This window comes from Palleniella muris (assembly GCF_004792655.1).
GTDB lineage: Bacteria > Bacteroidota > Bacteroidia > Bacteroidales > Bacteroidaceae > Prevotella > Prevotella muris_A.
Genome location: NZ_SRZC01000005.1, coordinates 1 through 57,671, shown reverse-complemented (window position 1 = coordinate 57,671; position 57,671 = coordinate 1). Strand labels below are relative to the sequence as shown.

The window sequence follows — 57,671 nt, the reverse complement described above, 5'->3', positions numbered from 1 at the left end:
GAAATGCGCCGGATTACGATGGAACTTGTCAAGGAACATCTCGGCATAGAGTTCCCCGGCATGGACGACGAGACAGCCCCAGGCGAGTACTACCTTGACTCACTCGCCGTAAACCCCGGACTCCGAGGCAGAGGAATAGGGAGGCAACTCCTTGAAAACGCCATAGCGGAAGGCCTGAGCCGCAACCTTGTGGTAACCCTCGCCGTAGACCCTGTCAACGAGAAAGCACAGAAACTCTACCGCACCATAGGCTTCAAGCCCATGGGAGAACTCTTCATCTTCGGACACACCTACTGGAAATGGGGCATAAAGCCAAAAGAATAGAAAAACATATTTTTGCACTCAGAAATGACAATAAACACCATAAAACATGCACAAAGCTATCAGCCGTGTGCACAAAAAGTGTCATTTCTTGTTAAAATGTTTGCCCAATTCAATAATTATTTGTTACTTTGCAAACGATTTCCGGTATATAAGGAGAAATCATGACATAAACACCCCATAATTTATAAAAGAATATTCAACAAACTTAAAAAATTACAACTATGTCAGAAATTGAAAGCAAAGTAGTGAATATCATCGTTGACAAGCTCGGCGTTGATGAGACAGAGGTAAAGCCAGAAGCATCTTTCACAAACGATCTCGGTGCTGACTCTCTCGACACAGTAGAGCTCATCATGGAGTTCGAGAAGGAGTTCTCTATCTCTATTCCAGACGACAAGGCTGAGAAAATCGCTACTGTAGGCGACGCAATCGCTTATATCGAGGAGAATGCAAAATAAGCATACCTCAAAGATATAAAACTTATCGGAAGTTGTGCCATGGCTTTGTCAGGGCGTGGCTTCCGATTATTTCGTTAAAATAAGCAGGCTGCTCCCCGGAGAAAGGGAAACCTTCACCGCATTGCCACAAAGAGTGGAGAGAGCAACCGGAAATTCATAATTCCCCAAAAGACTATATGGAACTGAAAAGAGTAGTTGTGACAGGTCTCGGATGTATCACCCCTTGTGGTAACACTGTCGAGGAAACCTGGAGCAATATAGTTGCCGGCAAGAGCGGATGCGCACCAATCGAGGGATTTGATGTCGAGAAGTTCAAGACACATTTCGCTTGCCAAGTGAAGAATTTCAAGGCAACAGATTACATTGACCGTAAGGAAGCACGCAAGATGGACCCATACTGCCAGTTCTCGTTGGCAGCCGCGATGCAGGCAATCGATGACGCTGCATTTGACATGGAGTCTCTCGACAAGAACCGCGTAGGTGTGGTTATGGGCGTCGGTATCGGCGGTATGCGCACCTTCCAGGACGAGATTGAGAACTTTGCAATCAACGGACCGACACTCGGCCCTAAGTTCAATCCGTTCTTCATCCCTAAGATGATTGGTGACATCGCCTGCGGACACATCTCCATCAAGTACGGATTCCGCGGTCCTAACTACATCACTTCATCGGCATGTGCCTCTTCTACCAATGCACTTGCTGACGCCTTCAACCTCATCCGTCTCGGAAAAGCCAACGTCATCGTCAGCGGTGGCGCGGAAGCTGCCGTGGTAGAGTGCGGTCTCGGAGGATTCAACGCCATGCACGCCCTCTCTACTCGCAACGACGACCCTGAGCGCGCAAGCCGTCCATTCTCAGCAAGCCGCGACGGATTCGTTATGGCTGAGGGTGCTACAGTGCTTGTCCTTGAGGAACTGGAGCATGCAAAGGCACGCGGAGCGAAGATTTATGCAGAGATGGCAGGTGCAGGAATGTCTGCCGATGCTTACCACATCACAGCGTCACACCCTGAAGGTCTCGGTGCGAAACTTGTCATGGAGAACGCCCTCGAGGATGCAGGAATGAATCCGGAGGACATCGACTACATCAATGTCCATGGCACATCGACCCCTGTCGGTGACATCTCTGAGGCAAAGGCTATCAAGGAAGTCTTCGGTGATGCTGCCTACAAGCTGAACATTTCCTCAACAAAGTCAATGACAGGCCACATGCTTGGCGGCGCAGGTGCTGCAGAGGCAATGTTCTCTGTCCTTGCTGTCAAGAATGACATCGTGCCTCCTACAATCAACCATGAGGAGGGTGACGAGGATCCGGAGATAGACTACAACCTGAACTTCACATTCAACCAGGCACAGAAGCGTGAGGTGCGTGCAGCACTTTCCAACACATTCGGCTTCGGTGGACACAATGCCTGCGTCATCTTCAAGAAATACGCAGAGTAAGAAAGACGTATGGTAAATACTATCATTGATAGGATAAAGCTCCCTTTCCGCAAGGACAAGGAGCTTTATCTTACTTTGTATCAGATATTGGGAGTCCTCCCTCACGACATTTCCTTGTACAAGCTCGCGCTGATGCACAAAAGCATCGCCCACCGTAACCAGAAAGGACGCCCCGTAAACAATGAGCGTCTCGAATTCCTTGGTGACGCAATCCTTGATGCAACGGTAGGACACATCGTCTATGACCATTTCCCTGGCAAGAAAGAAGGCTTTCTGACCAACACACGTTCAAAGCTCGTGCAACGCGAGACTCTTGGCAAGCTCGCCAAGGAAATGGGTATAACACGCCTTGTCCTATCCAGCGGACGCTCCTCCGCACATAACTCCTACATGGGCGGAAACGCTTTTGAAGCACTCGTAGGCGCGCTTTACCTTGACCACGGATATGACGCCTGCATGAGGTTTGTGCAGCGGCAGATTCTCTCAAAGCTTGTCAATATTGACAAAGTGGCTTACAAAGAGGTGAACTTCAAGTCCAAACTCATCGAATGGACACAGAAGAACAAGGTCGTCATGGAGTACCGCAGCATCTTTGAAGGAAAGGACGAGAACGGCTCGCCGGTATTTGAATGCGTCTGTGTCATAGAGGGCGTGGAATGCTGCAAAGGAAAGGGCTTCTCGAAGAAAGAGGCGCACCAGCATGCCTCGGAAGGCACATTGAAGAAGCTGCGCAAGCAACCTAAGTTCTGTGACAGCATCTTCGCCGCCAAGACAGCGCGCACAAAAATGGAGGAAGAGCCTGTGATGGCAGCTCCTGACATAGAAAAGGAAATGGCAGAAGGCCGGCAGTTCATCATTGTCAGCACACAGGAGGCAACCGGCTCCGACAGTTCCAAGGCATCAAGCCTTAAAGGAACGGATGTGCAATCCGCGGCAACAGGTGCAAGTGAGGCTCATTTTGACATCGACTTCTCTGACATACAGACAGAAGCAAAGGAACTTACACGCGAGGACATCATTGCCGCTGCAGAGGCTGCCGCATTCAAAGAGTGATGTCGTCTTGCCGCACTTACAGCGTAAAAACAAGAAAAGTGGCTGCCTGAAAAAAGGAATTCAGGCAGCCACTTTTCGTAGCTCCGCTGAGAATCGAACTCAGATCTGCCCTTTAGGAGAGGGCTGTTCTATCCATTGAACTACAAAGCCGCGTTCTCGCCAATCAGGAGCAGTCTCGCCCACTGATTGGCTTTTGCTTTGCAAAGGTAATGCTTTTTCTCCAAACACACAAATAAATGGATGAAAAAGTGGTTCCCTTCTTTTTCATGATTCCGTCGGGATGACAAGCAAAGCAATAAGAAATGCGACCTATGTCAGTGCCTTATTTATGCGCAAGCAATATTTTATGTATAAAAAACGTTAATTATTTCACCCAAAACTCTTATTTGACTGTTTTACCGCCTATCTTTGCAAAAACTTTCGATTGTGTACGTTAACAGCGCATTGTGTGTGCGTCCGTAACTTTATACTGACATCTGAAAAACAATCAAACAACGCACTATAATTTTCCAACCACTAACTAAAAACTACAAAACAACAATGAAAAGACTTTTACGGCACATTGCCATTATGGCTTTGACATTCATTGTGTCATTATCAGCAGGGGCTGCTGTCATCACGCAAAGCGGATGGTTTGAGACAGCCTATGCAAAATGGGAGCCGGTGAACGGGGCTTCCGACTATCAAGTGTTCATCAAACCGTCAGGAGGCACATACACCATGCTCGACAAGGAACTTGTGCGTCAATATCCCGGCTACTACCGTGCCGATGCAGTAGGACTCACAGCCGGCTCATACGTCATGAAGATTGTGCCGGTCATCAACGGCACGGCAGACGATAGCAAGGCCATGGAGACCGCCCCTGTGATAGTCATGGCTCATGACCGCAACGGTTTCGCACACTATAATCGTAGCGAAGGTGTCGGTGCATACAACAACGATGGCACACTGAAGAGCAATGCACGCGTGATTTATGTGACAGCAAACAATGCAAAGACTGTTACTCTGGGTGTGATGCAGGACAAAAACGAGGTGTCTTTCACAGGGCTTCAGGCTATCATTGGCGCATTTGAGAAGGGTAAGGAGACACGTCCTCTTGCTATCCGCATAATAGGCACAATCAAGGGCGAAGACATGGACAAGTTCGGTTCGAGTGCGGAAGGATTGCAGATAAAAGGTAAAAGCGGTGCCTATAATGCAAACATCACTCTCGAAGGCATAGGCAATGACGCTGCCATCCATGGCTTCGGCATCCTCTGTCGCAGCATATCCTCTGTGGAATTCCGCAATTTCGCCATAATGCTCTGCATGGACGATTGCTTATCCCTTGACACTGACAACCATAACATCTGGGTTCACAACATGGATTTCTTCTATGGCGGCACAGGAGGCGATGCCGACCAGGCGAAGGGTGACGGCACTGTCGACATCAAAGGAAAGTCAAGCCACATCACAGTCTCCTACAACCATTTCTTTGATTCCGGCAAATGCTCACTCGGAGGAATGAAGAGCGAGACAACAGACTGCTGGATGACATATCATCATAATTGGTTTGACCACTCAGATTCGCGTCATCCGCGCATCCGTACAGCGTTCTATCATGTCTACAACAACTACTTTGACGGCAATTCTAAGTATGGTGTGGGCGTGACAACAGGTGGTTCTTCTTTCGTGGAAAGCAACTATTTCCGTAATTGCAAGTATCCTATGCTCATCTCCAAGCAGGGCACTGACGCAGAAGGCGACGGTACATTCTCCGGCGAGAACGGAGGTGTGAACAAGGCTTACAACAATTTCATTAAGGGCGAGCGCAAGGTTCAGTACTATGACGGCTCACAAACCGACGGCAAATGGGATGCGGTTCTCGTGAACTCCCGTGACGAGTCTGTCACCGCAACGGCACTTGCCGGTGGCTCATCCTACAACAATGCTGCCGACACCGAAGCGCGCAAGGCTGTGCCGGCAAGTGCGATAGAGACACCGGAAGTCGCACGCACGACAACGCAGGCATACGCCGGACGCTGCGAGCAGGGCGATTTCAAGTGGACTTTCAACAACTCCATAGAGGACGAGAACTACGGAGTAATCTCCGAACTCAAGAATGCTGTCGTCAACTATCAGTCTACTCTCATCGGTTTTGCTGACGGCACATCAATCAAGAACGGAGGTGCACAGCCGACAGGTGACGGACTTGCTGTCGACGGCGGTAACGGCAAGGGCATCGACCCTGTCAAGAACGAAGAGTATGTCCCTTCATGGGCAGGTGGCGGCAGCATTACCCCTGACCCAGACCCGACAGGAGCGACCCAGATTAATTTCCCTACAAGTAAAGACGGAGTGACGGCAAGCGGCACGACAGCAATGAGTTCCTCATCCATCGCTTTGAAGAATGGATACTATTCAAGCAGTGCAGGCTATGACAACGGCATAATCCTGAAAGTTGCAAACGGTTTCAAGTCCGGTGACATTGTCACCATTGCCGGAACAATCAAGCCCTCTTCGGGCAAGCGTGCTACGGCTGTCCTCGCAAAGGCTACGGCAGGCTGTCAGGCTATGGCGGTTGAAGAGGAAATCCATAAGTTTGACGACTTCACAGCGACGGCCACCGACCAGACATACACTCTGACAAAGGATTATGACGAACTTTGGCTTGTACGCGACGGCAACACAACAGCTACCATCACAAAGATTGTCATCACGCGCCCCACAGGCATAGACAATGTGGGGACTGTCATCCTTGACACCGAACACATGTACGACATCACTGGACGCAGAATCGCTTCTCCTGCAAAGAGGCAACTGTACATCAAGGGCGGAAAGAAACATATCGCGCAATGATGCCTTACATCAAATACTCCTGTATATACAACATAGAATATGCCGTGGGCTCATGAAGTCCACGGCATATTCTATGTTGTATATACAGGTATGGTGCATCTTTCCTAAAACGCGAGCCTCATTCCGAAGCTGAACTGCCGTGGCGCACCCCAGTATCCCCGGAAGGACTCAAGGTCGTGTGCCATCCCGTCGATGCCACGCTCAATATAATGTGCGTCAAACAGGTTCCTGCAGCAAGCGAAGAGGTTCAGGCGGAGACCGTCAGAAATGCTTCCTTCCCATCCTACTGTGGCGTCCACAAGACTGTAGGACGGCAGACGATAGGCGTCGGGAGCATCCTCGTCCGTGCGTGATGACGGCTCAAAATCCGCATACATCCGCGCATTCAGCTGCCAACCGGCATTGAAATACAACGCCCCCGCCTTGCTTCCCAAGGCTGCTGACAGAGGAATCCTGCCGTCAAGGGTCAGTCCCGCCTGCGTCTGCGGTGCATCGCCGACATGCAGATTGTTGCAGTAAATCTTGTATTCCTTCAATGTCTCTCCGCTGAAAGAGTCGTAAGTCACACCCTTGCCGTCACTCTTCCAACGCCATGAAGCGGTGGAGAAGAACGCTTTCGCACGAAGCCACGGCAGCAGACGCTGATGAACGGCAAGCTCTATGCCACGGTGCAAGGCGTTCATACCTGTGATATTGTACTTCTCGGCAGCCTCGTCGGCACGTTTGGTGATGTTCACCGTGAGCGTCTTGTCACGCCATGAGGCAATGTATCCCGACAGTTCCGCACCACCGCCCTGCCACGAGGCGCGCACTCCAAGCTCGCCAAGGAGGTTCTTCTCATTGACAATGTCATTGGTGATAGACAGGTCGCTTGACGCAAGATACACACCGGCATACGGCAAACGCGAGTTGTAACCACCGTTGAGATACACCGACAAATCACGGTTTCCGCCGGCATTCCCTTTCAGGATATGGTAGAGCACACCGCCCCTCACTCCTCCTCCGAAGCCGTGAGCCCAACGGCTGCGCTCGCCGGTGATGTCATTATGGCGGCTGTATGTGCCACTGAACAGCGACGCACCGATGTTGGCTGTCAGGCGTTCCGTGGCATACTGCCCCTGGATGTAGCCCGAAGCATGATGCGTAGTCCTGCCGTAACGCGCTCCGGTGTAGTCGCCCACACCGACATTCTGCTTGGAAGTTGTGTCATACCAATGGTTTCCGCCGAGAAGGTCAAGGACTTTCATCTTCGACCATGTGTCGTAATATTGGTACTGAACGCCACCAAGCACCTTCATTTCCTTGGTAATAAGATACTCCGCGGATGCTATCGCACCTGCCTGAGTATGCCCCGAAAGATAGTCCAGCATAATGTTCTGCGAACCATTCTCCGACGCACGGTTCTCCGCCTGCACAGCATCAAAGTCGATGTGCCCGTCAGGTGTCTGGTGGCTTATTATCGGAACGCTCCCTTTCTGCCCGTAGGTGGAGCGTCCGCCACCGTCGGCTATGGCAACGTACACGGAGTTTTTCATGGAGAAACGCTCACCGTCAAGGATATGCTGAAGGGTGAAATACGGCTTGAAATAATGGTTTCTGCCTATGGAATACTTCTCCCCGTTGAGCCAACCCCAGTTCTTTGAGTAGCCGCGCCCATACTTTTCCACCTCCGCAGCGGAAAGTTCCGTGTTGCGCTGGTCGTGCGTCTCCGGCGATCCGAGTGCCGTGAAGACAAGTGTGTTGTGGGCACCGAGCAGTTTGCTGACACTCAGCATGTAGGAGAAAGTGCTCACATCCGAGCATTCCACAAAGCCATGTCCCCGGGTGTACGACACCATCGCGTCGACGTTCCACCCATGGCGCAATGTCCCGGTGGAGTAGTTCAGCACCCCTTTCGTGAGTCCCTCGTCAGTGACGGAGAGGGCAAACGAGCCGTTAGGCAGACCGTTGCCGGTCTTTGTGATGATGTTCACCATGCCGCCCATGGCACAATCGGCAAGCATCGAGCCACCCATGCCCTTCTGCACCTGCACGGAATAGGTGGCCTCTGCCAAGCCCATCCAGTTGCTCCAGTACATGCTGCCCGACGTAAGTCCCTGGATAGGGATGCCGTTAAGCATTATGGAGATGTTGTCCTGCTTGAATCCGCGCATGTTGAGCGACGCATCGCCATAGCTGCCTGTGGAGGCTGTGGCATAGACTCCCGGCACACCGTTGAGCATCTCCACATAGTTGGGAGACGTAAAGTGCAGGCGTATGTCCTGCGGAGTGATTGTCGTAAGGTTAAGCGGCGTTTCCCTCTCGTTGCAGAAATTGCCGCGGATGGAAACCTCCTGAAGTGTGATTGTCGTGTCGGAAAGTTCCGTCGGACTGACAGAGCCGGACTTGCCGGCATCCTTCCCGCTTACGCCACCGGCGTAGGCGAGGTGTGTGGACATGATTATGCCCAGCGATAAAACAGATTTTTTCATTCTTTTCTTCTTTCATCCAGACTTTACTGTCGGTACCGTAATGGCGACTTTCGCTTCAACGGTTCTGCCTTCCACGCCCTCCGCACTGCCATTTTCCGTTATGTTCCATGGCGTTGCGTGAAGCGTCTCAGGCTCGCGGACTTTACCGCCGATCGGGAATTACACCCTGCCCTGAAGATTTTTCTTTTATGTTGTGGCAAACTCAGTCTTGGCAATCATGAGCATCCTCCTATTGCCTTGTCTTCGTTTTTCCGGCTGCAAAGTTATAAAAAAAAATGTATTTTCCATTATCTATTGCAAAAAAATCGTGGTAATGGCAATAAAAAAGACGATATTCGGACATGCGGAGGTGCAACCGTACATTTATTTCGTGTCGGTTGAAAAAACACTTATGTGTATTATACTTTGGTAAAAAGTTCAAATACCAGATTTACAGTTGGTGTTCATTATGGTCGTAGTAGTGATGGTAAATTGTCAATATATTCGAAAGCTGACAATGTACTTAGTTCCTTAGGCGTTGAACGGTATTAAATGGATGACATATGCGTATATTTTTATTTATATGCAATGTCTTTAGTGTTCTAATAGTATTAGGGTGTAGTCATAAGAATGATTCTGCGTCTTTGCAAAAAGTAGATATAAACTGTTCTGATAACAGTGTGGAAAGACGCTGCAAGTCAATTGTATTGCAATTAATGAATGGTGATACAATAGCATTACCTGCTGGAAAAGTAGATGTGGTAATGATTAATAATACAGATAGTTTATATACTACAGGCAAGTACTATAGGATAGAAAGATTTGAAGATAAGGAATGGGTTGAAATACCAAGGAAATATGGTTCTTTTGAGGATATAGGATATGTTATAAAGCCAAATGGTGGGAAACGAATTTTTACGATTAACCTACAAAATGCGGAATATGCTTATCGAAAAGGAAAATATCGAATTTGCAAAATAGCAAGCAACGATAAAAATAAATTATATATATATTGTACTTTCTATATTATGTGAAAGATATTTCTGTAATAATGTCAAGGGTCTAAGTGTTACATAAAGCGTTGCACTTAGACTCTTTTATTATAAAGCAAAAACAGTATTATTGCTTGCAAAATGATAGGTATGCTTGCGTTTTGTGTAAGCCGAAAACTTAATGAACATTAAAATACGGTTAACATAACTAAAGGTAACACTTTGCATTGTGAATCGTTACCTTTTACCAAGCCAATCGTTACCTTTTATCATGCAAAAGGTAGGCTTTCATTTTGTCACTCATGGTATTTCGCCGTATGTGTGGTTTTGCCGGTGTTTGCAAAATGATGTGCTTCACAATTGTAAAGGCAGCACATCACCGCTACAAACCTTGTGGCAGGCTACGGTGGCAATATATGGCGATGCAGGAGAGAGCGAAAGAAAATGCCTGTGATTGTGTCCGGAACATGTAAAATGTAGATAATACAAGCATTCAATATAGCACAGCACTTTTTATATATTTTTTCTTTCTTTGTGTTTAATATTGTTAAAAATCATCGGGGGGGGTAAAATGTGTTAATTGAGTAGTGTAGATGTTACCATTATATATTTATTTTGCTAAATTTGCGCCACATAATCTTTAGTTACATGTGCATACAAGTCACATTTTTATAATAACTAACTTAACATTTATGCAAAAGAAGAAAACTTTTGTCAACAAAGCTATGAAAGCTATGTTGGTAGCCGGTTTTGCTGCAACGATGTCACCTCTGTCGGCGTTTGCCGGTGGCAGTGTGGAGGCTTTTGTGCAGGCGCGGCAGAATGCAATCAAGGGCACTGTTGTCGATGAGGCAGGCGAACCGATGATTGGAGTGACAATCAAGGTGAAGAACTCTCAGGCTGCAGCCATCACAGACCTTGACGGCAACTTCTCAGTGAACGCTTCCGAGGGTGCGACAATCGAGGTGTCCTACGTGGGATACACCACCCAGACCGTGAAGGCGCATAACGGGATGAAGGTGCAGCTGGTGCCTGACTCTCAAGTGATGGACGAGGTGGTGGTCATCGGCTACGGTACGGTGAAGAAGCGCGATGTCACAGGTGCCGTGGCATCCATAAAGAAAGAGGACATTGTCATTGCCCCTACAAGCAATGCCATGGAGGCTTTGCAGGGAAAGGTTGCGGGCATGGACATCGTGAAAGGGTCGGGACAGATTGGTGACGAGCCTGAAATCCTGCTCCGCGGCACACGTTCCATATACGGAAGCAACGAGCCGCTGTTTATCATTGACGGCATTCAGGGCAGTTATTCCGAGGTAAACCCTTCTGACATCGAGACCATCGACATCCTGAAGGATGCCTCTTCGACGGCTATCTATGGCTCTGCCGGTGCCAATGGTGTGGTTATCATCACGACAAAGCGCGGTCAGGCAGGCAAGGTGCGTGTCAATTTCGATGCTTACTATGGCTGGAGCGGTTCGCCAAACTACGAGAACAGCATGACCGGAGATGAGTGGGTGAACTATCATCAGGAGGCTTACAAGTACGAGCACGGCAACTATGCTGCCGACATGGCTACGCTGTTTGGCAACCAGGACTATTTGGACGCTTACAATGCAGGCAAGTGGATAGACTGGGTTGACCTTGTTTCGGGCAACAAGGCTACCACGCAGAAATACAGCTTGTCAGTGACAGGCGGCACAGACAAGACGAAAATCTATGCTTCCGCCATATATTCCAAGGACAAGGGTCTGCTTTCCAACGAGCAGCGCGACAAATACGCTCTGCGCCTGAACATCGATCAGGAGATTAACAAGTGGGCAAAACTTGGTTTTACATCCAACCTTACTTACGCTAATCATGACCGTGGCGTGAAGAACACGTTCACCCGCGCGCTCACGGCGTTCCCTCTCGGTGACGCTTACGACGCGGAGGGAAACATTGTTTCCGAGTATATCAACGGACAATATTCTCCGCTTGGCGACTTTATCCCTAACCAATACACTAACGAGACTCGCACGACATACGTCAACACGACCGGTTTCATTGAGCTTACTCCGTTCAAGGGAATGAGCATCCGAAGCCAGATTTCGGGTTCTATGTCCCACGCTCGCCAAGGTCTCTATTGGGGTGCGCTCTGTAATGCCAACCGCCCTACATACGCAGGAACGCCTCACGCAGAGAAGGTGTTCAACGACAGCTGGAGCTATACATGGGAGAATGTGTTCGCATACAACACGACCATAGCAAAGGACCATAGCATCGGTGGCACGTTCATCACATCATGGTCTGAGTCACAGAGCGAGCCGACAACTGCCGGCGGCTCCGGACAGACAATGGACTCATGGCTTTTCCACCGCCTGAACGCTGCAACATCACAGTATATCAAGTCTGAGTACACACAGACTCAGAAGATGTCTTATGCCGTACGCTTCAACTATTCTTACAAAGGACGTTATCTCTTCACTGCCTCCAACCGTTGGGACGGTGTCTCATGGCTGTCGGAAGGCAACAAGTGGGAGAGCTTCCCGGCTGCTGCCGTGGCATGGCGCATCTCTGACGAGGCGTTCATGGGAGGCATGAGCAGTTGGCTTGACAACCTGAAGGTGCGCGTAGGTTGGGGTATCACGGGCAACTCCGGCGGTATCGGTGCTTACGGCACACAGTCACAGCCTTACCCTTACAGCGGCTCAGGTGTGACAGTGGACGGCAAAATCGTGCCTTTCTATCAGTACACAGGCACTTACGCAAGTCCTGACCTCACATGGGAGAAGTCTTATAACTGGAACATCGGTCTTGACTTCTCTGTCCTCAACAGCCGCATCGACGGCTCTATCGAGTGGTTCAGCACAAAGACAAGAGGCTTGCTCTTCGCACGCCAGATGCCGAGCACTACGGGTATCACAGGTTGGGGCTCACCATTGAAGGTATGGCAGAACCTTGCCAAGACAAGCAACCACGGCGTTGAGTTCACTATCAACAGCCGTAACATAAGGACAAAGGATTTCTCTTGGAACACATCCCTCACCGGGACATGGCAGAAAGAGAAGATTGAGGAACTGCCTGACGGCGACCTCATCGCTGAGAACTTGTTTGTCGGCTCACCGATAAAGTCTGTCTATGGATACAAATATGCAGGAATCTGGGGCACTGACACTGACAAGGCAACGCTTGACGCTTATGGCGTGGAGCCGGGTTTCATAAAGGTTGAGACAAACGAGAAGTTTGATGCTGACGGTGTTTCTGACAACGGTGTGCACAAGTATGGCGAGGATGACCGCCGCATTCTTGGTCACAGAAACCCTAACTGGATTCTCGGTCTGAACAACACCTTTGCTTACAAGAACATTGACCTGACAATCTATGCCATGGGACGCTTCGGCCAGACAATAGAGAGCAGCATGCTCGGCTACTATACGGCAGACAACAGTCTGACAAAGAACCAGCCTTCAGGCGTGGATTATTGGACAGAGGACAATCAGGGAGCGTTCTATCCGCGCCCGGGTACAGGCGGCAAGCAGTCCACTGTCTATCCTTCACTCCGTGTGGTTGACGGCTCTTTCATCAAGATAAAGAATATCACTCTCGGTTACACATTGCCAAAGAGCTTGACACGCAAGGCATTGATAGAGAACTGCCGCATCTACTTCACAACTTACAATCCGTTCATCTTCTCAATGGACTCACGCCTTAACGACACTGACCCTGAGACCGGCGGAGCTGACAGCTTCCCGACCTACAAGCAGTATGTCATCGGCATCAACCTAACCTTCTAACGAAACAGACTTATGAAAAGATACATAAAGCAGATAACAGGAGTCTTCGCATTATCATCATTGGCACTTCTCAACTCTTGCTCCTTGGACGAGAAGAACCCGGGAGGATTCACATTCGACACCGTGACCATGACAGAGGACGGCTATCAGGCTATCCTTAACCAGATTTATTTCGGTGCGGAGCGCGTCCTCTACGGCACTGACGGCTATATGCAGCTGACAGAGGCTGACACGGACCTTTGGACAACAAAGGCTAATGACGGCAACAGCAACACACAGTATTTCTGGTTCTTTGGCGGTGCGAGTGCTAACACGACGTATACAAACACTATCTGGAACGCCATTTATGACGGTATCGGAAGCTGCAACACTGCCATCGCTTATGCCGCCAATCCGCCTATCTCGGAGGCAAAGCGCAACAACAGCATAGCGCAGGCTCGCTTCATGCGCGCTGTCTACTATTTCAATGCTGTGGAGCAGTTTGGCGGAGTGGTGAAGGTCACTGACCTCGGCGTGCCTAACTATGCACCTGAGCGCACTGACCCATTGACAATATATAAGGAGGTGATTATCCCTGACCTTGAGTTCGCTGTGCAATATCTTGACAAGGGAACTGACGCGACTTGCACAACTCCTACCCAGAAAGCGGCATTGGGTTTCCTCGCAAAGGCTTGCCTTCAGACTTACGAGTATGGCTCCACTGAGTTCCTGCAGAAGGGTATGGATGCTGCAAAACTGCTTATCACTGACTGTGAGAATGGCGGTTCGCAGTATGGAGCATACATGTATTCCAATTTTGAGGATGTCTTCAAGCAGGACAACAACTGGGAGAACAAGGAGGCTTTGTGGAAGCATCGCTGGTATTCGGGAAGTGACGGACATGGTTCATCTAATGGTGCGCAGAAGTGTAACCGCAATGATGAGATGTTCCTCGCAGCCATCAACCATTTCGCTGCACGCCAGGACAATCCTCAGGCGCGCCAGACATGGGAAGGCGGACAGACGGGCAGCTTCATGCCTACACAGCATCTGCTCAACCTTTTTGTACAGGAGGACGGCTCGCTCGACCCGCGTTTCCACAATTCCTTTGTCACAGAATGGAACTGCAACCGTGACTACACATGGACAGAAGGTGATGCAAAGACTTATGGCAAGGACGCTTCTGTCGTAGGAAAGACTCTGAAATTCCAAGAGAACATCCTTGACAAGACACAGAACTCCAAGGCTATCGGTGACCTTGCTATCAAGTTTGTCATGCCGCAGGATGCCGGTTATGCATCGGAGGTTGCCAATGCTGCCAATGCTTCTTACTTGCTCGTGGACTATAAGAAGGTGTACAGTGACGCCGACCGTAAGGTAATCATGACTTCCGGTGAGACAGAGAACCACTGGCGTTATTTCTATCCTTCATTGAGCAAGCACAACTCCAGCAACATCTATGTCGTTAACGAGAGCAAGAACCGTTTCGCAAACCTGAATGCTACGTTCATCATGCGCATGGCTGAGGTTTACCTTATCGCTGCAGAGCTTGACATTTACCTCAACGGTGGCAGTGGTGCAATGGCATATATTAATAAGGTGCGCACAAGAGCAGGGGCAAACGCTCTCTCAGGCACTGCTTCTGTACGCACTGTGCTTGACGAGCGTGGCAGGGAATTGTGTGGAGAGTACAGCCGTTTCTATGACCTGAAGCGCACCGGTATGTTCAAGGATAAGAACTATTTGCAGGAGACTCACCCTGACTTGGCTAAGTTCTTCACTCCGGAGTACGCTCTGCGCCCAATCTCTACGACATACTTGGCGACAATTACCAACGGCGCCGGCTGGCAGAATCCGGGGTATTGATAAAATGAACTGACGACTTTTTCAGTTGTCTGATTAACATATAATCCGTGATACACTCTCAAAAGAGGGCATGTATCACGGATTTATTGTGTTTGAAGGTCTATTATCTCAGGACATTACTCCTTTGCCAGTTCGATGACATGGCTCTGTGTCTCTTGCGCAGTGAACACATCAAGACCGACTTTCATGAGGTAGTCACCGCTGTAGACCTTGTTGTCAGAAGCCCATGTTGACTTGTATGACGGATTAGGAGCGGCAGAACTTCTCTGCTTTGCGGACTTTGTTGTGTCTATCATAGGCATGACATTTATTTCTTTAACGCGATAGTTTGCCGTTGGAATCAGCCCTTGCAACTTCACTTTGTGGAGCTTCTCGGCGAAGCGAGGGTGTATGTCGAAGGCGAAGAGGACAGCCTTTGTTGCATCTTCCGTGGTGTACATTGTGGCAGTGTGGTTGCTTTCGTAAGGTGAAACGAGACGGTACTGCACTCCGTCAAGGATTGCCGGTTTCAGACGGTTCCAGTTCTTTATGGCGTTTTGGACATAGAGGAGGTCGGCAGCCGACAATTCTTTCAATCCGATGTCAAAGCCCAACTTGCCCATTGACGCCACATCGGTGCGGAATTTCACGGAAGTCTGCTTGTTCCAGCTTGTCACATGTGCGCACATAGCCTTGGCAGGGAAGAATTGGGAGAAGCCCCATTGGATGAAGAGTCGTTCCACAGGGTCTGTGTTGTCAGAACACCAGAACTCGGTGAAGTACTTCAGTGCCTCGTAATCGCAGCGCGCTCCGCCACCCGAGCAAAGCATCATAGGAGTATTGGGGAAGTTCTTCTTGATGCGCTGCAGCACGTTGTAGAGTCCGCGCACATGACCGATGTAGAGCTGTTGCTGCTTCTCTTTGAGGTAGTGGGAGAAGATGTTTGTTATCGGAGAGTTGCAGTCCCATTTGAAATATGCCACGTCAGGGTTGTTCCTCAGTATGTTTTCCACAACCTTGTAGACATGCTCCTGAACCTCAGGGTTGTTGAGGTCAAGCACGAGTTGGTTGCGATAGTAGTAGCGTTTGCGGTCAGGGAGGGTGTAAGCCCAGTCAGGATGCTTCTCAAAAAGCTCACTCTTAGGGTTAACCATCTCAGGTTCTATCCACAAACCGAACTTCACTCCTGCCGTCTTTGCCGACTCGGTAAGGGCATGGATGCCACCGGGCAGCTTTGATTTCGTTGGCTGCCAGTCGCCAAGACCTGCCTGGTCGTTCTTACGGGGATGCTTGTTGCCAAACCATCCGTCGTCGAGGAGGAACATGTCCACTCCAAGTTCCTTTGCCTCGTTCATAAGTTGTGCAAGAAGATTCTGGTCGAAATCAAAGTAAGTGTTCTCCCAGTTGTTGAGCAAAGTCATGCGGTCGCCTGTGCCGTCTTTGAGTTGGTAGAGCCTTGCCCAACGCTGCAAGTCGCGGCTTCCCTCACCGGTGCCGTGCTGTGATAGTGTGAAGATGAACTCAGGCGTGACAAAACTCTCTTTTGCCGCCACCTCGTAGGTTGAGGCATAAGGGTTTATGGAAGGCAGAATGCGCAGGTTGCCCACGTTGTCCACCTCGAAAGTGAATTGGAAATTCCCTGTCCATGCGAGTGTTCCCATGAGAACCTCACCACGGTTCTCGCCGGCCGGCGTGTCCAATCCTATCTCGAAGAATGGGTGGGTGTGCATGGCGGCACGGCTTCCTAACTTCGTGTCAATGACTTTCTTTCCGAAACAGAGCGGTTGGGTGCGCATCTGCGCCTCCTTTGCCCAGTCGCTTGAAAACTCAGTGAGATAGTATTCGCTGCGGTTGAAGTAGAGCATTGCCGAGGCATATCTCCATATTTCCACCGGCTGTTTTCCATTGTTGTGGATTACAGTCCATGTCTTGATGATGTTCTCTTTGTAGTAGGACTCGTAATGGAGCGTCACTTCCACAGGGTAGAGATTATCCTTCAGGCGTATCTCCGTTATTGCTCCGAAGGGCGTCTGCTGCTGTTTGTGTTCTGCATATTGCAGGATTGTCGTAAGATTCCCGTCGGAGTGGGTCATGGCAAGTGCCGGTTCGTAGTAGTCCTCTGCACCGGAACCGGGGTAAACCTCCCATCCTCGTTCCGAGACACTTCCGTCGCTGCCGCCCTTAACCTGCCAAGGCAGGATGTCACCGTCGGACTTGTTGAGGAGTTTCTCCCCGAGATAGGTTTGGTAGAGGCGTTTGTTGTCTCCCACTTTCAGTATCAGGTCGGTTTTTGATGTTGAGATGTCGATGCGCTGTGCGCTGATGTTCGTCGCTGAAGATAAGAGCAATAATGATAATAGTAAAGGTTTCATTGTTTGTATGTGATTAGGTTAAAATTCAAGTTTCATGCCAAATTCAAGTGTGAACGGACGAAGATAGTTGCCGCTCATGTAATGTCCCGCAAACAGATGGGCATCCTCTTTCGAGATAAGTTCGCTTCCGTTTATAGTCCCGCTTGCCCCTTTCTGGTTCAGGAAATTGATGACAGTGGCGTTGAGGCTCAGGTTTTTGTTCACCCGCCAGTTTATTCCGCCGAACGATTCCCAACGTCCGTTGAAGAAAAGTGATTCCTGAAGGTTGGCATAAGTCTTGCCGAAATAACGGAAACTGAGCCAAAGTCGCAGGTCATCGGTGATGTTATAGCTTGGGTCAAGCTCAATAAGGGTCTGCGGAATCTCTTTTACAACATTCCCGTTGGCGTTAACAGCCATGGCGGTGCCGTCAGAGAATGTCACTGATGCATTGTAATCCTTGTATGTAGGCTTTTGGATGGTCAGCAGAGCGTGGAGGTGTGCCCCTTTGAACGGTGTTATTTCTGCCGATGTTGTCCACCCTATGGTCTGTATGCCGTAGATGAGCAGGACAGTCTTGCTTTCGGTGCTTCCCGGTCGTGTGAGGTTTTGCTGGTCGATGTTGTTTGTCTTGCCGATGTAGCTGACCATGGATGTCAGGTCAAGCCATGAGTTGCGGTAGGTCAGTCCGCCACGGACGAGCGGGATTGTCACACGCTTGTACTGCTCTTCCGTAGGCCCTGTGCCGGCATATTCGTTGATGCGCGGGAAGCGTGTGGCAATGGTAGCGTCCGCGGTAAGCCCGAAACCATGGCTCAAAGTGTAGGTGGCACGGAGCGTGGCGGCATAGTTGAGCTTGTTTTTCACGATGTTTTCTATTGCCACTGTTGAGCCGTCGGCAGGCGATACTGCACCGATATGGAAGCCGGAGAAGCGGTTCATCGGGATGCGGTCGGCATTCATACGGTAATATTCAAGACGTGCTCCGGCGAAAATGCTGAGGCGCGATGTTGCCTGCCATTGGTCGGTGGCATAAATGGCGAGCTTGTTCTCGTAGCCTTTCGTGTACTCCGGACTCAGTTCGTTATACCCATAAGTGGAGTTGAGCATACGCGGATACTCCTCAACTGTGGCATCCCACTGCATGGATGCCGAATGATAGTCGAGCGAATAGTGCCATTGGTTCAGACCGAGTTTGAGAGTGTTGGTGCGGAAAGTCTTCTGCAGCTCCGTCGTGAGAAGGACATTTCTCACCTTGCCGTCATGAAGCCATGTCCTCCTGCCTTCCTTCAGTCCGGTATATGTAGAACCGTCGTCAAGCATATAGTTGTCGTCGGCACTGACTTCTGATATGGAACTTCCGCCGAAATCCACATATTTGGCGCGCGGAGCGTCCATCCATTTGAACGAGAGGCTGCCCTTCCATCCTTTGTTGAAGCGGTAATCGGCGACCAGAGTAAGCTCGTTTGCCATGTTTTGTGTGTCTTCGCCAAGATTCCATGTGCGCATTTCGCCGGTAATGATGTCCATATACTGAAACCTGCCGTTGCGTGGCACGTAGGAACTTGTGCCAAGTTTGAAGCCCGGAAGCTCCTCGACACTGCCGTCGCCTTTATATATAAACGGAGCAGCATTGGAAAAATTGCCCGGATTTTCGTTACGTGAATGCTTATACATGAGGGAGATGCGTCCGCGGTTGTTTGGCAGAAGGTGCGTCAAACCGAGATGATACAACTGCGTGCGGTCGGCATAATCCGTGAATTTCAGTCTGAAACTGCCCGGGTCGAAGTTCTGATAGACGGACGCTGTGAAGAGCAGATTGTCGGTTATTCCTCCCGAAGCGTTCATGTCAAAGTTCTGCCAACCGAAGTGGTTAGCCTTGTATGAGAGAATGGCGTGGAACGCTTTTTCTCCCCATCGACTGTTGCTGTTGACGGAGTAGGCTACGTTTCCCGTGGCAATTGCCGATTCCGAAGGAGTCATGAGCGACACTTCGCCAAGCGAGTTGTCACTGCGCCAGTGGGCGGAGAGCTTATGCACTGCGGAAGAGTAGACGGCAGGGAGCCCGTTTTCATAGACATTGATGTCCTCACTTGGCAGTCCTATTTGGATTTCACGCGGTTTGTTGGCGTCCGATGCGTTAAGCATGACGTTGCGTTCCTCTTTCTTTTCCTGCGTAACGGATTCTGTTGTGTCACGCTGTTCCGTGGCTGCACTGCTTGCGACGGTTGCCGCAAAGGTCAAAGCAAGTAGAGATGTTCTTTTCATGTGGTGTATATCTTTTAGGTTTTTGGGTTTCCGTTGGCAAAGATAATATGATTTTCTTTAGGTTGTTCCATTAAGTAACTGTGCGGTAAATGTACAGTAGTGTACTATTTTGTGTAATTAGTTGGTAATCAAAACGGTAATATTTCGTGTTTTTGATGTCTCAGGTAAATATAATTAATTGGTTATTTGGTGGAATACAGGAAAAGTATTATCTTTGCAATAGATAAACTAACACATTACCCCTATGCGCAGATCAATAATCCTTTTCCTGCTTTTCCTTACGGCTGCCATTGCTAAAGGCGAGACCGTCAGTATTGATTCATTGGACAAAGTCCTTGCAAAGCGCGACCATTATGTGCGTTTGAAGGAGCAGACCATAGAGCGTCTGAAATCAAAACTTGCTAAAACCACCATTCCCACGGAGCGATTGAAGCACCTGAACTCCGTCTATGAGGAATATTCAACGTTCAGGTTTGATTCGGCAATGGCTTATGCCGACAAACTCCATGGTGAGGCCCGCAGGGCAGGAAGCACGGATTATGCTAACCTTGCCATAATCCACAAGGCGGACATGCTCACCACGGCAGGACTTTTCCATGAGGCTTTGGGCTGCCTTGGCAGCATCAGCCGTGAGGAAATTCCAGATTGGATTCTGCCCGACTACTACATGGTTTATGAGTGGTGTTACGGTGTTCTTGCGGAATATGCCGAGGGGACTGCCTATTCTGAAGGTTATCATGCTAAGGAAAATGTCTATTTGGATTCTCTAATCTCTGTGCTTCAGGAGGGTACGGCATCGTGGTATTACATGAAAGCTGAGCAGGAAATCAAGCGGAATGACCACTGCAAGGCATTGGAACTTTATGAGAAAGCGTTGTCGGGCGTGGCTGTTTACGAGCGGCTTTATGCCCAGATAACCTTCGGAATGGCTTCTGCAGCCACTGCTTTGGGGGACAAGAAGATGCGTCGTGATTACATTGTCCGTGCCGCCATCAGCGACCAAATCTGTCCGTTGAAGGAAAATCTGGCTTTGCAGACCCTTGCTTTGGACATGGTGAATGACGAAACGCCTGATTATGAGCGTGCTAACATGTATTTGGACTATTCGCTTGACGATGCCATCTTCTTCGGAAACCGTCTTCGTCTGCTGGAAATTTCGCGGAAGATACCGTCGATTGTGAATAATTACGAGCGTCAGCTTGTCGAGCGCAACCGTCAGCGTGGCTACGTGATTATGGCGGTCGGCGTCATGGCGGTGCTGCTTCTTGTCGTTGCCGCCCTCCTTTTCGTTGACCATAAAAGGGTGAAAAAGAGCCGGTTGGCATTGACTGTTGCCAACGAATCGCTGCGCGTGGCAATGGAAAAGGCGGAGCGCACGAATGCAAGTCTTGACAGTGCGAATAAGGAACTGCTGCTCATGACGAGGCAGAGGGAGAGCGTCATAAGCATGTTTATGGAACTTACGGCGGCGTATATAGCCAAACTTACTCATTTTCAGACTACTGTACAAAGGAAAGTGAAGGCGAACCAAGTTGCCGACCTCATGAAACTTGCCAATCCGTCGCGCATGACGGAGGCGGAGGCAAAGGAGTTTTTCAACAATTTCGACAAAGCTTTCTTGCTTGCCTTCCCTGATTTCATTGAAAAATTCAATGCTCTTCTACAGCCCGAAAGCAGGATAAGCCTTGGCATGGGTGGTGCGATGAACCTCGATTTGCGTATCTTTGCGCTGGTACGGTTGGGCATAAACGACAGTGCGAAGATAGCCGTTTTGCTTAACTACAGTACGCAGACGATTTACAACCACCGCTCCATGGTGAAGGCGAAAGCAATCAGGAAAGAGACGTTTGATGAGGATGTGATGAACCTGTGATGACCGGGCATTTTCTGTTATGCCATGATGCAGAAAACCAAAGGTGACCTTTCATTGTGTGAAAGGTCACCTTTGGTTATGTAAAGTGTTACTTTTTGTGGGGTAAAACGTTACCTTTTGTTTTCGAGTCTGTTGCTGTTTTGTAAGTCGTTGGTTATCTGTGGGTTGGCTGGGTGTGAAGATTTGAAAAGAAACTCAGGATTACCCATGTTGAATCATGAGACATCTTGATGCAACATGGGTAATCCTGAGTTTTTGTTTTTTGCCTTTTTCGGAAGGCGCGTCCGTGGCTTATCCCACCACTGAGCCCGGTTTTACTTCTTGGTCAAGAGTGGAGGTGACGTGCAGGGTGCCGTCGTAGTTCACGGCTGAGAGTATCATGCCCTGTGACTCTTCGCCCATCATCTTGCGCGGAGCAAAGTTGGCAACGAAGAGCACCTGCTTGCCTACAAGCACCTGAGGGTCAGCATAGTACTGTGCAATGCCTGAGAGGATTGTGCGTCCGTCCTTGGTTCCGTCGTCGATGTGGAACTTGAGGAGCTTCTTTGATTTCTTCACCTTTTCGCATGAAGTCACCAGTCCGACACGGATGTCGAGCTTCTCGAAGGTCTCGAAGTCCACGTTCTCTTTGATAGGTTCCGGCTCAAAGTTTGCTGCTTCGTTGGCACGCTTTGTGTCTTCGAGCTTCTGCAGCTGTGCGTCTATCACGCTATCCTCAATTTTTTCAAAGAGGAGTGCAGGTTCGTTGAGCTGCTTTCCGACAGGCAGGATGTCCATTGTGCCGAGCTGTTCCCATTCGAAGGTGTCCATGGCGAGCATCTCGCGCAGACGCTTTGATGAGAATGGCAGGAACGGTTCGAAGGCGATTGAGAGGTTGGCGGTGAGCTGTAGGCAGACGTAAAGTATTGTCTCCACGCGCTTTGGGTCTTCTTTCCACACCTTCCACGGCTCACATTCGGTGATGTAACGGTTGCCGATGCGTGCAAGGTTCATCGCCTCTTTCTGTGCTTCGCGGAACTTATACTGGTCGAGAAGTTCCTCAACGTTCTTCTTGACATCCTTGAATTCTGCTATCGCATTGCTGTCAACGTCAAGAAGTTCGCCGCATGCAGGGACTACGCCGTTGAAATATTTCTTTGTCAGCTGCAACGCACGGTTGACGAAATTGCCGTAAATCGCCACGAGTTCGGAATTGTTGTGCTCCTGGAAGTCCTTCCATGTGAAGTTGTTGTCCTTGGTCTCCGGTGCGTTGGCGGTGAGGACATAGCGCAGCACATCCTGCTTTCCGGGCATGTCTTCGAGGTATTCATGAAGCCAGACAGCCCAGTTGCGCGATGTGGAGATTTTGTCATTCTCGAGGTTAAGGAACTCATTGGAAGGCACATTGTCAGGCATGATGTACTTGCCGTGAGCCTTCATCATGACAGGGAATATGAGACAGTGGAACACAATGTTGTCCTTTCCGATGAAATGCACGAGCTTTGTGTCCTCGTCCTGCCACCACTGCTCCCACGTTCCGAACTTCTTGGGGTTCTGGTCGCAGAGTTCCTTTGTGTTGGAGATATAGCCGATAGGCGCGTCAAACCACACATAGAGCACCTTGCCCTCAGCACCTTCCACCGGAACCGGTATGCCCCAGTCGAGGTCGCGTGTCATTGCGCGTGGCTGGAGGTCCATGTCGAGCCATGACTTGCACTGCCCATAGACATTCGGACGCCACTCCTTGTGGCCTTCAAGTATCCATTCTTTCAGCCAATCCTGGTATTTTCCGAGCGGCAGATACCAGTTTTTGGTTGGTCGCTTGACAAGTCCGTGTCCCGGATTGTTCTTGTTTGTAGGGTTGATAAGTTCATCCGGAGAGAGTGTTGCGCCACATTTCTCGCACTGGTCGCCGTATGCTCCCTCTGCTCCGCAACGTGGGCAAGTGCCTACAATGTTGCGGTCGGTGAGGAATTCTCCTGTCACCTCGTCGCAGTACTGTTCCTCTGTAATCTCCTCAAGTTCACCCTTTTCGTAGAGAGTGCGGAAGAAATCGGAGGCGAACTTGTGGTGTATGTCGGACGTTGTGCGGCTGTATATGTCGAAAGAGATACCGAACTTCTCGAAAGAGTCCTTTATCAAGTTGTGGTAACGGTCGACAACCTCCTGCACGGTGATGCCCTCTTTGCGTGCGCGGATAGTCACAGGCACGCCGTGTTCGTCAGAGCCGCCAATGAAGATGACGTCCTTCTTCTTCAGGCGCAGGTAGCGTACGTAGATGTCCGCAGGGACATAGACACCGGCAAGGTGGCCGATGTGCACACCGCCGTTGGCATACGGCAGGGCGGCTGTTACGGTAGTTCTCTTGTATTCTTTCATATTCGCTCTATTGTTTTCGTTTACTTTATATCATTGGAAATCACAGTTCCGAAATGCAAAATTAATGTTTTTTTTTGACATTGTCAGCCGTTTGCGGGAAAAAAGTAGTACTTTTGCAGAAAAATACGTTACTTTACAAGATGCGATATGGATGAAGCGATACTTTTATGGGTCAATTCCCATCATTTTGAGTATATGGATGAGTACATGTGGATGCTGACTTACAGGTTCACATGGATACCGATGTACCTTGCCATAGCCTACGCCGTGGTGCGCTCGTTGGGGTGGAGAAGGGGGCTGTTGTACATTGTTGCCGTGGGACTTACCATTCTTCTTGCCGACCAGATGTGCTCCCATGTCATCCGTCCGTGGGCGGAAAGGCTGCGTCCGTCCAACCTTGACAATCCGCTTTCGGCAGTTATTCACGTCGTGCATGACTACCGTGGTGCGCCGTACGGTATGCCTTCGTGCCATGCAGCGAACACAATGGCGTTGCTGGTGATACTCCTTTGGCAGTTCCGTGGCAGGGTTCTTGCCGTGACAATGACGGTGTGGATGCTCTCGCAGGTGTATTCGCGGATGTATCTTGGTGTGCATTACCCTACCGATTTGCTTGTCGGCGCAGTGGTGGGAGGGGCTTCTGCCACACTGTTGTTCTTTGTTTACAAATGGGTTTTGGCACATAATGCCGCTTTCTCGGCAGGCACAGCCAATGCCGGAGGACGCTTGCCGATGCGTGCGGTGTGTGTCCCGGCAACGGTGTTTGTGGGCATCCTTGCCGTGATAGCTGTCCTTGCGGCGTTCTGAGAGTAGGGCATAACGCAAAATTCCCCTGTCTCCAAAACAATGATTTCGCTTTGGAGACAGGGGAAAGTTATTTTGTTCCCATGTTTGGTGGTTGTCTTTTACAGTCCGAGATATTTCCTCAGCCCGAGCACACCGAGACAAGGCGATGAAAGAACCGGCTTGCCGGTGAGTTCCGCGAGACGCTTTTCCATGCGCTCCATAGAGCCTTGTGCGAGCACGAACATGTCCACCTTGTCCGCAATCTTCTGTGCTGCCTCGGCTATAAGGCGGTCATGTGTCTCGCTGTCGCCGCTCTGTCCCGCAGCGAAAGCACCGTCGGCGAGCCCCTCCACGAGTTCTATTTCCTTGCCGGCAGCCTTTGCGCAGTTCTGTAAAAGGCGGCATGTAGGGTCGAGAGTGGTAGGAAGAGTGGAGATTACGCCAATCCTTTTTGCCTCCTGCACAGCCTTTTCAGCCATCGGTTTGTCGATTCTGAACACCGGGATGCGGCAGATTTGGTTGCCGAGGTCTGCTATGTCGCCCACGGAAGAGCAGGTGTTGAAGATCACATCCGCACCGGAATCCGCCGCGGCGTTATAGTAGTCGAGGAGTCGGCGGCGTACCGCAGGAGTCACGGCATTGTTGGCAATGACCTCCTTTATCAGCGAGCTCTCGGCGATATGCTCAACCTCAACTTCCGGAATGAGCCTCTTGAATGTCTCTGTCAACGGCCCTACCAGAGCCATTGCAGTATGAACGCATACAACTTTCATGGTTTTTCTTTGATTTGATGTTGGTTTTAGATTATGTTTCTGTTATTAAGTGTTCCGGTCTTTCTGCCTTTTTGTGAGGGCAAAGTTAATAAATTCTTTCCTTTGTGCCAAACATTCCGGTGGAAATCTTAGTCCCACCAGAAGTTCCATACTGTCGATTCCTTGTTTGCATCGGCAAGTGTCGCAAGGTTGCCGTAGCCTTGGTCGACGATGTCAGGACAGTAGGCGAACTGCTCTTCGGCGAGTTTCAGTGTGTCCTTCGTTACAGGTTGTGGGAGGACATATACTATTGTGTCGGACGATATGCCGGCAATCACGGCACCATACTTCTCGAACCAGTATTTTGCGACAGCCATCTGCTCCTCCGCATCAGGGCATTCGTTCCAGCCGCCCATAGGGAGATAGGCGAAGACTTGCCACGGATTCTTTACCGGAACCTCCACAAGCATGACGTCATAGCCATAGAAATCGAACGCCGTGGATGCTTCCGCCCCTTCGGATGTTCCGACCATCACCTCTTCCCAATCGGCATCTTCGTCGTTTTCCTTAAAGAGTTCACGCTCTCCTTCAAGTCTTTCCGCAAGCAAAGCCTTACCGTCCTTTACCGGATTGTCGAGCATCTGCTGCCTCCATTTGGCGAACTCCTCTTTCTCTGTCAGGCATGATGGTGTCGAAAGACCGTCAAGAAGATTATCGGTCATCTCCAGCAGGATAGGGCAGAACCCTTCTTTCCTGCCTCTTTGGTATTCCTTCTGCCACACTTCCTTCAGTTCATGTTGCATCAAGTCCGGCGAAAGAGGTCTGCAGCGGCAGCCTTCAAGGAGTGTGATTAGTTCTTTGTGGTTCTCATCCTCAATAGGACTGTCGTCTTCAGCTTCTTGCCGAATGTCCGATTCTTTATCCTTTTCAGAAAGAATGCAAGGCGGTTCTTCACCCGTTTTAATGGTTTTCTTCTTGTTTTTCAGGAAAAGAAACAGGCATAAAGCTGTTAGAATGATAATGAGAATAGTACTGCTCATAATTGCGATGTTTATTGGTTAGTGTGTGAGAGAATATGTCAATCTTCACCCTTTCCTCAGTGTTATGACCACGATTTCGGGCCAAACACCGAAGCGGAAGGGTAGGTTTCCGCCTGTTCCGGTGCAGACAAAGAGCTTGCGGTTACACTCTTCATAGAGTCCTGCATACTCATCGTAGATAAGGGATGCAGGAGTCCACCCGAAGAGTTTGAACTGTGTGGAGTGCGTATGTCCGGAAAGTTGCAGCTGGACATTTGTCTCCGGCAGCACATTGCGCCGCCAATGGGTCGGGTCATGACTGAGAAGTATGGTGAAAAGGCTGTCATTATTACTCACCGATGATGCTTTCCTGCCTGTCGAGAGTGCTTTCCGCAAGTCCCCATAGTCAGGGAACGGCGGTCGGCTTGAATTCTCCACGCCCGCAAGGAGTATGGAATCACCGTTATGATGTATAGTCCTGTTGTCATTGTTCAGCAACTGCCACCCGAACATGCGCTCACGTTCCTGCAGGTCGCGGACAGACTTGCGTATGGCTTCCGCGCTCTTGTCCCTGGTGTAGGTGCAGTAATCATGGTTCCCCATGACGGAAAACACACCGTCCTTCGCCTTCAGTTGCGGAAAAATGTCCATAAAACCGTCAAGCTCCTTTGGGCTGCTGTTAACAAGGTCGCCAACGAAACATATCATGTCCGGTTGCCTTCGGTTCACCTCATGGACAATCTTCTCCACGAATTCCGGCGCACTTCCGTAGGTTTCGATGTGCATGTCGGACATCAGTGCGATACGATAGCCGTCAAAACCGGCAGGCAAGTCCTTGAACGACAGTTCCACCTCGTTGACCGCAAGGCGTCGCCAGCCGAAGAGCGTGCCGTACATCACGATGCCCACCATTATCGTTCCGACAACAGCACCGGCACCGTTCATCACCTGCCATGCCACAGGAAGCAGCGGGCGTGTCATGAGTCCTATGAGCGAAAGGAGCATGAAGAGCAGTTTCGGAGCCGTGAATATGAGCATAAGCATCATGCCTGTACGGAACATCCATGCCTGATACATCGGTGTCTGCACAAGCACCATGCACAGAATCGTGGCGATGACCGGCACGAAGAATGCCGCTTGCCACGCCCAATGCGTACTGCGCAGGAACATATACCATATATATATGTCAGGGATAAGCAGTAAAAGAAACAGTAATGCTATCATTTCTTAGTGTTTTTGGTTGTGGGGTTGGTTTTTGTGGATGCGACATGGTAAAGCGTGATGCAACATGGTGCAACATGATTGATGTTACATGATGAAGCATGATGCATCATGATAAAACGTGATGCTTTACGGTAAAGACGTGACGCTTCATGATGCCTTTCCTGCCAATTTGTCCGTCAGCGTGTCACCAATCCTCCTCCACATCGTCAACATCGCCGATGCATTCCCTCGCTTCGGCGAAGGAAAATCCTCTGCCTAAGGCAAAGCGCAGCAGTTTTTGGTTTATCTCGTAATCGTTTCTGCCCTTCACGGACTTGCGCTTCTGCCTAATCAGCGGACGCAGGATGTCCGTCCATCGGTCCTCGTCAATCTCGTCAAACAACGGCGTGGAGACTCTCTTTTCTATGCCTTTCATCCACAAAGCCTGCTCAATCTTGCGCCGGCCCCAATGGTTGTACTCCATCTTGTCATGGATAAAGCCGCGGCAATAACGGTTGTGGTCGATGTAACGCTCTTCGATGAGCGTCACCATTATGCGCGCTTGGGCATCGTCGGCTATCTCCCAACGGCGCATTTTCTCCAGCATCTCGCTTTCGCAATGCTCACTTTGCGAGCAAAGGAGCGTCAGCCGCTGAAGGGCTTCCTTTTCATCTATCTTCTGCATAATACAATCCTTGGGTTTCCAAATTGGTCGTCGATGACCTCCGCAGCGTGGTATCCGAGTGCGGAAAGCATGCTGCAAACCTCGCTGCCATAGGCGCGGTTGATTTCAAAGGCTATCCTTCCGCCCTCGGCAAGTGCCTCCCTGCCAAACTCCGCGATAGCGCGGTAGAAGAGCAGAGGGTCGTTGTCCGGCACAAACAGTGCGATTTCCGGCTCGTGGTCGAGGACATTGCGCTCCATTTCGGCGGTTTCTTTGCGGCAGATGTATGGCGGATTGGAGACGATTATGTCGTATTTCTCCTTGTCGGAAGCCATGCGCCACTCACGCCACTGCAGTATGTCAGCCTTGCGGAAAGTGACCTCCGCACCAAGGCTTGTGGCGTTTTCTTTGGCGATGGCTAACGCTTCCTCGCTGATGTCCATGGCTTCCACGCGACAGCGGTGGCGCAGCGCGATGCTTATGGCTATGCATCCGGAGCCTGTGCCTATGTCAAGTACACGGCAACCGCTGTCTGTCACGCCGCATCTGTCCACAAGACGTTCTGTCTCGGGACGAGGGATAAGCACTCCGGGGGCGACACGGAACTTGTTGCCGCAGAACCATTGCCATCCCAAGACATACTGGACAGGCTCATGGTTTTCTAAACGAACCATAATTTTTTCAAGCTCTTCAAGGTCTTCTCGGCTAAAATCATTAACTTTGCCCAAGGCAATGTCCGTCAGCGAAAGCCCGAAACGCTCCTCCAGCACGAGCCTTGCCACTGCCCGCGCCTCGCCTTGTCCGCAGACAGGCAGTAGCCGTCGTATGATTTCCTGATAAGTCATCGTCTCACAAAATTAGCAATTAATCGAGACAAAACACCGCCTGCCGACGAAAGATTAAGATAATTTAAGGCGGAAAGATGACAGTGTTGACATAATTGTCAGTACTGTCAATAACGACGCCTTGGCAATCCTGACACAACTGACAAGATTGACAATCCTGACTAAAACCCATCCCCAATGAACCTCCGAAGCATAAAAGACGCAATCTTCCCACGCACCTGCCTTTGCTGCGGCAGACGACTTATGCCTGCCGAAAGGCATGTCTGCCTCGGCTGCGTTGCCGGAATGGCGCGCCCGTCGCCACACACCGACCCTCGGGACAGCAGACTTGCACGCATGTTTTGGAACACTTTCCCTGTGGAAGGTGTGGCGGTTGCGTTCCAATATGTCCCTGACGATGTGGTGCATGGCATCATCTCGCGCATGAAATACTACCGTCCCGATGCCGACCTGTGCCGTTATGCCGGACAACTCATGGCGCAGGAGGAGGTGCCGGCACGGATTCTTGCCGAGGGCGAGGTGCTTCTGCCTGTGCCGGTGACGCCGTCGCGTAGGAGAAAGCGCGGCTTCAACCAGAGCGAAGAGCTATGCCGTGGCATAAGCGAGGTCACCGGTCTGCCTGCCGTCATGGATGTGTTCACCCGCCAAGAGTATACCGTAAGCCAGGCGTCCACGGCGCATCACCGCAAAACGGGCAACGCCGGAGGTTTCCTTTTGGGTGACATCGGGTGCCTGACTGAACGCCATGTCGTGCTCATCGACGACATTATCACCACCGGAGCGACTGTCAGGGCGTGCCTTGAGACGTTGCGTGACATCCCCGGAATTAAAATCAGTGTCCTCGCTTTCTGCCGGACGCAGAGGTGAAAGACTGTTATCGGAACTTTGTTATGTCACGGTGTGTAAAAACCACTGTAAATCAGTGAAATACAAAAGGTAACACTTTGCCTGCCCAAAGGTAACACTTTGTCGTGTGAAGTGTTACACTTTACCATGCGAAAGGTAACCTTTTGTTTTGCAGATGCTCACAAAACCACAAAAAAAGTGAAAAATGCTGCAATATCAAAAATAATAACTACCTTTGCAGAAAACATTTGTTTGTTATAAAAAACGCGCGGACGGGCGCACACATTTGAGACATAAACAACAAAAAACATATACACATCATGGAATCAATCAAAAACGCATTCGCAGCAAAACTGCTCGCAATCAACGCTATCAAGTTGCAGCCACAGAACCCGTTCACATGGGCATCAGGCTGGAAATCACCTATCTACACCGACAACCGCAAGACGCTTGCTTACCCTGAAGTGCGCAGCTTCGTGAAGCAGGAGTTGTGCCACCTCATCAATAGCGAGTTCCCTGAGGCGACAGCCGTTGCCGGTGTGGCGACGGGAGCGATAGCACAGGGGGCGCTGGTTGCCGAGGAACTGGGCAAGCCTTTCTGCTATGTCCGCTCAAAACCGAAGGACCACGGCATGGGAAACCTTATCGAGGGAACACTGCCGGAGGGTGCCAAGGTCGTTGTCGTTGAGGATCTTATCTCCACAGGAGGATCTTCCCTGAAGGCTGTCGAGGCTCTCCGCGCCGCAGGGTTTGAGGTCGTGGGCATGGTAGCGTCCTACACCTACGGTTTCCCACAGGCGGAGGAGGCTTTCAAGGCTGCCGGTGTGCGCCTCATAACGCTCTCCGACTATGAGCACACCACAGCGATCGCTGCCAAGACAGGCTACATCCAAGAGTCTGACCTTGAGGTTCTCTCCACATGGAGAAAGAGCCCGTCAACATGGATGCAGGACTAAACATTCAGATTTTAGGTTATGGGCAATATTGACAGTGCTGTCAGTATTGACAATATTGACCCTCAAATACAACCTTTAACCCACAACCATAAACCCGAAAACGACTTATGGCAAAATACGAAAGTGAAGTGAAATTCCTGCCACAGTGCACTGTGGAACAGGTTTACAGCAAGCTCTCCAACCTCGAAACCTTCCGTCCTATCCTCGAAAACGCCGCCAACAATCCGATGATTGCTGAGAAACTGAAGGAGGCGGGACAGGACCCTGCGCAGCTGGAGAAACTGAAAGAAGTGGTGCTCACGAGCGACAGTATCTCTTTTCCGGTGCCGATGATTGGCTTGATGGAGCTGCAAATCGTCGAGCGTGAGGAGAACCGCTGCATCAAACTGGCGGCTGTCGGTGCACCGCTTGACGCGAACCTGTGGATTCAGGTGCTCCCGGTGAGTGCCGGAGGTTCAAAGATGAGGCTCACCTTGAAGGCTGACCTCAACATGATGATGAAGATGATGATTGGCAAGAAGCTGGAGAAGGGCATCGACCAAATGGCTGACATGCTCGCCCAGCTGCCTTATCAGATGATGTGATTGCCGGAGGCTGTGGAGGAAACGGCGTGCAGCCGCTGACGGGTCGTGACACTTGGCGCCCGCACGCTGTATGTCCCTTGACTGGCGGCAATGGCCTTTTCATGTAACATACACATATTACAACTTACAATTTCTTATGAAACTTTGGAGCAAGGGATTTGAGATAAACAAGGAGATAGAACGCTTCACCGTGGGCAGAGACCGCGAAATGGACCTCTATCTTGCAAAATACGATGTGCTCGGCTCTATGGCGCACATCACCATGCTTAACAGCATCGGGCTCATCAGTGACGATGAACTGCCGCAACTCCTGCGCGAACTTCGTGCCATCTATGATGTCTGTGAGCGCGGAGAGTTCGTCATCGAGGATGACATCGAGGATGTTCACTCGCAGGTGGAGCTTATGCTCACACGCGCTTTGGGAGACATGGGCAAGAAAATCCACAGCGGGCGCTCGCGCAACGACCAGGTGCTCGTAGACCTGAAACTCTTCACGCGTGCCGCTCTCCGCAGTATTGTGGAGGAGACAAAGTCCCTCTTTGATGAGCTTTTGGCGAAATCGGAGGAGTACAAGGACGTGCTTATGCCGGGCTATACGCACCTGCAGATAGCCATGCCGTCATCCTTCGGACTGTGGTTCGGCGCTTATGCCGAATCGCTGGCGGACGACATGCTCTTCCTGCAGGCAGCCTACCGCATGACAAACCGCAATCCGCTCGGCTCTGCTGCCGGCTATGGTTCGTCGTTCCCACTCAACCGACAGATGACAACCGACCTCCTCGGCTTCGACACGATGGACTATAATGTGGTCTATGCACAGATGGGACGCGGCAAGATGGAGCGCAACGTGGCAATGGCAATGGCGAGTGTCGCAGGAACAGTGGCGAAGATGGCGTTCGATGCGTGCATGTTCAATTCGCAGAACTTCTCCTTCGTGAAGCTCCCGAAGGAGTGCACCACCGGTTCTTCCATCATGCCGCACAAGAAGAATCCGGATGTCTTTGAGCTTATACGTGCAAAATGCAACAAGCTGCAGGGACTCCCGCAGCAGATAACGCTCATCATGAACAACCTGCCTTGCGGATATTTCCGTGACCTGCAGATAATAAAAGAGGTGTTCCTCCCTGCCTTCGAGGACATGAAGGACTGCCTGTCGATGGCGGCTTACATAATCAACCGTATGGAGGTGAGGACGGACATTCTTGACAATCCTATGTATGACGCAATCTTCTCCGTGGAGGAAGTGAACCGGCTCGCTGCTGACGGCATGCCGTTCCGTGACGCCTACCGCAAGGTGGGGCTTGACATCGAGGCTGGCAACTTCACGCCTGACAAGGACATACACCACACTCACGAAGGCTCCATAGGCAATCTCTGCAACGACCGTATACAGTCGCTGATGGAATCCATATTGAAGGAATTTAACTTTGAAAGGGTTGACGATGCGGAAAAGAAGCTCTTGGCTGTGTAGCCTTGCATTCGCGGCATTCTCACTGGTGGCTTGCAGCGGTGACAACACCTATACAAGCCATCCCTGCTACCTTGTCATTGACAACGGACTCCATTTGGACGAGACACTTGCCTCTGCCATGAACCAGATGTCTCCGGGAGTGTTCTGCATGATAACCAACAACGATGCACGCAAGGAATTCACTTTCTTGAACAACAGCGGTCTCTCCTCCACAAAGCGCTACAACGCCGAGGATGACCGCCGCACACGCGCGCTCGGGATGAACGGCGGGCTCATTGTAGGCTTCGGCACACTGACTGACGGCCAGTTCTGCGCCTATGACCGTGAGTGCCCCAACTGTTTCGACCCTGCCGTGGTGCCTGTGCGCTCCAAGCCCCTCACGATGTCCGGTGACGGCATTGCCGCCTGCAATGTATGCAGGCGCCGTTACAACATGAACAACGGCGGGAACAGCGAATCGGACGGCAAAGGCCTTACGCGCTACCGGTGCAGCACCACCGGCTCTTACGGAGTGCTGCATGTGGGCAACTGACACCTGTATGTGCAGTCTTGCCCTCTGCTTCGATGATGGGTGCGTTTCCACCCGGTTGGTCATCGTACTTGTCCAAAAGACATGGTGAGCAACTGCTGGGAATTGGTTTGTACAGGAAAGAACAAGTTTTAGCAAGAAAATATTCCATTATAAAGTACTTTACAATAGTCGCTGATAATGAAAAAGCCGTATCAAGACTCTCATGCAGAGTGGTGATACGGCTCTTTTTGTGTTGGAGGCTACGCCTTTTGGCTTTCCTTGTCACAACTTGTTTCTGTATGTCTTCATCCTTATGGTATGTCAATATGGGAGGTTTGCGTGAAGTGATTCCTCCGTTGTATAGCCATATTTCAGCGGACTACAATCTTCCGGATGCCATTGCCCTGCTTGTGCAGGATAATCCCGCGAGTCGATGAGGCGGCAGGACGGCCATAGACATCATAATATGTGCCAGCAGCATTGCTGCCGGAAATCTTCTTAATGCCTGTGGACGGCCATGAATCATCGTTAGCTGCATTGAGGGTGACTTTCCCGTTGTTTATGTCCATAAGGTAGCTGTTGGTTTGCCCGTCCTTGCGTCGCACAAGGCTCCAGCCTTTGTCGGGGCTGCCTTTTGAAGCTGTGAACAGCCGGTATTCCCCGTCAGAAAGGCCTGAAGGCAAACTAAGTAAGCCTCCTAATGCCCCTTCCATGTTGCTGAGCACGTTATATAGATACGGTGTCGTCTTTACTGGCTTCTGTGCCAGAACATATTCCTGTCCGTTGCCTTTCAGTATTATGCCAAGTTCACCGGACCATGCATCACCGCTAAGGTTCCACACTGTCTGTCCTACTGCCACATTGATGAGAGCATCAGTGATTTTTGCTGCTGACATAGTATGGTCACTGACAATCTGTGGCTCATAGCGTATGTCCTTGTCAGGGAGAGCTATGCCGATGAGCATGTCCTGGCCTATGCTGAAGCTGTAGCCGGTGGGATTAAGGAGAGCTATATCATAGAAGCCGTTGCCTCCGTCTGCTCCCCATCCCCAGTTTACATGCACAAAGCCGTTCTCGTCATAGCCGTCGATGACGAATGCATGCCCGCCTCTCTGCTTGTCAGAGCCTGCATAGTAGACAGGGCGCTCGTTGCTCAGTTCGTTGAAGATGAAGTTCATCCATTCCTTCTGGGAATAGTAGTCACGGTAGAGCAGGCTGATGTTCTTGTTGTAGCCGAAATGCTTCATGAGCCCGTTGCGTGCCTCTGAGGAATATGCGCCGCTTCCGCTTGGAGTATAGTTCATCTCTACGGCAACACCGGCATGGAACATCAATGTCGCCACGGCATTGCCCTCCTCTGCACTGTATTGTCCGGAAATGTAGTTGTCAAGCATACTGTCCCATTGGTAATAAGTGCTCTCAAACTCGGCAGAGAGAAGTTCTCCAACACCTTCTGAAGGACTGAAAGAGTATGATTTCCTGCCATAGCCATGGACAGGATACCTGTGGTGTTTCATAATCTGCGACAATGCCGTTGCCACGCATCCGGAAGGATATCCGTTGCCTTTTGTGTCTTTCGGGCACAAATCGTTGTAAGGCTTGCTTTGGTTCCATGTCGTGCTGACGATAGGGGCAATGCTGGCCTTGAATCTCTCTGTGTCAGGTGCGGTGGGGGCGTAAGAAGGCTTGCCGTCGGCAATACGTGCTTTCATGGACTCCCCTGCGGCGTACATGAACCATGAGAGGCTGTTGTTCTCGTCAAGGACAAAGGCGTTGTCGGAATAGCCCACGACGGCATTGAACATATCGTCGTTGGCGATAAGGGCAAAGCCGTTGTCGTTGCCTATGACGGTCAGCATCTCACTGCTGTGCTGTATGCGGAGCTTCTGGCCGGCAGCATTGGCTTTTGCCATTGCGGGCTGGGTGCTCCGGACTACAGTTGACGCTGCTGCCAGTTTCTCCTCGATGGAACGCTCATGTGCATAAACCATTGTCACAGTGCAGAGCAGGGACAATAGAAGATAGGTCTTTCTCATGCTATGATTTTTTTTAGGTGTGAGTTGAAGGTCACTCTTGCTTTGATTCCAAAGTCCCCTTATTTGGAAAGACCGGGACGGAACATTATGATTCCGTCCCGGTCTTTGTCAGGGAATGTGAAGAGTGATTAATTGTTTGCTTTAGGGAAGATGACGATGTCCATGAATGTTCCGAAAGAGCCTACACCTGGCACGAAATGGTAGAGAGCCATCTGCGCGATGCCCGTTGCAGGGTCATACATGCCTGCCACGCCGCTTCCGGAACCGTCGGCTTTCGCATCACCGGCAGCATTGCCCATGATATAGACATCTCCATAGTCCTGATGTACCCATGCTGCCTGTGGCTTGACAATGATTCGGTTCTTGCTGTCGATAGTGAAATCGATGTCATAGTCGTAGCCACCTGCCGGTATGCGGTACTGGCCGTCACCAAGGTCATAGAGCTGCCAAGGCAGGATGTCTTCGGTAAATGCTCCGAACAGATACTGGACGTCTATCACAGGGAACACCTGGATTGTGAACGTAATCTCTGACTGTGCATAAAGGTATGCGTCACCTTCTGCCACAGAGACAACAATCTTCTCTGTCGCGCCTGTCGCAATGTTGGCTGTTGCTGTGATGGTCTTTGATTTCTCTCCTTTTGCAAACTGGACTGTTGCAGGGACGGAGAGCTTGTCGCTGTTGCTTGTAAGGGATACTGTTCCCTCTTCTTCAGCATTTATACGACCAACCACGAACTGCACGTCCTGAGTCTGGCCCGGAACGAACATGAATGTTGTTCCTGCTTTAGTGGACTCAACGTATCCGTTGCCACCCAAATTGTTCGGGTCTGCTCCCTCGTACTCGAAATCATTGGTACATGAAGCGAATGACAATACACCAAACAAGGCTGCCAATGTATATTTGAATATATTTTTCATATCGACTTGTGTTTAGTTGTTTTCAACCCAAGGAGTGTACTTGTCTGACGGGTCAGGGTTGTTCTTGCCCACCAAAGCCTCGTTGTTCTCTTCCTCAATCTGTACAATGACCCAGTTCATCCATGCTGGACGGCCGTTTGTGTTGAGGCGTGCGAGATTGTCATCAACGTTAGTTCCCTTATAGCCACGTGTCACAGAGTAGTTCAGGCGCTTGATGTCAAAGAATGACTGGCCTTCGCCCCAAAGTTCAACGCGCTTCTGGAATACAATCTCCTCAACAACATCGTCAGTAGATGATGAGTGGCAGACATAGTTAGGGTCACGGTAGTTCTTCATGAATGACTCTACAAGAGCCTTGCCCTTTGGTGCATCCTGATGAGCGGCAGCTTCTGCCTCAATGAAGTACATTTCCTCGACGCGCATCAGCGGATAAGCTGTACATGCTCCGACAGAAGAGTTTCCGTCGTTGCCCTGTCCTGGACGGAACTTCACAGAGCCGTATGTAGGAAGGCTTGTCTTGTAGCTTGGCTTGAGATAAATGACCTGGTCCTCAAGTGGAGAGCCGGCAGGAGCCTTGAACATAAGCTTGCGGAAGTCTGTGTCGTTGATGCGCTCATAGAATTTCCTGTCTGCTGAGAATGACGGTGAGCCACCAGGAGCGGAGGCATAGCCGAAGGTTGTCTCGTTGCATACCCATGATGTCCAGTTGATGATGCCGGAGGTCACAGTATGGTTTGTTGATGTCTGCTGTGCGCCCCACATCCAAGGGTCTGTCACGTTGAAGCCGGTAGTGGTGTTCAGGCACTCCTGCATTGTCATAGGCTGTATGCCTGCATTGTCTATGGCCATGCGTGCATACTTCTGAGCCTCTGGATAGTTGCCGTCCCACATGTAGAGGCGTGCCCTAAGGCCATAGGCGCAAGCCAAGGTAGGAAGAATCTTTCCACGTGTGTCGGTAAGGTTCTTGATATATGTCTCTGCTTTGTTGAGGTCACCTTCAATGAACTTTACCATATCAGCGTGGGTTGCACGTGGGTTGTTGCGTGCGACAGCCTCTTCCATGCCGGCCTCTACGATAGGCACTGTAAGTCCTGACACGTCATTTCCGTCCTCGTTGATGTTGCTTGTCTTGTCGTTAGGAAGGAATTCGTACATACGCGCCATGTCAAGATAGAGCATTGCACGATAGGCATAAGCGGCACCGAGCTGTCCTACCTGTTCGCTTGTAGCATTGTCCGGGTTGATGGCTGAAATCACGTTGTTGACAGTCTGCATGAATTTCCAATGGTAAATCCACTGGTACTGTGCGTAGAAATAGTCCTGACCCATGTACTTGTTCTGTGTCCACTTGTTGAACCATATGTCATAATTAGAGCCGCTGTACTGCATTACGGCATCACCTGTCTGCAGGTCACGGATGTGCATCATTGAGCCATAGCCAAAGCACATGTGGCGGTCGTCCCAGTTTACAGTGTGGCAGTATGCCGGCATAGCCATCACCAATGCCTCTGTGGCAGAACCTGACTCGCCAACCTGGTCTTCAGTGGCAATGCCGTTGGCTGGGAATGTCTCTTCAAGACATCCTGTCAGCGTAGACAAGCTGACCACGGCGATTGCCATGTTTACGAATATATTCTTTTTCATTGTATTCAAAAATGAGTTGTTCTTTTATTATAGATATGAATAGCGTCTCGTGTCAGAATGTCACGCTGATACCTCCGGAGATTGTGCGTACAGCGCTGTAGTATGCGCTTGACACAGAACCTGTAACACTCTGGCGTGGGTCAAGGCCCTGGCGCTTTGACCATGTCCAGATGTTGTCTGCCACACCATAAATACGCACCTTGTTGATTCCGAGTTTCTGGGTGAGGCTCTTTGGCAGTGTGTAGCCGAGAGTGATGTTCTGGAGTGTGAGGTAGGATGCACTTGTGAGCCAGCGGTCAGACTGTGCTCCCATGCGGTCATCGGCATACTGCCAGCGAGGGATGTTGCTTCCTGTGTTCTCAGGGCTCCATGCGTCATACATATCGACGTGGATAGCCTGGCCGTTGGAACTGCTCATGAGGCTTGCGTATGTGCCGTCATATACATATCCGCCGAGCTGGTATGTGAAATCGACGCTGAAGTCGAAGCCCTTCCACTGTACGCTTGTTCCAAAGCCGCCGTAGACATCAGGGAGTGCATCTTCACATGCAAATGACGTGGCGTCACTGTACTGGTCTGTAGTGACAATGTCCTCCACAATGTAAGTGCCGTCAGCATTCTTCAGGTATTCGCCCGTAGAAGCGTCCTGCGCCCATACTTCCTTGTACCAGAGAGACTTGCCCTCTTCGTTCACGCCTGCATATTTTGGCATGTAGAATGTGTAGGCTGACTTGCCTTCAACCTTGCAGTAGTTGTCGGAGTAAGAACCCATGTATCCGCCACCGATGTACATGCGCTTGCTTGGCTCTGCAAGTTTTGTGACTTCATTGTGGTTGGTGGTCATGTTGGCATAAGCAGTCCAGGTAAGGTCCTTGTTGCGGATGATGTCGCCGCGCACGTTAAGTTCGAAACCACGGTTTGTCATGTTGCCGATGTTGTCAAGGTAGGCTGTGTAGCCGAATGTGTAAGGGAGCGGCATTGTCTGAATCATGTCTACAGTGCGGTTCGCGTAGAACTCGAGACCGCCGGAGAGACGTCCGTTGAAGAGGCTGAAATCAAGACCGATGTTGAACTTGCCGTTCTTCTCCCATGAGAGCTTCTTGTTGCCGTAAGCACCTGGTGTGAGGGATACGGCATCGTTTGAGTTCACGATGTTGTAGTATGTGATGTATCGGTATGCGGAAATCTTGTCGTTGCCGTTCTCACCGTAAGATGCCTTGAACTTCAGTTCGTCAACCCATTTGACATTGAACCAATCCTCGTTATGTATGTTCCAGCCAGCGGAGAGGGACCAGAATGTACCCCAGCGGTTGTCTGGGTCGAACATTGAGGAGCCTTCACGCACTATGGAAGCCTGTCCGAAATAACGGTCTGCATAATCGTACATCACGCGTCCGAGCCATGATTCCGTGTTATAATCGCTGCCAGAAGAACTTGTGTTGCGTACGTTCACTGCACCGGAGAGCTCATAATAATTTGGTGAGAACATGTTGTCACGTGAGCCATAGAGTGCGTCGCTGTAGAGACGGTAGTACTCGTGGGCTACCATAGCCTCGACATTGTGCTCCCCGAACTCCTTGCGCCAATTGAGGCGCTGCTGGTGGTTGTAGCTCCATGTGCGTGAGTTCTCTATAGAAACGATACCGTTGGATGAAGCATACTGTCCGAAGAATGGGTTTGTTGTAGTTGTGTTACGCCCTTCACGGAGATAGTAGTTGCTGATGGCTGTCACTGTGAATCCGTAAGGCAGGCGCACTTCAAGAGTACCTGTGCCGTTGAATGTGTTGCGCTGTGTATGGTTACGGTCAAGCTGTGCTGATGACAGCTGGTTGCCCGAACCGAGATATGGACGTGAGAGACCGATGATAGTGCCGTCGCCGTAGTCATAGTTGTTGATTTTCGCATTATCGTCGTAAAGAATGTTTCCCTGCGCATCACGGATGTAGAGAGGGTAGATAGGAGCTATCATTGACATTGCGAACATGTTGCCTGAGCTTCCACCGAGACCATCATTGTCCACTTCGTCCATGTCGGAGTGGCCGTATGTCATGTTCATGCCGAGCTTCAGCCATGGCTTGAGCTGGTAGTCAGCATTAAGGCGTGCAGTGAAGCGCTCATAGTTGGCCTGCGGAGTGATGCCCTCATTGTTGAGATAGTTCACGGAAGCGTAGAATGTGCTGCGGTCTGTAGCGCCTGATGCGCTCATCGTGTACTCCTGACGTGTGGAAGTATTGTACGTCTCGTCCATCCAGTCATCCGGAGTGATGAGGTAGTCCTTGCCGTTGTGGCTGACGATGTTGCCGAGAGTCGCTGTAGGATTGAGCTTGCCGTTCTGGCCGATGAGTGTCTGGCCTGGCTGTACTGTGTAGACATTGTAGCCAAGGCCATACGCATTGTCTGCAGTCAGGTTGTTGTTTGCAAACGCGAATGCCTGTGCATGGCTATAGCCGTAAGTGTTCTTGGCGTAGTTGTACAGGCCTTTGTACCACATCTCGTAGTATGCAGCAGGGTCGTCAATCATCTCGTAGTCCGGAGTGGCACGGCTGTTGGCACCGACTTTCGCGTCGAAAGTGATGACTGCGTTCTTGCCGCGCTTGGCACTCTTTGTTGTGATAAGGATTACACCGTTGCCGCCACGAGCACCGTAGAGGGCTGTGGAAGCGGCATCCTTCAGGACGGTCATTGACTCAACATCCACAGGGTTGATGTCGTTCAGCGAACCGTCGAAAGGTGAGCCGTCAAGGACGATGAGCGGAGAGTTCTCCGCATTAAGGGAGTTGATGCCGCGGATGCGGATTGTAGGTGTTGAGCCAGGAGCACCTGTTGCTGTGGTAATCTGTATACCAGAAGCCTTACCCTTGAGGGCGTCGACGGCGTTTGTAACCTGGACTTTACCTATTTCGTCTGCATTGACAACGGCTGCAGAACCGGTGAATGAAGATTTCTTCTGCGTTCCGTATGCAACGACCATGACCTCGTCAAGAGCCTGTGCATCGGACTCAAGGGCTATCCTCATGTTCTGGGAAGCCTTTACTGTCTTTGTAATCATACCCACATAGGATACTTCAAGACGCGTGCCATGGGCAACGTTGACAGAGAACTCGCCGTTCATGTCGGTGACAGCTCCCGCCTGGCTTCCCGCAACCTTCACGGTCGCGCCGATTACAGGCTCGTTGTCCTCAGCGGAAACGACAACGCCCTTCATCGGTGTCTGTGCCAATGCCATTCCCACACAGAGGAATATGCTGGCAAGAATTAAAGTAAGTTTTCTTTTCATAAATAAAATATTTGTTAAACAATATTGCCGCTTGGTTAGTGGAGGCATGGCATGAACGCCGGAAAACCATATTATAATATTAAGGTATTGCGCTCTTCTCGGGCAAGAGGAGCATGTGTAACTTGCCAAATGGCTAAGACACGAATACATAAAAGATGATAAAGATGTCAGAGTTTGGCTCTGCAATCAACGCATCTTTATTATCTTTGGAATTTCAAAGGCAAAGAAATACGTGCAACATATTCATCAACTTACACAAAACAACATGGTAACCTTTGACTTCTCATTGCGTTTCTCTTTCGGAAAGAAAAAGAAACGCCGTGCCGAAACACCCACAACCGGTCAGTTTCTCTCCTCAGCACATGACATTGTCAGTGACCTTTCTGCCACTGTAAGCAAATCCACACTTATCAACTACAACACCGCACTACGCTCACTCATGGCTTTCTGCCACGATAACGGCAGAAATGCACCTATGACAGCTGATACAATGGCAGCATACCAACAATGGCTTGCGCAGAAAGGCATAAGGCGCAACTCCTCGTCGTGCTACATACGTTCCCTGCGTTCTATATACCGAAGGGCGTTTCCTGGTATAGGCAACCCTTTCTCAAACGTGTTCACAGGCAACGAAAAGACACGAAAACGTGCATTGAGTGCTGCGTTGATGGCTCAGTTCGCAGCCAACGCACCACTTCCGGCATCCCCACTGCGCCTGTGGTACGACGTGTTCCTCTTCTCATTCCTCGGACTCGGCATCCCGTTCGCTGACCTTGCACGGCTGTCACCGGACAACATCGTCGGCGACAGCATAATCTACTGCCGCCGGAAGACATCACAGCGCATCACCGTACCCTTGCTTCCGGAGATGCGCGAGATAATCTTACGCTACGAAAGCACAGCGCCCAGCGGGCTGCTCTTCCCCATACTGTCCTCCGCTGACAGCGGATGGCAGGAATACCACAACTGCCTCACACGCTACAACCGTGCCCTGCACCGCCTCTCTGCCTCCGCCGGGTTACCGGAAGACATAACGTCCTACGTGGCCCGGCATACATGGGCATCTCTTGCAAGCGTCTCAGGAGTAAGCCTGCATCATATCTCGCAGGCTCTCGGGCATAACAACATCAAGACAACTGAAATTTATCTTGCACGCATTCCTGACACCGAGATGAGGCGTGACAGTATTGCCGTGGCAAACACAGTTGCGGACGCCATGTGCCGCTGACAGCCTTTTTCGTTATCAAGGTGACGTTTTGTTAGTTGCAGGATAATCTTTTGCTCAACAAAAGGGTGCATTTCACTTAACAAAATGTTACTTTTACATGAATAGCTATACATCTGTCACGCATTGGTTGTAGAAAAACACCAATCTCAAAATTTTTGCTTGATTATAGCAATAAATTGTAACATTTTCGTACGCTTTTATAGTGGGATATTAATATTTTGTAACGCGCACTTGATTTATGTAAAGGAAAGGCGGGGTACATGCGCAATATTTATGCAAGAAATACATTTATTTGTAAAAATATTGTTAACTTTGCATCAAGTACGGTGGAAAAGGTTATGCTCCTCTTGCCCGAGAAGAGCATGTTATACATATTTTATTATATATATGGTATCATGGCATGCCGTGCCTGTAGTCATGGTTTCCGTTAGAAAAATGACATATTATTTGACAAATATTTTATTTATGAAAAGAAAACTTACTTTAATTCTTGCCACCATGTTCCTTTGCATAGGAATGGCACTGGCACAGACAAAGGTTACAGGTGTCGTCGTTGAAGACGGTACTGAAGAGCCTATCATTGGTGCCTCTGTGATGGTTACAGGCACCAAGAAAGGTGTCGTGACAGACATTAATGGTAAATTTACGATTGAGGTTCCTGCCGGAAAGAAACTGACGTTCAGTTATATCGGCATGCAGTCTGTCACTCTTGCTGTAAAGCAGAATATGGTTGTCACAATGACACCAGACAACACTACCATCGACGAAGTCGTTGTGACAGGTATGCAGAAGATGGACAAGCGTCTCTTTACCGGTGCTGCGACAAAGGTGGATGCTGACAAGGCAAAGCTCGACGGTGTGGCTGACATCAGCCGTTCGCTCGAAGGCCGTGCTGCCGGTGTCAGTGTGCAGAATGTCTCAGGTACTTTCGGTACTGCTCCGAAAATCCGTGTCCGTGGCGCAACTTCCATCTACGGTTCGTCAAAGCCGCTGTGGGTTGTCGACGGCGTGATTATGGAAGACGTGACAGAAGTTGACGCTGACGCCCTTTCTTCCGGTGACGCAGCGACTCTCATCTCAAGTGCCATAGCAGGACTTAATGCTGATGACATTGAGACTTTCCAGATTCTGAAAGACGGTTCCGCTACTTCCATCTATGGTGCGCGTGCCATGTCCGGTGTCATTGTCGTTACTACCAAGAAGGGCCGTGCCGGTTCTTCCAAGATTAGCTATACAGGCGAGTATACAATGCGCCTCAAGCCAAGCTACAGTCAGTTCAACATCATGAACTCTCAGGAGCAGATGTCTGTGTACAGGGAGATGTACAATGCAGGCTTCTTCTCTTTCATGGACTCTTACCGTGCGTCAAACAGTGGTGTGTTCGGAAAGATGTACCATCTGATGAATGACTATAATCCTGTGCTCGGAGGCTTTGCACTTCCGAATACTCCAGAGGCCATGAACCAGTATCTTCAGGCTGCGGAATACCGTAACACGAACTGGTTTGACGAGCTTTTCTCCAACTCCATCTCAATGAACCACTCCATAAGCATGTCGTCAGGTACGGATAAGGCTCAGTACTATGCGTCGTTCAGTATCATGGATGATCCGGGATGGTCCAAGAAAAGCTCCGTGCAGCGTTACACATCAAATATCAATGCTCTGTACAATCTTAACAAAAGGGTAAGTCTTAATCTTATCGGCAACGCAAGTTACCGTAAGCAGGAAGCTCCTGGTACAGCCAACCAGCAGACAGACCCCGTCTCAGGTGCCGTGACACGTGACTTTGACATTAACCCGTACTCATACGCAATCAACTCCTCACGTACTCTTGACCCTGATGTTTTCTATTTGAGGAATTTTGCTCCGTTCAACATCCACAACGAGCTTAACAACAACTACATGGATCTTGATGTCGTTGACCTCAAGTTCCAGGCTGAGCTGAAATACAAGCCTATCACCAAGGTGGAGCTGTCGGCAATTGCTGCCTATAAGTTCTCTACCACGACACAGGCTCACCGTATCACGGAGAAGTCAAACCAGGCCATGGCGTTCCGCGCAATGGACGATGCATTTATCCGCGACAAGAACCCATGGCTCTATACAGACCCTGACTACGCCAATTCACTGCCGGAGATTGTTCTTCCTAAGGGTGGCTTCTACCGTGAGACAAAATACAAGATGAACAGCTGGGACTTCCGTGCCACAGCAAGCTATAATGACGTTTACAACGAAGACCATATCCTGAATCTCTACGGCGGTATGGAGGTGAACAACGCTGAACGCAGCCGCAGTTACTTCAACGGTGTTGGCATGCAGTATGACATGGGCATGCTCGGAAGCTACGATTATGCTTTCTTCAAGCAGGCAAGTGAAGAGAACTCCATGTACTACTCACTGAACAACGGCTACAGCCGTGAGGCTTCATTCTTCGGTACTGCTACATACTCATGGAAGGGGCGTTATACAATTAACGGGACCATGCGCTATGAGGGCTCCAACCGCCTTGGCAAGTCAAGAAGTGCGCGCTGGCTGCCTACATGGAACATCTCCGGTGCATGGAATGCCCATGAGGAATCTTGGTTCAGCAAGCAGAGTGTGCTCTCCCACGCCACACTCAAGGCATCATATTCTCTGACAGGTGACAAGCCGGCGGTGACAAACTCACAGGTAATCATCCAGGCTTACAACCCATGGCGTCCGTTCACGGGTGACAAGGAGTCAGGACTTGAGGTCTATGACTTCGCCAACCCTGACCTGACATACGAGAAGAAGCACGAGTTTAACCTCGGTTTCGACCTCGGTTTCCTCAACAACCGCATCGGTGTTTCTTTCGACTGGTACACACGTAACAACTACGACCTCATCGGCCCTATCCGCGGCGATGCCAGCAACGGCTCCATTGTCAATTTTGCGAACGTTGCCAACATGAAGTCAAGCGGTGAGGAACTGACCATCAGTACAAAGAACATTGTTACAAAGAACTTTAAGTGGAACACGGACTTCATCTTCTCTCACACAAAGAGTGAAGTTACAAAACTTGACTCACGCAACCGTGTCATTGACCTTGTCGCAGGTAACGGCTTCACCATGGAGGGCTATCCGTACCGCGCGCTCTTCTCTCTTGATTTCCAGGGACTGAACAATAATGGTATCCCGACCTTTGTCAATGAGAAGGGGGAGGTTGTGACAAGCAACCTTGACTTCCAGTCTTACATAACCGACCATCTTGTGTATGAAGGACCGACAGATCCTACCGTCACAGGCTCTTTCGGCAATACTTTCCAGTATAAGAACTGGCATCTCAATGTGTTCATGACATATTCCTTCGGTAATGTCGTACGTCTTGACCCTACATTCGCAGCGTCTTACTCTGACCTTACCGCGATGCCAAAGGAATTCATCAACCGCTGGGTGACATCGGGTGACGAACTGATAACTGACATCCCGGCAATTGCCGACCTGCGCCAGCTGCAGACCGACAGCCATCTGAGCTATGCATACAACGCATACAACCGCTCTACCGCACGTACCGCAAAAGGTGACTTTATCCGTATGAAGGAAATATCACTGGCATACGACTTCCCGGCAAATCTCATCAAGCATGTCGGACTAAGCAGTGCAAGCGTGAAGCTTCAGGGTACTAACCTCTTCTTGCTCTATTCTGACAAGAAACTCAATGGTCAGGATCCGGAGTTCTTCAATTCCGGCGGTGTGGCAGTCCCTATGGCACGTCAGTTTACGTTCACACTGCGTCTCGGCATCTAATAAGTGAATTAATTTATAAATACGAATACAAGATATGAAAAATTTCAAATACATAGCTTTCTCACTATTGGCAGTCCTGGCAATGTCTTCCTGTGATGATTTCCTTGACAAGAATCCGGACGACCGCGCTGAACTGACAACAGACCCCGAGACAAAGATTCCTTCACTGCTGGTGTCGGCATATCCTTCGGCAACGCCTATTCTCATAAATGAGATGCTGACAGATAATGTAACGGACAACGGCAAGCAGTACAGCTCCACACTTACGATGGAGGAACTGTACCGTTTCAAGGATGTGACCGAAACCGGTAACGACTCTCCTTATCAGTTGTGGAACAAACTGTATCAGTCTGTGGCTGTCGCCAACCAGGCTCTCGATGCGGCAGAGAAAGCAGGCAATCCTGCTTCGCTGAAGGCAAGCATCGCCGAGGCCAAGCTGATTCGTGCATACAGCATGTTCACTCTGGCGAACACCTTCTGCATGGCTTATAATCCTGAGAAGGCAGACGAATATCTCGGCCTGTACTATCCTACTCATGTCGTCACCGACATTACAGAAGCACACGAGCGCGGCACTTTGCGCGAACTGTATGCGCAGATAAACAAAGATATCGAAGAGGCTCTCCCTGATGTCTCCGACAACTATTCCGCACCGAAATATCATTTCAACGTAAAGGCGGCTTACGCTTTCGCAGCCCGCTTCAACCTGTTCTACATGAACTACCAGAAGTGTGTGGACTATGCGGACAAGGTGCTTGGCGAGATTCCTGCCAATGTATTGCGCAAATATGACGCGTTCAGCCTCCTTGCAGGTGTAGATGACATGTGGAACAGCTACATCAACAGCTCGCAGTCCACCAATCTCCTGATTCTCTCTGCCTATTCCCAGGCATCGGTCTATTGCGGCCTGTTTAGCACGTCAAACCGTTTCCGCCACAACCAGACAATATGCAGCTACGAGACAATCTGGGCAGGTGCTCCTTGGGGACAAGGCTCAAGCAACAACACACTCTATTTCGCCAAGATATGCTATGGCTCAAACCAGGGAGTATATGTTCCGACACTGCCTTACATGTTTGAATATACAGACAAGGTATCCGGCATCGGATATTCTCACACTGTCGATGTAGTGTTCACCTGCGAGGAGACACTCCTCTGCCGTGCCGAGGCAAAGACCATGCTCCATGACTATGACGGAGCTCTTGCCGACATGAATGACTGGGTCAAGAGCCATTGCAGGGAGGAGGAAGGAAGCCTTGCCCGCCCTACGCTCACAGCTGCAAGCCTGAACAGTTTCTATGAAGCCCTTGACTATGCTCCTGCAAATCCTGAGGGATGGCGCGACCGCTCTATCCGCAAGGAGTTCCATCCGCAGGGATTCGTGGTGGAAGCAGGCACACAGGAGAACCTTCTGCAGATGATTCTGCACATGCGCCGTATCGACGGCGTTTCCCACGGCACACGCTTCATGGACATCAAGCGCTACGGCATCAGCTTCTCACATGCCCTTAGCGGCGAGGATGCCGTTGTCTTCCTGCCGGGCGACCTCCGCGGCGCCGTGCAGATTCCTTCCGATGTGATGAATGCCGGAGTTACGCCTAACCCGCGTAACGCCGGAGGCAATGCAGGCTCAGATACAAGTACAGATGACAATAACGAATAAACAGTAAGCTATTATGAAAATAAAATATTTTGGCTTCATGCTTCTCCTTGCCGCTTCAAGCGCATTGACAAGCTGCTCGGAAGACGACCTCGACCCTAACAGCATCTTCTCCACAGTGGACGGAAATGATGAGGCAAAGAGTCCTGAGTATATAGAGTTTGACGAGTGGATAATGAAGAATTATACCGAACCGTACAATATCCGTCTCCAGTATCTCTACAATGACAAGGAAACCGACCAGTCATATAATGTGGTTCCTGCTGACTTCGACAAGTCCAAGGGACTGGCAAAGCTTGTCAAGCACATGTGGGTGGACACCTACGCAGAGGCTGTAAGTGAGGAATTCATCAAGACATACACCCCGCGCACCATACAGCTCATCGGCTCATACGAATGGAACGGCAACGGTTCTCAGGTGCTCGGTACTGCCGAGGGCGGTCTGAAGGTGATGCTCTACGGCGTGAACTTCCTTGACCTTGACAATCCCCGCGTGAACACTACCGACCCGTATGCCAACAAGGGTGCCGTACCGCTTGACCTGAACCACTGGTTCTTCCATACCATGCACCATGAGTTCTGCCACATCCTGACGCAGAAGAAGGACTATCCTACAGACTTCCGGGCAATCAGCGCCGGCAGATACCACTCTACTGACTGGGTAAACGTCAAGGACATCGATTCTGCAAAGGAAGGCTTCGTGACCGGCTACGCCAGTGGCGAATATAACGAGGACTTTGCCGAGGTTTACTCAACATACATAACAATGTCGCAGGAAGGCTGGAACAAGATTATTGACAATGCCGGCGCGGAAGGTGCGGCCATAATCGAGAACAAGCTCTCCATCGTACGCGAGTATTTCTACCAGAGCTGGGGCATTGACATCGACAAGCTCCGCACCATCGTACTGAGACGTTCTGCCGAAGCGGAGCATCTTGACTTACATTCACTTAACTAAACCAGGACAATGAAAAAGAACTTATATAGCATCATTTCACTGCTTTTGGGAGTATTTTTCCTGGCAGCATGTACGCCTGAGGTGGACGAGAAGTTCAGCGAAAGTGCTTCTGACCGCATAAAGGGTGAAATAGCAAAGACAAAGCAGATACTTGAGTCAGCCGAGAACGGCTGGCGCATGGAATACTACGGCTCCACCACCTACGGCGGCTATAACGTGTTCATGCAGTTCAAGGACGACAAGGTGACTGTTGCCGGCGAGAAGGCGGGAGCATCGCATAATGCCGGAATCGGTGCCGACGGCAAGGCTGTCACCGCTTCTTCCCACTACAAGGTGGAGCAGAGCCAAGGCGTTCTCCTCTCCTTTGATGAGTATAACGAGGTGTTCCATTACTTCTCCGAGCCTAACAATGCCGACTACGGAGAGCCTGCCGACGGCATGGGCGGCGACCTTGAGTTCCGCGTTATCTCAGCCACTCCTGAGAAGATTGAGCTGAGCGGCAAGAAACATGGAGCGCGCATCCTGATGTACCCTATGCCTGCCGGGCAGACCGCAGAGGAATATATCACGGAGGTTATACGCATAAAGAATCATATGGACTCACGTTCTTACAAACTTGAGATTGAGGGTTCCACAAGGGACATCTCTGCCGTGACCTCCTACCGCCGCCTGCGCTTCGCCTACTATGATGACGACAACGAGTATACAGAGGTTGCCGCTCCGTTCATCATCACTACTGAGGGTTATAAGTTCTACAAGCCTGTCACTGTTGACGGTAACGAGATAAGCGCAATAAAGGCCGGGGCAAATGACGACTACTTCGAGACAGAGTCCACCGTCAATGCAAAACTGTGGACATACGTTCCTACAAAGAAGGAACTTCTGGAGACCGGCATGTGGTTCGTCAACTACGCCGACCTCGGCACTTTCGCACAGCCTTGCTGGAACACTATGCTTGACAAGCTTGCGACCACAGGCCCTAACAATACCCGCGAGCGTATGGTATGGGCACTTATCGGCATATTCCAGAAAAAGTGGGGCATCCATCTGCAGACAACCCGTGACTATGCTTACTATGGTCTGACTCTCGGTGAGGTAAGCGGCAGTGACGGCAATGAAATCACACTGAAGTGCAATACTCTGAGCAATAACAAGGCCGGCAAGGAGTTCTACAACAAACTGGGACTGAAGGACGCACTCTTACCGTTCGTAGGCAAAACAGTATCATCCAAACGCACTTTCGTCGTCACATCCGATGATGAGCGTCATCCTACCTACATACTCCTTACGGACAAGGACGAACCTACAAACGTGATAAAGCTCTGGGCTGAGCAGGTTCTCTATCCATACGGCGACCTTGACGACCTGGACAAGGAATAAGACACTTCTTCCACAAGCCTCATGCCTGCAGGGCATGAGGACTTGCGGAAGTCTTGATATAACTAATTTTCAATATTTACTCATCTAATTTATTTTTATTATGAAGAGATTTTTACTTTTCGTAGGTGTTGCTGTAGCAGCAATGACCGCAAGTGCACAGACAAAGACTGTCTCCATGGAGAAACTTGCAACACGCAGCGTGCAGAATGCCAGCATGGTGGCAGAAGGAATGAACCTTAACAGTGCTGTAGCAGCAGCTCCTGCTGTAGACGCTTTGGCTGGAAACTACACACAGGCTAACAACAATTATGGCGAAATGATAGAGTGCGCCCCTGTAACTATATCCATCGATGGAGCAAACGTGAAGATGGAACTTGGAAAGGGCATGACAGCAACAGGTACTTATGACTCAGCAACAGGTGTCATAAACGTTGGTGTTCAGGAGTGCGGCTCTGTTACAGACAGCCGTGGTACTTTCGAACTTAAAATGTGCGGCCTTTCAGAACTTGATCTTGAAAACGGTCAATTAAGCATTACAGATGATCTCTCTTTCACAGTAGATGACCAGGGAAACATCATGTGTGACCAGGTCGGCTATTTCGTGCAGATTTCTAAGTTCACACCTGCTGTGGGAAGTTCTAACAAACCTTCTGATTTCGAAGGCAGGACATGGACATGGTTCGCAGATGTACGTTTCATGCCGGTTAATGGTGTACAGGCAGGAGTGGAAAAAGGCCGCAGTACTAATAACGTATGGACGAAATTCACCCATCCTATATCCATTGAGGATCTGGAGTATTCTGTAAACGTGTACGGCTATCTGGGCATGGGCTGTCTGGCCATTGATGTCAATGAGGACGGCACTGTGTCTGTTCCTATGGGTCAGCCAATGATGGAGATTGGCCTTCAAACTCCTGAAGAAATCGAAACTTACGGTGCTTATCTCTGCGTTTACGGTGTTGATTTGGAGGGTGACAAAATGGTATCCAACAATGAAAAGGAAACTACAGCAGGTACAATCTCCGGCAATACCATCACCATTACAGAGTATACACGTTTGAACAGTCTGTGGGACGCAGAAGGTCAAGGCTACGCTCTGAATTATTACGCAGACGACATGACAATCACTCTCAACGAGGGCAACTATCTGCTTGGCGGCAACGGCACAGGCATTGACAATGTCTCCACAACTCTTGAGGAGCGCGTGAAGAACAGCAAGACTTACAACCTCATGGGCCAGCAGGTTAACCGCATGGAGTCAAAGGGTCTGCTTATCCGCGACGGCAAGAAGTATATCAAGAAATAAAATATACGGAATGAACAGATTGGGTGACATGACAAATGTACCCGCATAAGAAAGCGCAGGGACTTATTCCTGCCAATGTCTGTCCGGACTGCCGGTAAACGGAACGTCCGCCATGCAGACAGTGGCATGGGTAAGTCCCTGTATCATTAAAATGAATATCTGCCGTTAATGTCAGCGCGGGTAATCCGGGGGAGTACTTTTGATGCACAGTATCATCCTTGATATTTTAGAAGTATCATTTATTTAAAAGACTTTGTCCGTCTTGTTGTGCTTTCGGGCATCATGGAGAGATATCCTTACATGTAAGCGGTGGTCTTTTGCAAATCCCGGGTACATACAGCTTTCCGTTGCCTGTCATCATTTATTGTTATTATTAAGGATTAATGTGTGTCGGCGGCATACGCTTCCCGGTACACAGTTTTTTGTGTTTTAGGAAATCCATGAAAAAACATCTATTATCAATTCTATGCCTGCTTATGGTCATTACGGCATCCCATGCCATACCGGCAAAGCCAGGCAAGGTCATGTTCCGTCAGCCGGACGGAACGACGGTGACCCTCGTTCTCCACGGGGATGAGTTCTCCCATGTCACGACAACATCCGACAATTACACCGTGGTAAAGACATCCGCCGGCTACCAGTATGCCGTAAAGGAGCAGGGAATGCTCGTGCCGTCGGGAATTACCGCCCACGACATGTCATACCGTGCGGCTGACGAGAATGCTTTCCTTTCATCCCATGCGAAGATGCTGCGTGCCGACATCACGTATGAAGGGGAGCAGAAAATGAATCGTGCCCGCAGCCTGTGGAAATCTCCTGCGACGGCCGGAGAGCCGCAGAAAGAGGGAAAGTATGACTACAGTAATTTCCGCGGACTGGTGATTCTCGTCGAGTGGAACGACCTGTCGTTTACGCGTACTGACACCAGAGATTTCTTCTCTTCCATGATGAATGACGAGAACTACGGCGGATACTATACACAGGATACGCAGCAGTGGGTGGAATGTACCGGAAGCGTCCGTGACTATTTCAGTGACAATTCCATGGGACTGTTCCAGCCGTCGTTTGATGTGGTAGGCCCCGTAAAGATAAACCGCAGCCACACCTATCCGCAAGGTGCGTCAAACGGATGGCAGTGTGCCGTCGATGTCATTGAGACCGCCAACGGCCTGGTTGACTATTCCAAGTATGATGCCGACGGTGACGGTGTGGTGGATATGTTCTACATCATATATGCCGGCTACGGCAGCAACGTCGGCGGTAATAACGAGGGCTATATATGGCCGTATGCCAGTTCGTACGCCTACCCTTACCGCACATACGACGGCGTGCGCATGGGACGCTATGCCTGCAGTACGGAAATCTGTGATGTTGAAGCTTACGGCGGCAAGACGCTTGACGGCATAGGCACCATCTGCCATGAGTTCAGCCATGTCCTCGGGCTGCCTGACCTCTATGACACTGACTATTCAGCCAACGGCCAGAGTAACGACCCGGGAGTATGGAGCATCATGGCAGGCGGCGGCTACAACAACAGCAGCCGCACGCCGACAGGCTACGGGACCTACGAGCGCTACTCCGTAGGCTTCATGCAGCCTGAGACCATTACGGAGGAGGGCAGCTATTCGCTTGAGCCTTTGAACGAGAGCAATGAGGCATACCGCATCAACTCGTCTGTCCCCAAGGAATATTTCATTCTGGAGAACAGGCAGAAGACCAAGTGGGACACATACCTTCCGGGCAGCGGCATGCTCATTTTCCGTGTCGATTCCACAAGCACATACGTATGGACAAGCAATACCGTGAACTGTAATCCGAATCACAACTATTTTGAAATGGTGCGTGCCAACCCCCGCATGTCCGGCGGTATGATAACAGAAAGTGCCTATGACCCGTTCCCGGGACTTGGCAATGTGATGGCGATAAACAATGAGACCTCTCCTTCCCTGAAGTCATGGACGGGAGCACCTACGCCTCTTTCGCTGAACAGTATCCGGGAGAATGGCGGTATAGTCTCCTTCAATGTCGGCGGTGAGGAAGTTGACAGCGATGTCGAGGACTTTGAGTCCATGGCTCTGACCGGGACGGACATGACCGGCGTGGAGGGCGTGTTCTGCAAATGGGACATGACCGGCGCACGTATCATTGCCGCCACTGAAGACTATGGCACCGGCAACAAGGCTTGCGGAATCGCGCGTGGCGGACATCTTGCGTCGTCCGTCATTGAGAAAGGTGTGAACACCTTGGAGTTTGACTTCTGGAACACCACCGCCGTGTCTGTGATGATACGTACTGAATATTCTGCCGACGGAGGTGTCACATGGAATGCCATGAGGAATACGGAAGGACAGCAGCAGACACAGGTGCAGAAGAACAAGCATGTCCACATGAAGTACCTTGTCAATCTTCCTGCCGGTGCAATGTACCGTATATCACAGACGTCCGGTTTGCCTACGCAGTATAACTGTATAGACAATATCGCTGTAATGTTCAATGATTTGGGAACAGGTATCTCTGATGTGTCATCCGGTGCAGACGCAGCGGCAGTGCAGTCTGCCGTCTATAATCTTGCCGGACAGTGTGTCGTTCCTGATGCTAAAGGCTTTGTCATCGTTAGGTCACGTACTGCTGATGGCAGAATTGTGACAAAGAAAATATGGAGATGACAGAATAAGACGCAATTCACATAGAACTTTTATATTGTTAATGGCAGCTGACAATAAACATGTCAGCTGCCATTAATGTTTTTTCATCCGGAGCGGAATGCCCGGTTCGCATTTGCGTCTCAATTTCTTGAAGCATTCCGCTGCATGCTTTGCAGGCTGCCCTTTCAAGAATTCAGGGTCAATACACAACCTTCTTGAAGTCGTTGAGCTTCTTCAGATAATAAGCCTTCACGTCGCTCCACCGGTAGTAGGGCCATGTGTCAGTGGCGACAGGCAGGCGCGCTTCGTTCTCGTTGCGCAGGACTTTGACGAGGATGTCCTTGCTGCGGCTGTCCTTGTCACTGGTGCCTGCCTTTGCCCCTTTGCTGCGGTAGAATATGAACTGGAGGTTGCATGCCATCGGGAATATGCGGTAGTCGCACCATTCCTGCTCGGCAAGAGTGCTGAGGTCAAGTATGTCCCGGTTGGTGTCGTCAAGTTCGAGGAGGCAGGTGAGCGGCATGACCATTGTGTCATGGCCGTAGCGCAGTGTGGCGCCGCAGTTGTCAAGCATTAGGCAGGAGTCCGCCTCGCTGATGATTTTGCCGAGGAGGTTGCGCTGTGAGTAGGGCTGCAGTCCCCGGCTGTAGCTTGACGGGCCGTAGGTGAGGTACCAGAATGCGTTCTTTGTCTGCCAGAGGTCGTAAAGTTCCTGTTGTGTGAAGTAGCCTGTCATGTTCAGTTTGTGGCGTATTTCGGAGCTTTGCACGTTCATGGCAAGCTTGTAGATGTTGTGCATCAGAGAGTTGGCGTTGATGGAATCCCTCCAGTAAGTATCGGAGGAGAACAGTTCTTTCATGAGCCGTTCAGGGTGAGTATGGCTCTTCTCGAACGCTGTCCCCACGGAGTCCATGGCAGCTTTTTTGTATTTGTAGACATCGTCGGCGTTTTGGTTCATGTAGTACATGTCGTGGTGTGACGCATCGTGTGTGATTTCGAGCTGCGGGTTCATGCCTTTCAGTTGGAGCAGTGCGTTCTCCATGGACAGTATGCAGCGTATGATGATTGTCGATTTTGCGTCGATATGAGTTTTTTTGCCGAATATTTCCGGGAAGTTGCGGTACATTCTCCCGGCAATCTGTCTGTGCTGCAGGGCGCCGAGTTCCGTCAGTTCGCCGTCGCGTCCGTCAGCCTCATCCTTAAGCATCTTGACCTGCTGCATGAGTGTCTTTCCTTTTTCTGTCAGCACGTTGGCAGAGTCAGCTCGCTGCAGCAGTGCGTATGTGTTGGTGTATACAGTGCCTATGTGGTACCGGCTGCCGTGTCTGCCGTAGTGGCTGAGATAGACTGGTTCGTAGCCTTTTGGCGCAGGTGTCAGCGAACCTTTTGGTCCGGGATAAGCAACGTAGTTGGAACCGGCGAGATAAGGGTCGCGTTTGAAATCGTCCTTGCATGTCTGTGCTGTGGCAAGGCTGCCAAGTCCTGCGGACTGCAGGGCGAGGAGGGAGCATAAAGCTAATGATTTTAGTGTCATATTATTGTAGTTTGATTTGTTTCTAAATGCAAAGATACGAATAAGAAATTGAAAAAGCAAATTTTCTTCCTCAGAAGATTTCTTCGGGAGACGAAAAGTTTTTTAGGGGAAAGTGGTTGTTTTTCAGGAATAATATGTAAATTTGCACTTGATGACTAAAACCAACCAGTGATATGAGAAAGATTGTTATTGCCATGGCGATGTCCATGCTCTGCCTTTGTGCCATGGCGCAGCAGGCCATTTGGGGCGTCCCCCAGTTCAAGTCTCCGGAAGTCAATGCTGACAAGACAGTGACTTTCCGATTTGTTGCTCCCGGTGCCAAGGAAGTCAAGGTGACAGGAGATTTCCTTCCGGTGGAGAAGGTCAAGACACCTTCCGGTGAGTACGAAGCTCCGGGAAGCGCACTGCTGACCAAGGACGACAAAGGGATGTGGACCTTCACGACCTCCGTTTTGTCTCCCGAACTGTACAGCTATTCGTTCATTGTCGACGGATTGAAGACCACAGACCCCACGAATGTTTTCGTCATCCGTGACACCGGCACATTGACAAACATATTCCTTGTCGACGGAGGTCATGCCGATTTGTACAAAATCAACAATGTTCCTCACGGCACGGTGAGCAAGGTCTGGTACAACAGTCCTTCCCTCGGCATGAACCGCCGTCTTACGGTCTACACTCCGGCAGGCTATAATGATGGGAAGAAGGCATATCCTGTCTTCTATCTGCTTCACGGCATGGGAGGCGACGAGAACGCCTGGACAGAGCTCGGACGTGCTGCGCAAATCCTTGACAATCTTATTGCACAGGGCAAGGCAGAGCCGATGATTGTCGTGATGACCAACGGCAACGCTGCCCTTGAGGCTGCTCCGGGCGAAGGCTCTACGGGTTTCACTCCTCCGACGATACTGTTGCCTAAGACCATGGACGGCTCTTTCGAGGCCTCTTTTCCCGAGATAGTCCGGTTCGTTGACAGCAACTACCGCACAAAGGCAGATAAGTCGCACCGTGCCATTGCCGGTCTTTCGATGGGAGGATTCCATTCATTGCATATTTCAAAGGAATATCCTGACATGTTTGACTATGTAGGGATGTTTTCAGCAGTGATAATGCCGGACAAAGGTGTGGCATCTCCTGTATATGACAACATGGAACAGAAGCTCGCCCGGCAGTTCTCCAAAGCCCCAAAGCTCTATTGGATAGCCATCGGCGACAAGGATTTCCTGTATAAGGCAAACGTGGACTACCGCAAGTTGCTTGACGGCAAAGGGTACAAATATGTCTACCGTGAATCCCCTGACGGGCATATCTGGAAGAACTGGAGGATATATCTCTCCGAGTTTGTCCCCAAGCTGTTCAGGTAAACGTTATAAAGCATTGCGCCAATGGAATCGTTGTGGAGATTCTATTGGCGCAATTTGTAGATTGTGTATGGGCTACATATTTAATAACCGCTTTATTTCTTCAACTGACAAGCCTGTCGCAATAGCCATGATGTCTATGCTTGTGCCGGCTTTATGCATGCGTATGAGGGTGTCACGTTTTTCTTTCTCTGCACCTTCTGCACGCCCTTCTGCACGCCCTTCTGCACGCCCTTCTGCACGCCCTTCCGCAACACCTTTCGCATAACCATGCCTGTGGGCACTGTTGTAGTAAGTCTTCTCCGTGCGG

General features: G+C 50.3%; 36 protein-coding genes, 1 tRNA gene, 2 pseudogenes and 1 riboswitch (1 of these 40 running past the window's edge). Of the genes and pseudogenes, 23 read left to right on the top strand and 16 right to left on the bottom strand.

Annotation, left to right across the window (positions count from 1 at the left end; translation table 11 throughout):
* The 4 genes from E5358_RS04130 to rnc form a co-directional block, all read left to right on the top strand.
* Window positions 1-324, top strand: the 3' portion of a protein-coding gene (locus tag E5358_RS04130) for a GNAT family N-acetyltransferase (protein ID WP_135939022.1). Its footprint begins 225 nt before the window's first position; 324 of the gene's 549 nt are visible here — the last part of the coding sequence; the start codon falls outside the window, past its left edge; the stop codon is at window positions 322-324.
* Window positions 325-545: 221 nt separating this feature from the next.
* A complete protein-coding gene (locus E5358_RS04125) occupies window positions 546-782 on the top strand; it encodes an acyl carrier protein (protein WP_135939021.1) in 237 nt (78 codons plus the stop codon).
* 176 nt (window positions 783-958) lie between these two features.
* Window positions 959-2,224, top strand: a complete 1,266-nt coding sequence (gene fabF, locus E5358_RS04120; protein WP_135939020.1) for a beta-ketoacyl-ACP synthase II — start codon at window positions 959-961, stop codon at window positions 2,222-2,224.
* 9 nt (window positions 2,225-2,233) lie between these two features.
* Window positions 2,234-3,277: a ribonuclease III gene (gene rnc / locus E5358_RS04115; RefSeq protein ID WP_135939019.1), complete on the top strand. Its 1,044-nt coding sequence runs from the start codon at window positions 2,234-2,236 to the stop codon at window positions 3,275-3,277.
* 78 nt (window positions 3,278-3,355) lie between these two features.
* On the opposite strand, the gene E5358_RS04110 is transcribed toward rnc, so the two are convergent.
* A tRNA-Arg gene (locus E5358_RS04110) sits at window positions 3,356-3,427 on the bottom strand.
* 390 nt (window positions 3,428-3,817) lie between these two features.
* On the opposite strand from E5358_RS04110, the gene E5358_RS04105 reads away from it, so the two are divergent.
* On the top strand, window positions 3,818-6,115 hold the full coding sequence (locus tag E5358_RS04105) for a pectate lyase family protein (RefSeq protein WP_135939018.1): 2,298 nt from the start codon (window positions 3,818-3,820) through the stop codon (window positions 6,113-6,115).
* A 104-nt stretch (window positions 6,116-6,219) separates the two neighbouring features.
* Here E5358_RS04105 and E5358_RS04100 read toward each other — a convergent pair whose 3' ends face one another.
* Window positions 6,220-8,586, bottom strand: a complete 2,367-nt coding sequence (locus E5358_RS04100; RefSeq protein WP_135939017.1) for a TonB-dependent receptor — start codon at window positions 8,584-8,586, stop codon at window positions 6,220-6,222.
* Window positions 8,587-8,769: riboswitch (FMN riboswitch) on the bottom strand.
* 440 nt (window positions 8,770-9,209) lie between these two features.
* Here E5358_RS04100 and E5358_RS04095 point away from each other — a divergent pair.
* The 3 genes from E5358_RS04095 (at window position 9,210) to E5358_RS04085 (ending at window position 15,178) form a co-directional block, all read left to right on the top strand.
* A complete protein-coding gene (locus tag E5358_RS04095; RefSeq protein WP_168354577.1) occupies window positions 9,210-9,599 on the top strand; it encodes an immunoglobulin-like domain-containing protein in 390 nt (129 codons plus the stop codon).
* Between the two features lie 692 nt (window positions 9,600-10,291).
* Window positions 10,292-13,333, top strand: a complete 3,042-nt coding sequence (locus tag E5358_RS04090) for a SusC/RagA family TonB-linked outer membrane protein (RefSeq protein WP_422121059.1) — start codon at window positions 10,292-10,294, stop codon at window positions 13,331-13,333.
* 12 nt (window positions 13,334-13,345) lie between these two features.
* Window positions 13,346-15,178 carry a RagB/SusD family nutrient uptake outer membrane protein gene (locus E5358_RS04085; RefSeq protein ID WP_135939014.1) on the top strand — a complete coding sequence of 611 codons (1,833 nt, stop codon included), beginning with the start codon at window positions 13,346-13,348 and terminating at the stop codon, window positions 15,176-15,178.
* Window positions 15,179-15,294: 116 nt separating this feature from the next.
* On the opposite strand, the gene E5358_RS04080 is transcribed toward E5358_RS04085, so the two are convergent.
* Both E5358_RS04080 and E5358_RS04075 read right to left on the bottom strand, forming a co-directional pair.
* Window positions 15,295-17,529, bottom strand: a complete 2,235-nt coding sequence (locus tag E5358_RS04080; protein ID WP_135939013.1) for an alpha-galactosidase — start codon at window positions 17,527-17,529, stop codon at window positions 15,295-15,297.
* Window positions 17,530-17,547: 18 nt separating this feature from the next.
* Entirely contained in the window at window positions 17,548-19,776 is a 2,229-nt protein-coding gene (locus tag E5358_RS04075; protein ID WP_135939012.1) for a TonB-dependent receptor, read from the bottom strand.
* Window positions 19,777-20,020: 244 nt separating this feature from the next.
* Here E5358_RS04075 and E5358_RS04070 point away from each other — a divergent pair, with 244 nt between their 5' ends.
* Window positions 20,021-21,649 (top strand): DUF6377 domain-containing protein, encoded by a 1,629-nt coding sequence (locus E5358_RS04070; protein WP_135939011.1) that lies wholly within the window; start codon window positions 20,021-20,023, stop codon window positions 21,647-21,649.
* A gap of 291 nt (window positions 21,650-21,940) precedes the next feature.
* On the opposite strand, the pseudogene metG reads toward E5358_RS04070, so the two are convergent.
* Window positions 21,941-24,010: pseudogene (gene metG, locus E5358_RS04065) on the bottom strand (methionine--tRNA ligase); the annotation flags it as partial.
* A gap of 144 nt (window positions 24,011-24,154) precedes the next feature.
* On the opposite strand from metG, the gene E5358_RS04060 reads away from it, so the two are divergent.
* Complete coding sequence (locus E5358_RS04060; protein WP_135939009.1) at window positions 24,155-24,814, top strand: phosphatase PAP2 family protein; 660 nt, start codon at window positions 24,155-24,157, stop codon at window positions 24,812-24,814.
* Window positions 24,815-24,912: 98 nt separating this feature from the next.
* Here the strand turns inward: E5358_RS04060 and E5358_RS04055 are convergent, their stop codons facing one another.
* From E5358_RS04055 to prmC, 5 genes are all read right to left on the bottom strand, one after another.
* Window positions 24,913-25,566: an aspartate/glutamate racemase family protein gene (locus E5358_RS04055; RefSeq protein ID WP_135939008.1), complete on the bottom strand. Its 654-nt coding sequence runs from the start codon at window positions 25,564-25,566 to the stop codon at window positions 24,913-24,915.
* Window positions 25,567-25,694: 128 nt separating this feature from the next.
* Complete coding sequence (locus E5358_RS04050) at window positions 25,695-26,585, bottom strand: DUF4253 domain-containing protein (protein WP_135939007.1); 891 nt, start codon at window positions 26,583-26,585, stop codon at window positions 25,695-25,697.
* Between the two features lie 45 nt (window positions 26,586-26,630).
* A complete protein-coding gene (locus tag E5358_RS04045) occupies window positions 26,631-27,788 on the bottom strand; it encodes a metallophosphoesterase (RefSeq protein ID WP_135939006.1) in 1,158 nt (385 codons plus the stop codon).
* A 184-nt stretch (window positions 27,789-27,972) separates the two neighbouring features.
* The gene (locus E5358_RS04040) at window positions 27,973-28,452 is read right to left on the bottom strand and encodes a regulatory protein RecX (RefSeq protein WP_277821153.1); all 480 of its coding nucleotides are present in this window, start codon (window positions 28,450-28,452) and stop codon (window positions 27,973-27,975) included.
* A complete protein-coding gene (gene prmC / locus E5358_RS04035) occupies window positions 28,440-29,276 on the bottom strand; it encodes a peptide chain release factor N(5)-glutamine methyltransferase (protein WP_135939005.1) in 837 nt (278 codons plus the stop codon). The genes E5358_RS04040 and prmC overlap by 13 nt, the downstream gene beginning before the upstream one ends.
* A gap of 177 nt (window positions 29,277-29,453) precedes the next feature.
* On the opposite strand from prmC, the gene E5358_RS04030 reads away from it, so the two are divergent.
* The 5 genes from E5358_RS04030 to E5358_RS04010 all read left to right on the top strand — a co-directional run bounded on the left by E5358_RS04030 (window position 29,454) and on the right by E5358_RS04010 (window position 33,665).
* On the top strand, window positions 29,454-30,143 hold the full coding sequence (locus E5358_RS04030) for a ComF family protein (protein ID WP_135939004.1): 690 nt from the start codon (window positions 29,454-29,456) through the stop codon (window positions 30,141-30,143).
* A 299-nt stretch (window positions 30,144-30,442) separates the two neighbouring features.
* Entirely contained in the window at window positions 30,443-31,078 is a 636-nt protein-coding gene (gene pyrE / locus E5358_RS04025) for an orotate phosphoribosyltransferase (protein WP_135939003.1), read from the top strand.
* A gap of 107 nt (window positions 31,079-31,185) precedes the next feature.
* A complete protein-coding gene (locus E5358_RS04020; protein WP_135939002.1) occupies window positions 31,186-31,662 on the top strand; it encodes an SRPBCC family protein in 477 nt (158 codons plus the stop codon).
* 136 nt (window positions 31,663-31,798) lie between these two features.
* Window positions 31,799-33,133 carry an argininosuccinate lyase gene (gene argH / locus E5358_RS04015; RefSeq protein WP_135939001.1) on the top strand — a complete coding sequence of 445 codons (1,335 nt, stop codon included), beginning with the start codon at window positions 31,799-31,801 and terminating at the stop codon, window positions 33,131-33,133.
* Window positions 33,105-33,665 (top strand): hypothetical protein, encoded by a 561-nt coding sequence (locus E5358_RS04010; RefSeq protein WP_277821152.1) that lies wholly within the window; start codon window positions 33,105-33,107, stop codon window positions 33,663-33,665. The genes argH and E5358_RS04010 overlap by 29 nt, the downstream gene beginning before the upstream one ends.
* A 350-nt stretch (window positions 33,666-34,015) precedes the next feature.
* Here E5358_RS04010 and E5358_RS04005 read toward each other — a convergent pair whose 3' ends face one another.
* The 4 genes from E5358_RS04005 to E5358_RS03990 form a co-directional block, all read right to left on the bottom strand.
* The gene (locus tag E5358_RS04005) at window positions 34,016-35,680 is read right to left on the bottom strand and encodes a C10 family peptidase (protein ID WP_135939000.1); all 1,665 of its coding nucleotides are present in this window, start codon (window positions 35,678-35,680) and stop codon (window positions 34,016-34,018) included.
* Window positions 35,681-35,808: 128 nt separating this feature from the next.
* Window positions 35,809-36,600, bottom strand: coding sequence for a hypothetical protein (locus tag E5358_RS04000; protein WP_135938999.1), 792 nt, complete (start codon window positions 36,598-36,600; stop codon window positions 35,809-35,811).
* A 12-nt stretch (window positions 36,601-36,612) separates the two neighbouring features.
* Window positions 36,613-38,244, bottom strand: a complete 1,632-nt coding sequence (locus tag E5358_RS03995; protein ID WP_135938998.1) for a RagB/SusD family nutrient uptake outer membrane protein — start codon at window positions 38,242-38,244, stop codon at window positions 36,613-36,615.
* A gap of 52 nt (window positions 38,245-38,296) precedes the next feature.
* A complete protein-coding gene (locus E5358_RS03990) occupies window positions 38,297-41,521 on the bottom strand; it encodes a SusC/RagA family TonB-linked outer membrane protein (protein ID WP_135938997.1) in 3,225 nt (1,074 codons plus the stop codon).
* Between the two features lie 265 nt (window positions 41,522-41,786).
* Between E5358_RS03990 and E5358_RS03985 the strand changes: the two genes are divergently transcribed.
* The 7 genes from E5358_RS03985 to E5358_RS03955 all read left to right on the top strand — a co-directional run bounded on the left by E5358_RS03985 (window position 41,787) and on the right by E5358_RS03955 (window position 54,487).
* Window positions 41,787-42,749 (top strand): tyrosine-type recombinase/integrase, encoded by a 963-nt coding sequence (locus tag E5358_RS03985; RefSeq protein WP_135938996.1) that lies wholly within the window; start codon window positions 41,787-41,789, stop codon window positions 42,747-42,749.
* 465 nt (window positions 42,750-43,214) lie between these two features.
* Entirely contained in the window at window positions 43,215-46,517 is a 3,303-nt protein-coding gene (locus E5358_RS03980; RefSeq protein ID WP_135938995.1) for a SusC/RagA family TonB-linked outer membrane protein, read from the top strand.
* A 34-nt stretch (window positions 46,518-46,551) separates the two neighbouring features.
* Entirely contained in the window at window positions 46,552-48,180 is a 1,629-nt protein-coding gene (locus E5358_RS03975) for a RagB/SusD family nutrient uptake outer membrane protein (RefSeq protein ID WP_135938994.1), read from the top strand.
* A 13-nt stretch (window positions 48,181-48,193) separates the two neighbouring features.
* The gene (locus E5358_RS03970) at window positions 48,194-49,135 is read left to right on the top strand and encodes a zinc-binding metallopeptidase (protein ID WP_135938993.1); all 942 of its coding nucleotides are present in this window, start codon (window positions 48,194-48,196) and stop codon (window positions 49,133-49,135) included.
* Between the two features lie 9 nt (window positions 49,136-49,144).
* The gene (locus E5358_RS03965; protein ID WP_135938992.1) at window positions 49,145-50,515 is read left to right on the top strand and encodes a DUF4302 domain-containing protein; all 1,371 of its coding nucleotides are present in this window, start codon (window positions 49,145-49,147) and stop codon (window positions 50,513-50,515) included.
* 100 nt (window positions 50,516-50,615) lie between these two features.
* Window positions 50,616-51,821: a hypothetical protein gene (locus E5358_RS03960; protein ID WP_135938991.1), complete on the top strand. Its 1,206-nt coding sequence runs from the start codon at window positions 50,616-50,618 to the stop codon at window positions 51,819-51,821.
* A gap of 440 nt (window positions 51,822-52,261) precedes the next feature.
* A complete protein-coding gene (locus tag E5358_RS03955) occupies window positions 52,262-54,487 on the top strand; it encodes a M6 family metalloprotease domain-containing protein (protein WP_168354576.1) in 2,226 nt (741 codons plus the stop codon).
* 178 nt (window positions 54,488-54,665) lie between these two features.
* Here E5358_RS03955 and E5358_RS03950 read toward each other — a convergent pair whose 3' ends face one another.
* Window positions 54,666-56,000, bottom strand: a complete 1,335-nt coding sequence (locus E5358_RS03950; protein ID WP_168354575.1) for a histidine phosphatase family protein — start codon at window positions 55,998-56,000, stop codon at window positions 54,666-54,668.
* A 173-nt stretch (window positions 56,001-56,173) separates the two neighbouring features.
* On the opposite strand from E5358_RS03950, the gene E5358_RS03945 reads away from it, so the two are divergent.
* Window positions 56,174-57,364, top strand: coding sequence for an esterase (locus tag E5358_RS03945; RefSeq protein WP_135938989.1), 1,191 nt, complete (start codon window positions 56,174-56,176; stop codon window positions 57,362-57,364).
* Window positions 57,365-57,436: 72 nt separating this feature from the next.
* Here the strand turns inward: E5358_RS03945 and E5358_RS15055 are convergent.
* A pseudogene (locus E5358_RS15055) lies at window positions 57,437-57,671 on the bottom strand (Rpn family recombination-promoting nuclease/putative transposase); the annotation flags it as partial.

Bases quoted from the DNA above. Each gene is read 5' to 3' on its own strand.
- E5358_RS04055 (WP_135939008.1), bottom strand. From the start codon at position 25,566: ATGAAAGTTGTATGCGTTCATACTGCAATGGCTCTGGTAGGGCCGTTG.
- E5358_RS04090 (WP_422121059.1), top strand. From the start codon at position 10,292: ATGTTGGTAGCCGGTTTTGCTGCAACGATGTCACCTCTGTCGGCGTTT.
- E5358_RS03950 (WP_168354575.1), bottom strand. From the start codon at position 56,000: ATGACACTAAAATCATTAGCTTTATGCTCCCTCCTCGCCCTGCAGTCC.
- E5358_RS04070 (WP_135939011.1), top strand. From the start codon at position 20,021: ATGCGCAGATCAATAATCCTTTTCCTGCTTTTCCTTACGGCTGCCATT.
- E5358_RS03965 (WP_135938992.1), top strand. From the start codon at position 49,145: ATGAAAAAGAACTTATATAGCATCATTTCACTGCTTTTGGGAGTATTT.
- E5358_RS04125 (WP_135939021.1), top strand. From the start codon at position 546: ATGTCAGAAATTGAAAGCAAAGTAGTGAATATCATCGTTGACAAGCTC.
- fabF (WP_135939020.1), top strand. From the start codon at position 959: ATGGAACTGAAAAGAGTAGTTGTGACAGGTCTCGGATGTATCACCCCT.
- E5358_RS03980 (WP_135938995.1), top strand. From the start codon at position 43,215: ATGAAAAGAAAACTTACTTTAATTCTTGCCACCATGTTCCTTTGCATA.
- E5358_RS03945 (WP_135938989.1), top strand. From the start codon at position 56,174: ATGAGAAAGATTGTTATTGCCATGGCGATGTCCATGCTCTGCCTTTGT.
- prmC (WP_135939005.1), bottom strand. From the start codon at position 29,276: ATGACTTATCAGGAAATCATACGACGGCTACTGCCTGTCTGCGGACAA.
- pyrE (WP_135939003.1), top strand. From the start codon at position 30,443: ATGGAATCAATCAAAAACGCATTCGCAGCAAAACTGCTCGCAATCAAC.
- E5358_RS04020 (WP_135939002.1), top strand. From the start codon at position 31,186: ATGGCAAAATACGAAAGTGAAGTGAAATTCCTGCCACAGTGCACTGTG.
- E5358_RS03955 (WP_168354576.1), top strand. From the start codon at position 52,262: ATGAAAAAACATCTATTATCAATTCTATGCCTGCTTATGGTCATTACG.
- E5358_RS03985 (WP_135938996.1), top strand. From the start codon at position 41,787: ATGGTAACCTTTGACTTCTCATTGCGTTTCTCTTTCGGAAAGAAAAAG.
- E5358_RS04105 (WP_135939018.1), top strand. From the start codon at position 3,818: ATGAAAAGACTTTTACGGCACATTGCCATTATGGCTTTGACATTCATT.
- E5358_RS04045 (WP_135939006.1), bottom strand. From the start codon at position 27,788: ATGATAGCATTACTGTTTCTTTTACTGCTTATCCCTGACATATATATA.
- E5358_RS04060 (WP_135939009.1), top strand. From the start codon at position 24,155: ATGGATGAAGCGATACTTTTATGGGTCAATTCCCATCATTTTGAGTAT.
- E5358_RS04040 (WP_277821153.1), bottom strand. From the start codon at position 28,452: ATGCAGAAGATAGATGAAAAGGAAGCCCTTCAGCGGCTGACGCTCCTT.
- E5358_RS04075 (WP_135939012.1), bottom strand. From the start codon at position 19,776: ATGAAAAGAACATCTCTACTTGCTTTGACCTTTGCGGCAACCGTCGCA.
- E5358_RS04100 (WP_135939017.1), bottom strand. From the start codon at position 8,586: ATGAAAAAATCTGTTTTATCGCTGGGCATAATCATGTCCACACACCTC.
- E5358_RS03970 (WP_135938993.1), top strand. From the start codon at position 48,194: ATGAAAATAAAATATTTTGGCTTCATGCTTCTCCTTGCCGCTTCAAGC.
- argH (WP_135939001.1), top strand. From the start codon at position 31,799: ATGAAACTTTGGAGCAAGGGATTTGAGATAAACAAGGAGATAGAACGC.
- E5358_RS03960 (WP_135938991.1), top strand. From the start codon at position 50,616: ATGAAGAGATTTTTACTTTTCGTAGGTGTTGCTGTAGCAGCAATGACC.
- E5358_RS04085 (WP_135939014.1), top strand. From the start codon at position 13,346: ATGAAAAGATACATAAAGCAGATAACAGGAGTCTTCGCATTATCATCA.
- rnc (WP_135939019.1), top strand. From the start codon at position 2,234: ATGGTAAATACTATCATTGATAGGATAAAGCTCCCTTTCCGCAAGGAC.
- E5358_RS04050 (WP_135939007.1), bottom strand. From the start codon at position 26,585: ATGAGCAGTACTATTCTCATTATCATTCTAACAGCTTTATGCCTGTTT.
- E5358_RS03975 (WP_135938994.1), top strand. From the start codon at position 46,552: ATGAAAAATTTCAAATACATAGCTTTCTCACTATTGGCAGTCCTGGCA.
- E5358_RS04080 (WP_135939013.1), bottom strand. From the start codon at position 17,529: ATGAAACCTTTACTATTATCATTATTGCTCTTATCTTCAGCGACGAAC.
- E5358_RS04005 (WP_135939000.1), bottom strand. From the start codon at position 35,680: ATGAGAAAGACCTATCTTCTATTGTCCCTGCTCTGCACTGTGACAATG.
- E5358_RS04010 (WP_277821152.1), top strand. From the start codon at position 33,105: ATGCGGAAAAGAAGCTCTTGGCTGTGTAGCCTTGCATTCGCGGCATTC.
- E5358_RS04000 (WP_135938999.1), bottom strand. From the start codon at position 36,600: ATGAAAAATATATTCAAATATACATTGGCAGCCTTGTTTGGTGTATTG.
- E5358_RS03990 (WP_135938997.1), bottom strand. From the start codon at position 41,521: ATGAAAAGAAAACTTACTTTAATTCTTGCCAGCATATTCCTCTGTGTG.
- E5358_RS03995 (WP_135938998.1), bottom strand. From the start codon at position 38,244: ATGAAAAAGAATATATTCGTAAACATGGCAATCGCCGTGGTCAGCTTG.
- E5358_RS04030 (WP_135939004.1), top strand. From the start codon at position 29,454: ATGAACCTCCGAAGCATAAAAGACGCAATCTTCCCACGCACCTGCCTT.